At 62.3% G+C, this 57,063-nt stretch carries 50 protein-coding genes (2 of these 50 running past the window's edge); 23 read left to right on the plus strand and 27 right to left on the minus strand.

All coding sequences use genetic code 11. From position 1 onward, the window contains the following. The 3 genes in view from rnr to KUG85_RS03485 are tightly spaced (at most 17 nt apart) and all read left to right on the plus strand, a layout consistent with a single transcriptional unit that may run on beyond the window. Positions 1-2,220: the 3' portion of a ribonuclease R gene (gene rnr / locus KUG85_RS03475; RefSeq protein ID WP_223004131.1), read on the plus strand. It extends 120 nt beyond the left edge of the window; the window shows 2,220 of its 2,340 coding nt (coding positions 121-2,340); its start codon lies off the left edge, out of view; the stop codon is at positions 2,218-2,220. Next, a complete protein-coding gene (locus tag KUG85_RS03480) occupies positions 2,220-2,678 on the plus strand; it encodes a DUF983 domain-containing protein (RefSeq protein WP_223004132.1) in 459 nt (152 codons plus the stop codon). Before rnr ends, KUG85_RS03480 begins: the two co-directional genes overlap by 1 nt. A 17-nt stretch (positions 2,679-2,695) precedes the next feature. Then, entirely contained in the window at positions 2,696-3,436 is a 741-nt protein-coding gene (locus KUG85_RS03485; protein ID WP_223004492.1) for an NUDIX hydrolase, read from the plus strand. Between the two features lie 293 nt (positions 3,437-3,729). On the opposite strand, the gene KUG85_RS03490 is transcribed toward KUG85_RS03485, so the two are convergent. The 7 genes from KUG85_RS03490 to KUG85_RS03520 form a co-directional block, all read right to left on the minus strand. Beyond that, positions 3,730-4,551: a sulfite exporter TauE/SafE family protein gene (locus KUG85_RS03490; protein ID WP_223004133.1), complete on the minus strand. Its 822-nt coding sequence runs from the start codon at positions 4,549-4,551 to the stop codon at positions 3,730-3,732. 184 nt (positions 4,552-4,735) lie between these two features. Further along, positions 4,736-5,728, minus strand: a complete 993-nt coding sequence (dusA, locus tag KUG85_RS03495; RefSeq protein ID WP_223004134.1) for a tRNA dihydrouridine(20/20a) synthase DusA — start codon at positions 5,726-5,728, stop codon at positions 4,736-4,738. A gap of 247 nt (positions 5,729-5,975) precedes the next feature. Then, positions 5,976-6,749, minus strand: coding sequence for a FadR/GntR family transcriptional regulator (locus KUG85_RS03500; RefSeq protein ID WP_223004135.1), 774 nt, complete (start codon positions 6,747-6,749; stop codon positions 5,976-5,978). Further along, on the minus strand, positions 6,742-7,734 hold the full coding sequence (locus tag KUG85_RS03505) for an ABC transporter ATP-binding protein (protein WP_223004136.1): 993 nt from the start codon (positions 7,732-7,734) through the stop codon (positions 6,742-6,744). The genes KUG85_RS03500 and KUG85_RS03505 overlap by 8 nt, the downstream gene beginning before the upstream one ends. Next, positions 7,727-9,664: a dipeptide/oligopeptide/nickel ABC transporter permease/ATP-binding protein gene (locus KUG85_RS03510; RefSeq protein WP_223004137.1), complete on the minus strand. Its 1,938-nt coding sequence runs from the start codon at positions 9,662-9,664 to the stop codon at positions 7,727-7,729. The genes KUG85_RS03505 and KUG85_RS03510 overlap by 8 nt, the downstream gene beginning before the upstream one ends. After that, on the minus strand, positions 9,664-10,608 hold the full coding sequence (locus KUG85_RS03515; protein WP_007006773.1) for an ABC transporter permease: 945 nt from the start codon (positions 10,606-10,608) through the stop codon (positions 9,664-9,666). Before KUG85_RS03515 ends, KUG85_RS03510 begins: the two co-directional genes overlap by 1 nt. Positions 10,609-10,827: 219 nt before the next feature. Further along, positions 10,828-12,384 (minus strand): ABC transporter substrate-binding protein, encoded by a 1,557-nt coding sequence (locus tag KUG85_RS03520; protein WP_223004138.1) that lies wholly within the window; start codon positions 12,382-12,384, stop codon positions 10,828-10,830. 113 nt (positions 12,385-12,497) lie between these two features. On the opposite strand from KUG85_RS03520, the gene KUG85_RS03525 reads away from it, so the two are divergent. Continuing rightward, on the plus strand, positions 12,498-13,772 hold the full coding sequence (locus KUG85_RS03525; RefSeq protein ID WP_223004139.1) for a Zn-dependent hydrolase: 1,275 nt from the start codon (positions 12,498-12,500) through the stop codon (positions 13,770-13,772). A gap of 27 nt (positions 13,773-13,799) precedes the next feature. Here the strand turns inward: KUG85_RS03525 and KUG85_RS03530 are convergent, their stop codons facing one another. Continuing rightward, positions 13,800-15,005, minus strand: coding sequence for an epoxide hydrolase family protein (locus KUG85_RS03530; RefSeq protein ID WP_223004140.1), 1,206 nt, complete (start codon positions 15,003-15,005; stop codon positions 13,800-13,802). Between the two features lie 100 nt (positions 15,006-15,105). On the opposite strand from KUG85_RS03530, the gene KUG85_RS03535 reads away from it, so the two are divergent. Further along, the gene (locus tag KUG85_RS03535; protein WP_223004141.1) at positions 15,106-15,999 is read left to right on the plus strand and encodes a LysR substrate-binding domain-containing protein; all 894 of its coding nucleotides are present in this window, start codon (positions 15,106-15,108) and stop codon (positions 15,997-15,999) included. A gap of 43 nt (positions 16,000-16,042) precedes the next feature. Here KUG85_RS03535 and KUG85_RS03540 read toward each other — a convergent pair whose 3' ends face one another. The 7 genes from KUG85_RS03540 to KUG85_RS03570 form a co-directional block, all read right to left on the minus strand. Continuing rightward, entirely contained in the window at positions 16,043-17,272 is a 1,230-nt protein-coding gene (locus KUG85_RS03540; protein ID WP_223004493.1) for an NAD(P)/FAD-dependent oxidoreductase, read from the minus strand. 247 nt (positions 17,273-17,519) lie between these two features. Beyond that, complete coding sequence (locus KUG85_RS03545) at positions 17,520-19,172, minus strand: OFA family MFS transporter (RefSeq protein ID WP_065817540.1); 1,653 nt, start codon at positions 19,170-19,172, stop codon at positions 17,520-17,522. 370 nt (positions 19,173-19,542) lie between these two features. Continuing rightward, positions 19,543-21,561 (minus strand): sensor histidine kinase, encoded by a 2,019-nt coding sequence (locus KUG85_RS03550; protein WP_223004142.1) that lies wholly within the window; start codon positions 21,559-21,561, stop codon positions 19,543-19,545. Then, the gene (locus KUG85_RS03555) at positions 21,554-22,954 is read right to left on the minus strand and encodes a sigma-54-dependent transcriptional regulator (protein ID WP_065817542.1); all 1,401 of its coding nucleotides are present in this window, start codon (positions 22,952-22,954) and stop codon (positions 21,554-21,556) included. Before KUG85_RS03555 ends, KUG85_RS03550 begins: the two co-directional genes overlap by 8 nt. Positions 22,955-23,027: 73 nt before the next feature. Then, the gene (locus KUG85_RS03560; RefSeq protein ID WP_223004143.1) at positions 23,028-24,110 is read right to left on the minus strand and encodes an ABC transporter substrate-binding protein; all 1,083 of its coding nucleotides are present in this window, start codon (positions 24,108-24,110) and stop codon (positions 23,028-23,030) included. Continuing rightward, positions 24,107-25,516: a sensor histidine kinase gene (locus KUG85_RS03565; protein WP_223004144.1), complete on the minus strand. Its 1,410-nt coding sequence runs from the start codon at positions 25,514-25,516 to the stop codon at positions 24,107-24,109. Before KUG85_RS03565 ends, KUG85_RS03560 begins: the two co-directional genes overlap by 4 nt. Further along, positions 25,516-26,193: a response regulator transcription factor gene (locus KUG85_RS03570; RefSeq protein WP_223004145.1), complete on the minus strand. Its 678-nt coding sequence runs from the start codon at positions 26,191-26,193 to the stop codon at positions 25,516-25,518. Before KUG85_RS03570 ends, KUG85_RS03565 begins: the two co-directional genes overlap by 1 nt. 168 nt (positions 26,194-26,361) lie before the next feature. On the opposite strand from KUG85_RS03570, the gene KUG85_RS03575 reads away from it, so the two are divergent. The 3 genes from KUG85_RS03575 (at position 26,362) to KUG85_RS03585 (ending at position 29,402) form a co-directional block, all read left to right on the plus strand. Beyond that, positions 26,362-27,336: a Bug family tripartite tricarboxylate transporter substrate binding protein gene (locus KUG85_RS03575; protein ID WP_065817546.1), complete on the plus strand. Its 975-nt coding sequence runs from the start codon at positions 26,362-26,364 to the stop codon at positions 27,334-27,336. An 83-nt stretch (positions 27,337-27,419) separates the two neighbouring features. Next, positions 27,420-27,851 carry a tripartite tricarboxylate transporter TctB family protein gene (locus KUG85_RS03580; protein WP_223004146.1) on the plus strand — a complete coding sequence of 144 codons (432 nt, stop codon included), beginning with the start codon at positions 27,420-27,422 and terminating at the stop codon, positions 27,849-27,851. Between the two features lie 15 nt (positions 27,852-27,866). Further along, positions 27,867-29,402 carry a tripartite tricarboxylate transporter permease gene (locus tag KUG85_RS03585; RefSeq protein ID WP_025029766.1) on the plus strand — a complete coding sequence of 512 codons (1,536 nt, stop codon included), beginning with the start codon at positions 27,867-27,869 and terminating at the stop codon, positions 29,400-29,402. Between the two features lie 14 nt (positions 29,403-29,416). Here the strand turns inward: KUG85_RS03585 and KUG85_RS03590 are convergent, their stop codons facing one another. Genes KUG85_RS03590 through KUG85_RS03600 form a run of 3 tightly spaced genes read right to left on the minus strand, consistent with a single transcriptional unit; the run spans position 29,417 to position 33,874 of the window. Further along, positions 29,417-30,304: a DMT family transporter gene (locus tag KUG85_RS03590; RefSeq protein ID WP_223004147.1), complete on the minus strand. Its 888-nt coding sequence runs from the start codon at positions 30,302-30,304 to the stop codon at positions 29,417-29,419. Next, positions 30,301-32,655: a PIG-L family deacetylase gene (locus KUG85_RS03595; protein WP_223004148.1), complete on the minus strand. Its 2,355-nt coding sequence runs from the start codon at positions 32,653-32,655 to the stop codon at positions 30,301-30,303. Before KUG85_RS03595 ends, KUG85_RS03590 begins: the two co-directional genes overlap by 4 nt. A 19-nt stretch (positions 32,656-32,674) precedes the next feature. After that, positions 32,675-33,874 carry an ROK family transcriptional regulator gene (locus KUG85_RS03600; protein WP_223004149.1) on the minus strand — a complete coding sequence of 400 codons (1,200 nt, stop codon included), beginning with the start codon at positions 33,872-33,874 and terminating at the stop codon, positions 32,675-32,677. A 148-nt stretch (positions 33,875-34,022) separates the two neighbouring features. Here KUG85_RS03600 and KUG85_RS03605 point away from each other — a divergent pair, with 148 nt between their 5' ends. The 6 genes from KUG85_RS03605 to KUG85_RS03630 are packed head-to-tail and all read left to right on the plus strand — an operon-like array spanning position 34,023 to position 40,572. Continuing rightward, a complete protein-coding gene (locus KUG85_RS03605; RefSeq protein ID WP_223004150.1) occupies positions 34,023-35,288 on the plus strand; it encodes an extracellular solute-binding protein in 1,266 nt (421 codons plus the stop codon). Positions 35,289-35,341: 53 nt separating this feature from the next. Further along, positions 35,342-36,235 carry a carbohydrate ABC transporter permease gene (locus tag KUG85_RS03610; RefSeq protein ID WP_223004151.1) on the plus strand — a complete coding sequence of 298 codons (894 nt, stop codon included), beginning with the start codon at positions 35,342-35,344 and terminating at the stop codon, positions 36,233-36,235. A gap of 1 nt (position 36,236) precedes the next feature. After that, positions 36,237-37,118, plus strand: a complete 882-nt coding sequence (locus KUG85_RS03615) for a carbohydrate ABC transporter permease (protein WP_223004152.1) — start codon at positions 36,237-36,239, stop codon at positions 37,116-37,118. Between the two features lie 7 nt (positions 37,119-37,125). After that, on the plus strand, positions 37,126-38,613 hold the full coding sequence (gene argH / locus KUG85_RS03620) for an argininosuccinate lyase (RefSeq protein ID WP_223004153.1): 1,488 nt from the start codon (positions 37,126-37,128) through the stop codon (positions 38,611-38,613). Positions 38,614-38,617: 4 nt separating this feature from the next. Then, positions 38,618-39,676 (plus strand): ABC transporter ATP-binding protein, encoded by a 1,059-nt coding sequence (locus KUG85_RS03625; protein ID WP_223004154.1) that lies wholly within the window; start codon positions 38,618-38,620, stop codon positions 39,674-39,676. Continuing rightward, positions 39,673-40,572 carry a carbohydrate kinase family protein gene (locus tag KUG85_RS03630; protein ID WP_223004155.1) on the plus strand — a complete coding sequence of 300 codons (900 nt, stop codon included), beginning with the start codon at positions 39,673-39,675 and terminating at the stop codon, positions 40,570-40,572. The genes KUG85_RS03625 and KUG85_RS03630 overlap by 4 nt, the downstream gene beginning before the upstream one ends. Here the strand turns inward: KUG85_RS03630 and KUG85_RS03635 are convergent. Genes KUG85_RS03635 through doeA form a run of 3 tightly spaced genes read right to left on the minus strand, consistent with a single transcriptional unit; the run spans position 40,569 to position 43,632 of the window. Further along, positions 40,569-41,261, minus strand: a complete 693-nt coding sequence (locus KUG85_RS03635; protein ID WP_223004156.1) for a GntR family transcriptional regulator — start codon at positions 41,259-41,261, stop codon at positions 40,569-40,571. The two genes, KUG85_RS03630 and KUG85_RS03635, sit on opposite strands and share 4 nt — an antisense overlap. Positions 41,262-41,280: 19 nt before the next feature. Continuing rightward, positions 41,281-42,444, minus strand: a complete 1,164-nt coding sequence (gene argE, locus KUG85_RS03640) for an acetylornithine deacetylase (RefSeq protein ID WP_223004157.1) — start codon at positions 42,442-42,444, stop codon at positions 41,281-41,283. Between the two features lie 3 nt (positions 42,445-42,447). Further along, on the minus strand, positions 42,448-43,632 hold the full coding sequence (doeA, locus tag KUG85_RS03645; protein WP_223004158.1) for an ectoine hydrolase DoeA: 1,185 nt from the start codon (positions 43,630-43,632) through the stop codon (positions 42,448-42,450). Positions 43,633-43,855: 223 nt separating this feature from the next. On the opposite strand from doeA, the gene eutB reads away from it, so the two are divergent. The 7 genes from eutB (at position 43,856) to maiA (ending at position 50,823) form a co-directional block, all read left to right on the plus strand. Then, complete coding sequence (eutB, locus tag KUG85_RS03650; RefSeq protein ID WP_223004159.1) at positions 43,856-44,878, plus strand: hydroxyectoine utilization dehydratase EutB; 1,023 nt, start codon at positions 43,856-43,858, stop codon at positions 44,876-44,878. After that, entirely contained in the window at positions 44,868-45,860 is a 993-nt protein-coding gene (locus tag KUG85_RS03655; RefSeq protein ID WP_223004160.1) for a cyclodeaminase, read from the plus strand. Before eutB ends, KUG85_RS03655 begins: the two co-directional genes overlap by 11 nt. Before the next feature lie 2 nt (positions 45,861-45,862). Further along, positions 45,863-46,363 carry an Lrp/AsnC family transcriptional regulator gene (locus KUG85_RS03660; protein ID WP_223004161.1) on the plus strand — a complete coding sequence of 167 codons (501 nt, stop codon included), beginning with the start codon at positions 45,863-45,865 and terminating at the stop codon, positions 46,361-46,363. A 127-nt stretch (positions 46,364-46,490) separates the two neighbouring features. Beyond that, positions 46,491-47,975 (plus strand): NAD-dependent succinate-semialdehyde dehydrogenase, encoded by a 1,485-nt coding sequence (locus KUG85_RS03665; protein WP_223004162.1) that lies wholly within the window; start codon positions 46,491-46,493, stop codon positions 47,973-47,975. 44 nt (positions 47,976-48,019) lie between these two features. Continuing rightward, a complete protein-coding gene (locus tag KUG85_RS03670; RefSeq protein ID WP_223004494.1) occupies positions 48,020-49,393 on the plus strand; it encodes an aspartate aminotransferase family protein in 1,374 nt (457 codons plus the stop codon). An 82-nt stretch (positions 49,394-49,475) separates the two neighbouring features. Continuing rightward, entirely contained in the window at positions 49,476-50,171 is a 696-nt protein-coding gene (locus tag KUG85_RS03675; RefSeq protein WP_223004163.1) for a fumarylacetoacetate hydrolase family protein, read from the plus strand. 1 nt (position 50,172) lies between these two features. Further along, a complete protein-coding gene (gene maiA, locus KUG85_RS03680) occupies positions 50,173-50,823 on the plus strand; it encodes a maleylacetoacetate isomerase (RefSeq protein WP_223004164.1) in 651 nt (216 codons plus the stop codon). Positions 50,824-50,840: 17 nt separating this feature from the next. Here maiA and KUG85_RS03685 read toward each other — a convergent pair whose 3' ends face one another. Then, positions 50,841-51,305, minus strand: a complete 465-nt coding sequence (locus tag KUG85_RS03685; protein ID WP_065817565.1) for a MaoC family dehydratase — start codon at positions 51,303-51,305, stop codon at positions 50,841-50,843. Positions 51,306-51,583: 278 nt separating this feature from the next. Here KUG85_RS03685 and rirA point away from each other — a divergent pair, with 278 nt between their 5' ends. Next, positions 51,584-52,045 (plus strand): iron-responsive transcriptional regulator RirA, encoded by a 462-nt coding sequence (rirA, locus tag KUG85_RS03690; RefSeq protein ID WP_007006804.1) that lies wholly within the window; start codon positions 51,584-51,586, stop codon positions 52,043-52,045. A gap of 318 nt (positions 52,046-52,363) precedes the next feature. Here the strand turns inward: rirA and KUG85_RS03695 are convergent, their stop codons facing one another. The 5 genes from KUG85_RS03695 to hemP all read right to left on the minus strand — a co-directional run bounded on the left by KUG85_RS03695 (position 52,364) and on the right by hemP (position 56,552). Further along, a complete protein-coding gene (locus KUG85_RS03695) occupies positions 52,364-53,158 on the minus strand; it encodes a heme ABC transporter ATP-binding protein (RefSeq protein ID WP_223004165.1) in 795 nt (264 codons plus the stop codon). Continuing rightward, positions 53,158-54,258, minus strand: coding sequence for a FecCD family ABC transporter permease (locus KUG85_RS03700; protein WP_223004166.1), 1,101 nt, complete (start codon positions 54,256-54,258; stop codon positions 53,158-53,160). Before KUG85_RS03700 ends, KUG85_RS03695 begins: the two co-directional genes overlap by 1 nt. A 1-nt stretch (position 54,259) precedes the next feature. Then, positions 54,260-55,168, minus strand: coding sequence for a heme/hemin ABC transporter substrate-binding protein (locus KUG85_RS03705; RefSeq protein WP_255606239.1), 909 nt, complete (start codon positions 55,166-55,168; stop codon positions 54,260-54,262). Positions 55,169-55,282: 114 nt separating this feature from the next. Further along, complete coding sequence (locus KUG85_RS03710; RefSeq protein ID WP_223004167.1) at positions 55,283-56,341, minus strand: hemin-degrading factor; 1,059 nt, start codon at positions 56,339-56,341, stop codon at positions 55,283-55,285. A 10-nt stretch (positions 56,342-56,351) separates the two neighbouring features. Next, the gene (gene hemP, locus KUG85_RS03715; RefSeq protein WP_007006809.1) at positions 56,352-56,552 is read right to left on the minus strand and encodes a hemin uptake protein HemP; all 201 of its coding nucleotides are present in this window, start codon (positions 56,550-56,552) and stop codon (positions 56,352-56,354) included. 210 nt (positions 56,553-56,762) lie between these two features. On the opposite strand from hemP, the gene KUG85_RS03720 reads away from it, so the two are divergent. Continuing rightward, positions 56,763-57,063, plus strand: partial view of a TonB-dependent receptor domain-containing protein gene (locus tag KUG85_RS03720; protein ID WP_255606240.1) — the start only. Its footprint extends 1,766 nt past the window's final position; 301 of the gene's 2,067 nt are visible here — the first part of the coding sequence; it begins with the start codon at positions 56,763-56,765; its stop codon lies beyond the right edge, outside the window.

Below are 57,063 nucleotides of genomic sequence, written 5' to 3' on the forward strand. Positions count from 1 at the left end.
CTGCGCTTCATCAAAGACAATCCCGACCGCACATCGAAGCGCGACATTGCCAAGGCTTTCGGCCTCAAGGGCGGCGACCGCATCTGGCTCAAGGACATTTTGCGCGATCTTCAGGACGAGGGGCTTCTGAAGAAGACGCGCAAGCGCCTTCTGCGCCCCGGCGCACTGCCGCATGTGGTCGTGCTCGACGTTTTCTCACGCGATGCCTCCGGCGCCCTGCTGGCCCGGCCTGCAGAGCGGGAGGATCAGGACGAGGGTGCAGGTCCCCTGCCCCTCGTGGAACTCCGCACCCAGAAAGGCGGCAAGGCTGCCGGCATCGGCGACCGCGTCCTGGCCCGTGTCTTCCCGACCGAAAGCAGCGAAGGCCCCGCCTATACGGGCCGCGTGATGAAGGTGTTCGAAAAACGCCGGCAGAGCCTTCTCGGTGTCATCCGCAAATCGAAGGATGGCGCCTTTCGCATCGAGCCCGTGGAGCGCACGCAGCGCGAACTCGTGGTTGACGGGAACGATCTGAACGACGCGCAGGATGGCGATCTGGTCGAGATCGAGCCCATGTCCGGCGGGCGCTATGGCCCGGCGCGCGGCAGGGTGACTTCGGTCATCGGTTCACTTTCCAGCGAAAAGGCGGTCTCCATGATCGCCATTCACGCGCATGAGATTCCGCATATCTTCCCCGACGGGGTGATCGCCGAGGCGGAAGCCGCGAAACCCGTCACGCTTTCAGGCCGCGAAGACTGGCGTGACATGCCGCTCATCACCATCGACCCGGCAGACGCCAAGGACCATGACGATGCCGTCATGGCCGAGCCCGACCCGGACGAAAAGAACCCCGGCGGCTTCATCGCCACCGTCGCCATTGCCGATGTCGCGCATTATGTGCGGCAGGGTTCCGCACTCGACCGGGAGGCCCTGAAACGCGGCAATTCCGTCTATTTTCCGGACCGTGTCGTTCCGATGCTGCCCGAGCGCATTTCCAACGATCTGTGCTCGCTGCGCGAAGGCGAGCCGCGTCCGGCCCTTGCCGTGCGCATGCGTTTTTCGGCGTCCGGCCAGAAGGTCGGTCACAGCTTTCATCGCGTCATCATGCGCTCGGCGGCAAAACTCTCCTACCAGCAGGCACAAAAGGCCATTGACGGCGAGCCGGACGACAGGACGGGCCCGCTTCTCGAGCCCATCCTGAAGCCGCTCTGGGATGCCTACGCGGTTCTGAAACGCGGGCGCGACAACCGCCAACCGCTTGAGCTCGACCTTCCGGAGCGCAAAATTCTCCTGAAGGGGGACGGCACTGTCGATCGCGTCGTCGTGCCCCCGCGCCTCGATGCGCACAAACTGATCGAAGAGTTCATGGTGCAGGCCAATGTGGCTGCGGCCGAAACGCTTGAGGCCAAACGCCAGGCGCTCGTCTACCGCGTCCACGATGCCCCGTCGCTTGCCAAGCAGGAGGCGCTGCGGGAGTTTCTGCGCACTTTCGAGATCTCGCTGGCGCGTGGCGCGCAGCTCAAGCCCGCCCAGTTCAACGCCATCCTCGCCCGCGTGCGCGACACCGAGCACGAACAGCTCGTCAATGAGGTGGTCTTGCGCTCGCAGAGCCAGGCCGTCTACGCGCCTGAAAATCTCGGGCATTTCGGCCTCAACCTGCGGCGCTATGCCCATTTCACCTCGCCGATTCGCCGCTATGCCGATCTGATCGTCCATCGCGCGCTCATTGCGGCCCTCGGGCTCGGCAAGGATGGCCTGACCCAGGAAGAGGAATCCCGGCTTGAAGAAATCGCAGCGCTGATTTCGGCCACCGAGCGGCGCGCCATGGCGGCGGAGCGCGATACGGTGGACCGGCTTGTTGCCGAGCATCTGTCGGGCCGCGTCGGCGAAGAATTCGATGCCCGCATCTCCGGCGTGGCCAAGGCGGGACTTTTTGTCCAGTTGCCGGATTATGGCGCAGATGGCTTCGTGCCTGTCTCTACGCTTGGAGACGAATACTATATCTATGACGAAGCCCGGCATGCCATGGTGGGCGAGCGCAGCGGGCGCGGCTTTCAGCTCGGTGACAGCGTGTCCGTCCGGCTGGTCGAGATCGCGCCGCTGGCCGGCGCCATGCGCTTTGAAATGCTGAGCAAGCCCGAGAAGCTGCCGGGATCGATGAAATCGCTCCACAAGGCAAAGGGTCGCTCCGGGCGCGCTTCGGGCAAAAGCCGCCGCGCCTCGCAGGGCAGGAGACGATGATGGAAGAGAGAATCTACGGCGGCGCAGCAGCGCCAAAGAAGCCCGAACGTCCCCTAATGGAAGCCATGAAACGCGGCTTTATGGGGCGTTGCCCCAGTTGCGGCGAGGGAAAACTCTTTCGCGCCTATCTGAAAACCGCCGATCAATGTCCTGAATGCGGAGAAGAACTTCACCATCACCGCGCCGACGATCTTCCGGCCTATCTGGTGATTTTCATCGTCGGTCACATCGTCGTCGGTGCCTTCATGGGAATGGAGGCGTTCACCGACTGGCCCGGCTGGGTGCATCTTTCGATCTGGGTGCCGGTCACGCTGATCATGTCGCTCATTCTGATCGGACCGGTCAAGGGGGCGATCGTCGGCCTGCAATGGGCCTATTACATGCACGGCTTCGGCGATGAGGAAGACCTGCCGGAAACCCACCCGGAGCTTCCCGAACACTCCGGGAGGCGCTCATGAGCGGGCGGCCCAACCGCATGGATGGCCTCGACAAGGCTGCCGTCGACCGCGCGGAAGCAAAGGATTTTTCGCTCGGCGGCAAGCCCATGCGGCCGCGCGACGCGGCAACCCTCATCCTGCTCGATCGCAGCGGTGACGAGGTCCGGGTGCTGATGGGGCGTCGCCATCGCAAACACGCGTTCATGCCCGGCCGTTTCGTGTTTCCCGGCGGACGCACCGATCCCGCCGATGGCCGCATTCCCGTTGCCGCAGGTCTGCACCCTGACGAAGAGCGCCGGCTGATCGGCACCGGTTCGCGCGCTACGGCAGCGCGTGCGCGCGCCGTCGCCATGTCGGCAATCCGCGAGACTTATGAGGAAGCCGGTCTTCTGATCGGCGAAAAAGGCACATTCAGCACGACAGCGAAGGACTGGCAGGGCTTTGCCGAAAACGGCGTTTGCCCCTCGCTTTCCGGCCTGCGTTACATCGCCCGTGCGATCACGCCGCCCGGTCGTGTGCGCCGCTTCGACACCCGCTTTCTGGCCGCCTGGCGCGATGACGTGGCCGTGGAACTGCCCGATGGTGGCCCGACCCACGAGCTGGAAGAGCTGGTCTGGCTTCCCATTCCCGAAGCCAAGGAAACCGAGGTTCCGCTCATCACCTGCACGATCCTCGATGATCTGGAACAGCGTCTCAAGGTTGATCCGGAGCTCAAGCCGGGAGCGCCCGTGCCCTTCTATTCCATGCGCTACAACCGCTTTGAGCGGGCGCTGATCTAGGGTCAGGACTGGTGCGTGGTTCGACAAGCTCACCATGAGGGACGGTGGCGCTACAGCGCCGCGCGTCTTATAAGACGCGCAAAGGACGCTGTAACACTTTCAAATGATGCATGTTCGTTGTCTTTCAAATGAATTCATTTGAAAGCGACATGCATTAGCGAACAATGCCTCTCTGCCGCTGCTCCAGATGAAGCCCGGTGAAACCCTCCCTCATGGTGAGCTTGTCGAACCACGCACAGGCATTGCAGCCACCGATCAAGCGAAACATTGAGATAAAGGAGGGGCGGCCCAGCCTAGAGCAGGCTCCAGCCAAAGCGGGCGGCGACAATGATCATGAAGAGGCCGAACGCCGTTTCGAGCTTTCTCTTGTCGAGTGCATGGGCGATCCGCACGCCAAGCGGAGCGACGAGCAGCGTGATCGGGATGATGAGCAGGACGGCGATCCAGTTCACATAGCCGGTGGACGCAATCGGCAGAAGCGGTTCGCCCCATCCTGCCCACACATAGCCGAACAGGCCCGGGATCGAAATCAGAACGCCGACGCCTGACGAGGTCGCCACAGCCTGGTGCATGGGCCGGTTGAAGAGCGTCATGAAGGTGTTGTTCATGACACCGCCGCCAATGCCCATCAGGGTCGACAGAAATCCGATCAATGTGCCGACAAGCGAGCGCGCCGGATTTCCTGGAATGTCGGCTCCCAGCCGCCAGGTCTCACGGTTCAAGAGAAGCCGGACACCGACCAGAAGGGCAATCACCGCAAAAATCGCCCGCAGGCCGCCGCTGGACACATGGGCAGCCACAAGCGTTGCCAGCACCACACCGACCGGCACGGCGATAACGAAACTCCGCAACAGATCCATATCCACAGCGCCACGCAGATAATGCGACCGGAAGGAGCGCAGCGAGGTCGGAACGATGATGGCAAGCGACGTACCGACGGACAGGTGCATGCGCACCGCCTCGTCCACGCCGACGAGCCCGAACACCTGATAGAACACCGGGACAAGGATCGCGCCGCCACCGATGCCGAACAGGCCGGCAAGGATGCCGGCCACGACGCCCGCTGCCGCCAGCGCAGCAGCAAACATGGCGATTTCGCCCATCGGCAGATTCATGATGTCCCCCTCTCAAATCCGGCCCAGCGAGGCTGGATCACCGTGCGTCCAGCCGGACGCAAAGGGTGATCTAAGCTGTTGATAGAGCGTCGGAATAGCCCGACAACCGGATTCCACTTCTCGGTCCGATGACCTAGCTAGCGCCGATGCGGCACAAATGCAATTTCCTGTGGTGAGATCGAGATCAGGCCGCGTCGCGTCGGGTGCCAAGATCGACAGCCGAAAAAGCCTCGCGCAGGACTTCCGCGCCGGCACCCGGCTTCGTCGCCCTGCTTGAGAGGATCTGTCGATAGCGGCGTGCGCCGTCGAAACCATGAAAAAGACCAATCATGTGCCGTGTCACATGCGACAGCCGTCCGCCACTGGCGATGTGCCGTTCGGCATAGGCCGCCATTGCCTCGATCAGCAGGGCGTAATCGACCGGCGCCCGTTCGCCGCCCTCAAGAAGAGCATCAACGTCCGCCAAAATGGCCGGGTTCTGATAGGCCGCGCGCCCCAGCATCACGCCGTCCACATGCGCAAGATGCGCGGCCGCCTCGTCAAGGCTGACAATGCCGCCATTGATGCCGATGAACCAGTCGGGATTGGCCTGTTTCAGACGATAGACGCGGTCATAGTCGAGCGGCGGGATTTCCCGATTTTCCCTGGGGCTCAGCCCCTGCAGCCACGCCTTGCGCGCATGCACCCAAAGCGCATCCGCTCCAGCCGACCAGGCCGCATCGGCGAGCGCATCGAGCGCGATCTCGGTGTCCTGATCGTCCACCCCGATCCGGCATTTCACCGTTACGGGCAGAGATACACGCGCCTTCATGGCCGAAACACCGGCCGCCACGACGTCCGGCGTCTTCATGAGGCAGGCACCGAATGTTCCCGACTGGACCCGGTCTGACGGGCAACCAACATTGAGGTTGATCTCGTCGTAACCGAACCCGGCACCGATCTCCGCCGCTTCCGCGAGTTTTTCAGGATCCGAACCGCCAAGCTGAAGCGCGACGGGGTGTTCGCTCCGGTCAAAACCGAGCAGGCGTTCGCGATCGCCATGAATAACGGCATCGGCGACGATCATCTCGGTGTAGAGCAGCGCCCTGCCCGTCAATTGCCGGTGAAAGAACCGACAGTGCCGGTCCGTCCAGTCGATCATCGGGGCGACGGCGAATTTTGAATAATTTTCAGTCATTTACATGCGTTTTATAGATTGCAACGTGATTGGACGGACTGACGCTCCCCGCTCCTCCGATATGTGACTCATTTCGCGTGTTTTTTCAAAGTGTATGTACCAGGTGTCACTCAGCACGGCTTTTCTGCTCATGCCCGGCACAATGGGAGGCCATCATCCCACACGAAACCGTCTGCCGCGGTTTCTTCCCGTATCCTGTCGTGAACAGGATGCTTTGCGGGCCTGGCTCCGCCCATATCGCCTGCTCCTAACGGCGAATTTCGGCCCGTTCCAGCATGTAACGCTCCGCCGCTTCCATGTGGTCGCGCATGATCTGCGCTGCCCGCTCGCCGTCACCGGCCTTGATGGCCCGCATCAGGCTGATCTGGTAATGCAGGCCTGCCTCTCGCAGCGCCGGGTTCGGCTCCTTGTAGATCGCCCGACACACGGTCATGTCGCGCAGAAGGCTGACGAGGAAAATGCAGTTGAAGCCGAGCAGCGTGTTTTCTGCATGGCGCGCGAGCTCGACGTGAAAGTCGAGTTCGGCGAGACGCTGTCGGTATTCCTCTTCCGCCGTCTCCGGTTCTGCCTCGTAGAGCCGTATCTTGGCCTGCAGCTCTGTGAACGCCTCATGCGAAAGCCGGCCGGCAACACTTGCCGCAAGCTGCGGCTCGAGAACCTTGCGGATCGCATAGATCTCCGCGATGGACGGTGGCTGGAACAGGAAGAGATTGTCGAGCAGCCGAATGGCCTGGTCGGCTCCGACCGTGGAGACGAACACGCCGCCCCCCGGTCCCGTCTTGCTGACGATCAACCCCTGAAACTCGAGTATTTTCTGCGCCTCCCGCAGCGTTCCGCGCGATGCTTCCTGCGTTTCCGGCAACAGCCACTCATGCGGAATGCGGTCTCCTGGCCTGAGACCGTGCGTGACGATCATCTCGCGTATGCGGTCGGCAATGATATCCGGTCGTTTGCGGCGTTTGAGCACCGTGGAAAGCTGCGAAGGCCCGGGAGCCGGTGGCGGACTGCTGCGGTCAGGCATCCTCGTTCTCTTTGACGGGGTGATGGCACGCGGCCATGTGCCCCGGGTGGCCGGGTGCGGCCTCGAGCGGTGGCTGCACCGATTTGCATCGGTCGGTTCCGCGCGGGCAGCGTGCGAAGAAAGCGCAGCCCGGCGGTGGATCGTACGGATCCGGCAGTTCTGTATTCGCATCTTCCGGGATGAGCGACCGTTTTCCCGGAACCGGCGCCGATTTCAACAGGAGATGCGTGTAGGGATGGCGCGGCGCGGCGAAGATGCGCTCCGATGCGCCGAGTTCGGCGAGCCGGCCGAAATAAAGCACCGCCACCCGGTCGCTGACGCTTTCAATCACCGAAAGATCGTGGCTGATGAAGACATAGGTGAGGCCGAATGTCTTTTTGAGGTCGTCGAGAATGTTCAGAACCTGCGCCTGCACCGAAACGTCGAGCGCGGAAACCGGCTCATCGAGCACGATAAGCTCGGGGTCGGCGGCCAGCGCACGGGCGATGCCGATGCGCTGCGCCTGTCCGCCGGAGAACTCGTGCGGGTAGCGCTCCAGGAATTCCGGCGCGAGATTGACCGCCTCCATCAGCTCTCGCAGGCGCTTTTCGCGCGCCTCGCGGTCCAGTCCGAGCAGATGTTTGAGCGGTGCTTCGAGAATGGTGCGGATTATCTTGCGCGGATTGAGCGACGCGACGGGATCCTGAAAGACATACTGCACGCGCCGCGCAAGCTTCTGCGGGTCGCGTCTGGCTTCGGCAACCAGATCCACCCCGTCGAAGGTGATCGCGCCGCCGGTGGGCATATCGAGGCCGACGATCAGGCGTGCAAGCGTAGACTTGCCGCAGCCCGATTCCCCGACCACGCCAAGCGTTTCGCCCCGGCGCACATCAAACGATATGCCCTGCACCGCATGCACCGCCGGCAGGGTTTTTCCGAACAGTGTGCGTCCGCCACCGAAGACCCGCTCGGCATTGTCAATTTCCAGAAGGGCCGGGTCAGTCATCGGCGATTTCCCCCGTCATTGGATAGAGGCAGCGCACGGCCTGCGTGTCGCCAAGGCTGGTAAGTGCGATATGCCCCCTGCGGCAGTCGGGCTTCACTCGCGGGCAACGTGCCGCGAAGGCGCAGCCCGGCGGCAGATCGTTGACCACCGGCGGACGCCCTTCGATGGCATCGAGCCTCCGGCCGGGCTCGCCCAGAACCGGCACACAGTCGATCAGCTTGCGGGTATAGGGATGCGCCGGCGCATTGAGCACCTCCTCCGTCGTCCCCGTTTCGACGATGCGTCCCGCATACATGACGGCAACCCGGTCGCAGACGGCCGACACGACCCCGAAATCATGGGTGATGAACAGGATCGCCGCACTGCTTTCCCGCCTCAACGTGTCCATCAGCGACAGGATCTGCGCCTGCACGGTCACGTCCAGCGCCGTTGTCGGTTCGTCGGCGATGATGATCCTGGCGTCATTGGCAAGCGCCATGGCGATGCACACGCGCTGGCGCATGCCGCCGGAAAGCTCATGCGGATAGACCTTCAACCGCTCCGCCGGATTGGTGATGCGCACCAGACGCAGCAGCTCCTCGGCGCGCGCATCCGCCTCCGACCGCCGGACCGGCCGATGCGCCATGATCGCTTCCGTAAGCTGGTCGCCGATGGTGAACAGCGGATGCAGGGTGGATAGCGGGTCCTGAAACACATGGGAGACATCCGCGCCGCGCAATGCGCGGATGCGCTCATCGCTGACGGCGAAAAGGTCTTCGCCGTCGAGCCAGGCAGCCCCGCCCGTGATGCGGCCGGGCGGAGTCGGCACCAGCCCCATGAGCGACATGGCCGTCACGGATTTGCCGGAACCGGATTCGCCGACAATGCCAAGGCATTCGCCCTGCTTGAGGTACAGGTCGATGCCGCCCACCGCGCGATAGACGTCATCACCGATGTGAAACTCCGTGTTCAAGTCTGCCACTTCCAGAACGCTGTCATCATGGGTGCGGGTTTCCGGCACCGTGCGACGCTCAACGGCGGTGCGGGCCACGGGCCGCGTCAGCGCACCCGATTTCAGCCGCGGGTCGAGCACGTCACGCACGCCATCGCCCAGCAGATTGATGCTCATGACCAGCGCAAAGATCATCAGGCCGGGAATGATCGAAACATGCGGCGCGGTGAAGAGGATCTTGCGGCCCTCGCCCAGCATCGAGCCGAGATCGGCCTGCGGCGGCTGTGCACCGAGCCCGAGGAAGGACAGGCCGGCCGTTTCGAGGATCATCCAGCCGATGGTCGTCGACATGGTGATGATGATGACCGGCAGCACGTTGGGCAGGATCTCGCCAAACAGAATGCCCGCATTCGACTTGCCCGAAAGACGCGCAGCATCGACGAACTCGCGCCGCGACAAACCGATGGTGATGCCGCGAATGTTGCGCGCGAAGAAGGGGATGTTCACCACCGCGATGGCGTAGAGCGCATTGAGCAGGCCCGGCCCGAGCGCCGCCACGATGGCCAGTGCCAGCAGGATGTAGGGAAACGCCATCACCATGTCGATGCCGCGCATCAGGAAGGCGTCCACGCGCCCACCCGCATAGCCTGCCACCAGCCCGATGAGCGAGCCGAAAAAGGCGGCGATCAGCGTCGCCGAGATGCCCACGGCAAGGCTGACGCGCGTGCCCCAGACAAGCCGCGAGAGAATGTCGCGCCCGAGTGCATCCGTGCCAAGAAGGTGCCCTTCGGAGAGCGGGCGCAACAGCCTGTTGGCCGGTGCCGTCGCGTCCGGGTCGGGCAGCGGCAGGAGCGGCGCCAGAAGCGCGGCCGCGATGATCAGCACCAGCAGTGCCAGCCCGGAAGCCGCAAGCGTGTTGTTGAGAAGCAGGCGGACCGGACCGGGGCGGCCTGCCCCCCGCGCCCTGCCCTTCGCGGCGGTGGAAACGGCTTCACTCATCAGCGCAACCTCGGGTCAAGCAGCGTCTGCACCACATCGGCGGCCAGATTGAAAAGAACATAGGCGGCGGCCACCACCAGAACCCCACCCTGCACCAGAAGCAGATCGCGGGTGGAAATGGCGTTGACCAGCATCGAACCGATGCCCGGCCACTGGAACACGGTTTCGATATAGACCGCACCTCCGAGCACGAACCCGGCCTGAATGCCGATCACCGGAATGACGCTGACAAGTGCGGCCTTGAAAGCGTGACGGTAGATGACGCGCCTTTCGGTCAGCCCCTTGGCGCGCGCGGTGCGTATGTAGTCCTGCCGCAGCACTTCCAGCATGGCCGTGCGGGTGAGCCGCGCGATGACGCCGGTGGCGACCACCGCCAGCGTCAGCGCCGGCAGAAACAGGTGGTGAAGCAGGTCCGGCAGATCGCCGCCGCCATAAATGGCGTACATGCCACTGGCCGGGAACAGCCGGATCTTGACGGCGAAAGCCAGGATGAGAAGCAGGCCGAGCCAGAAGGACGGTATCGAAATGCCGATCAGCACCAGAACGGTGATCACCTTGTCGGCCAGACCATACTGGCGCACGGCCGAGACGACGCCCGCCAGAAGGCCGAGGATCGAGCACAGCACCAGCGCCGTGCCGGCCAGGATCAGCGTGGCCGAGAAACGCTCCAGCACCTCGTCCAGCACAGGCCGGTTGAGCGCATAGGAACGCCCGAGATCGCCCTGAAGAAGGTTCCCGAGCCAGATCAGATATTGCTGGGGCAGTGGCTTGTCGAGGCCGAGATCCGCGTTGATCCTGGCCACGTTCTCCGGTGTCGCATAGGAGCCGAGAATGGCTGTTGCCGGGTCGCCGGGGATCATCGCCATGATCAGGAAGACGATGATCGAGAGCCCGAACAGGACCGGGATGGCGGCAAGGAGGCGCTTGGCTATGTAAGCTGCCATGGCTGGGGCCTCGTTTCAGGTTCGGTTATGGGCGCGGTTCACTTTTGATGCGATGCCCTGCATGCCGCCCTCGCCCTTCGACAGGCTCAGGATGAGGGCTGTGCAGGCGCAGTGCGTCGGTTGAACATGCTGCATGTGCGCCGTCGCCCCACCCTCATCCCGAGCCTCTTGAGCTTGTCGAAAGGCGAAGGACGAGAGTGGGAATTCACGTTCACGCCCCTAGGGCTTGGCCACATCCTGCAACATCAGGAAGAAGGACGGCTGGAGCTTGAAGTTCTCGACATTCGCGCCGGTCACCGCATTCTGCTTCCAGTTGGCGACGAAGACCCACGGTGCATCGTCCTGAACGATCTGCTGCATCTCCTTGTAGAGTGCGGCGCGCTCGGACTGATCGGTCGAGGTGCGGGCCTTGTTCAGGAGTTCATCCACCCTCTCGTTGGCGTAGTAGCCGGAGTTGAAACCGCCCTTGTCGGGCCATGCTTCCGAGCGCAGCGCCAGGAAGGGCAGCGTGTCCGGCGAGTTGGTCATCCATGCCATTTCGGCCATGTCCGCCTTGCCTTCCAGCCCCGGATTCACCTTGCCGAGGAACGTGTTCCACTCATAGGTCTCGATGTTGACCTTCATGCCGACGGCCTGCAGATCGGCCTGGATGGCCGTACCCATGGCGATGGGGTCGAGCATGCCCGAGCCGCCCTCGGTGACGTAGAAGGTCAGTTCCTCGCCATCATACCCGGCTTCTTCGAGAAGCTGCCTGGCCTTGTCCGGATCATAGGGATAGGGCTGCAGTTCTTCATTGTAGGCCCATGCGAAGGCCGGCGGTGTCGGTCCCGCGGCCACGTCTGCCGTGCCCTGCAGAATGTTCTCGACCAGCGCCTTCTTGTTGATGGCGTAATTGGCAGCCTGGCGCACCGCCTTTTCGGTGAACGGCCCCTCCTTCATGTTGAGGATCAGGAACCAGACATGCGGGCCCGCCTGCTCGTAAACGCTGAAATTCGCGCCATCGCGGAACTGCTGCAGGCTGTCCGGCGGCACCTCCACCATCACGTCCAGACCACCGGAGAGCATTTCGGCGATGCGGGTGTTGGTGTCGGTGATCGGACGGTAGATCACGGCTTCGAGCGGCGGCGCACCATCCCAGTAATCCTCGTTGCGGGTGATGACGACGCGGGAATTGGCCTGCCATTCCTCGAACCTGAAGGCCCCCGTTCCGACCGGATTGCGGCCGTAATCCTTGCCGTGTTCCTTGACCGCCTCGGGCGAAACGATCAGGCCTGTCGGATAGGACAGATTCGACAGGAAGGGCGCAAAAGGCTCTTTCAGCGTGAACTCGACGGTCAGGTCGTCCACCGCCGTCACCTCGTCCACCGACGAGAAGTAGAAGGCGAGCGGGAACGGTCCCGTATCGTGATAGGGGTGATCTTCTTTCAGCATGCGGTCGAAGTTGAACTTCACGGCTTCCGCATTGAGCGGCGTGCCGTCATGAAACGTCACCCCCTCGCGCAGCTTGAAGGTGTAGGTGATCCCGTCATCGGAAATCTCCCAGCTCTCCGCCAGCGCCGGTTCCGGTTCCAGCGTGCCGTCTTTGTAACGGGTCAGGCCGTCATAGACGTTCATCAGGATGCGGAAGTCATTGACTGCCGTCACCGCATGGGGATCGAGCGATTTCGGCTCCGCGATCTGCCCGACGACCAGAACGTTGGGCGGTGTCTGCGCAAAGACCGGCGACGCAAAGAGCATCGAACCGGCGGTCATGGCGGCTGCAATCAGTTTCCTCATGGGGGCTCCTCCCTCTGTTGCGCATAATTAATCCTAACAATCTATCTATTGGCAAGCATTTATTATAATAAATCGAAAACACACCGCTTTTCCGCATTCCCGACGCGGAATAAATGTTTGAAAAACAGGCAGATCTCATGGTCCACACACCAGTCATCAACTCACAGCGCCTGCGCGCCCTGCTCGACGGGGTCAACGCTTTCGGTCGCAATTCGCAGACCGGCGGCTATAACCGCGTCGGTTACAGCGATGCGGACATGGCCGTGCGAAGCTGGTTTCTGGAGCAGATGCGTGCTGATGGCCTGACCGTGCACCGCGACCCCGTTGCCAACCTGTTCGGTCGATACGGCCCGACGGACGGCCCATCTATCATGGCCGGCTCACATCTCGACACCGTGCCCGAGGGCGGCGCCTTCGACGGCGCGCTCGGCGCATGTGTGGCGCTCGAATGCGTGCGCGCCATGAAGGACGCCGGTTTCACGCCGACGACCGCCATCGAAGTGGTTGCCACCGCTGAGGAGGAAGGACGGTTCGGCGGCATGCTGGGCTCGCAGACCATTGCCGGCCTCGTGACCGCCCAATGGCTGGATGAAGCCCGCGACGCCGACGGTATCCGGCTTGCCGACGCCATGCGCGATCAGGGTCTGAACGCCCGTGATGCGCTCGACGCCGCCCGCCCTCCCCGCAGCATCAAAGCCTTCCTCGAACTGCACATCGAACAGGGGCCGGTACTGGAACAGGCCAGCATTCCCGTCGGCATTGCCGACAGTGTCGCCGGCGTCATCAATCTCGCCGTGTCGCTGATCGGCCGCGCCAACCATTCCGGTACCACGCCGATGGCCCTGCGCGCCGACGCTTTCGCCGGCCTCTCGGCGGTCGGCCAGGCGGTGCGTGGCGTGATTGCCGAGCATGGCGGAGAGCGCAGCCGCATCACCATCGGCAAGGTCGGGCTTCAGCCCAATTTCATCCACACCGTGCCGGGCCGCGCCGATTTCATCATCAACATCCGCGACACCGATCCCGGCACGATGGCGGCTCTGGCTCTGGCCATGGAACAGGCCGTGCGCGATGCCGCGCAGGCAAACGGGCTGAGCTTTTCCATCGAGGAGCAGAGCCGAATGGAGCCGGTTCGTCTCGACGGCACGCTGGTCTCGCTTTTGAACGAGGAAGCGCATCGGCTCGGGCTTAAAACCCTCACCATGCCATCCGGCGCCGGCCACGACGCCCAGACGATGCAGACCCTGTGCCCCTCGGGCCTGATCTTCGTTCCAAGCCGCGACGGCATCAGCCATGCGCCCGAGGAATGGACCGACTGGGAAGCCATCGAAAAGGGCGCTCAACTGATGCTTTCAGCGCTGGTCCGGCTCAGCGCTATCGCCGCAGATTAGCGGCATGGCGGCGGCACGGCCATAGCCTCATGGAGAGCTGCCGCTGGCAGCCAGCACTGCAGCGAGGCCTTCCTGCAGGTCCGTGATGAAATAGCCGGGAACCTCCAGTGACGGGAAATGCCCCCCGGCTTCCGGCGTCTTCCATCGAACGATCTGCCGATACCGTTCCTGTGCCCAGGCGCGGGGACATTTTTCGATGTCGCACGGATAAATGCTGATTGCCGACGGAACGTCGACCCGCAGGCCGGGGTCGAGTGCGTTAACGCCGCCGTGGCTTTCGGCATAGATGCGGGCCGCCGACGCGCCTGTCCGCGTCAGCCAGTAGAGGGTGACATCGTCAAGGATGCGATCTCTGGAAATCGTTTCGAACGGGCTGTCTTCGGTGTCGGTCCACTCAAAGAACTTGTCGAGGATCCAGGCGAGAAGCCCTACCGGCGAATCGACAAGCGCGTAACCGATCGTCTGCGGCCGCGTTGCCTGCTGCTTCGCATACGCCGCGCGTTTGCGCCAGAACGCGCGCGTGTCCTCGGCCCATTTGCGCTCCGCCGCTGTCAGCCCGTCGGTTGCCAGCCCCGGCGGCGCCTGCGCGAGCACCGTATGGATGCCGACAACGGATGCCGGAAACCGGCCACCCAACACAGTGGTAATGACGCCGCCCCAATCGCCGCCATGGGCCATGAATCGGTCGTAGCCGAGCCGTCCCATCAGTTCCACCCATGCGGCGGCGATCTTTCCGACCCCCCACCCGGTGCCGGTCGGCTTGTCGCTGTAGCCAAAGCCCGGCAGCGACGGCGCGACAACGTGAAACGCCGGCGCATCCGGATTCTCGGGATCGGCCAACGCGTCGATCACGTGGGCGAACTCGGCAACGCTGCCCGGCCAGCCATGCGTCAGGATCAAAGGCGTGGCGTCGGCGCGGGCCGACCTGCGGTGCAGGAAGTGGATCGCCAGCCCGTCGATGGTCGTGCGGAACTGGCCGATCCGATTAAGGCGCGCTTCAAACGCGCGCCAGTCATACCCGGTGCGCCAATAGTCGACCAGTTCGGAAAGATCGGCGAGCGGAACACCCTGATCCCATCGGCGCGGGTCAGGCGCGGGCCGGTAGACCGTTTCGCGCTCCGGCAGTCGCGCGGCCGCTAGTCGCGCGCGAAGGTCGGCAAGGTCAGCATCGCTTGCGTGAGCTTCGAACCGGTGTACGTCGCTCTGAGCATTATTGTTAGAAAAACTGTACATTATCTACTGGCCTTTCCTCCTTATATAATTTTGTAAAATTTAGCACGAAATGGCTCTCGCTACTTGTCAGAAAAGATCAATATCAGTTAGATTTTCTATCATGAAAAAACGTAATGACTTCGCCTGGCTGCCGCTGAATTCGCTTCGAGCTTTTGCCGTATTCCATGGAACCGGCTCCGTCGGCGCAGCGGCTCATGCGCTCAGGGTGACACATGGCGCAGTAAGCCAGCATCTGCGCGGACTGGAAGACCGTTTGCAGCGAAGACTGTTTGTTCGTACAGGCAACCGTCTTGTCATGCTGCCGGAAGCCGAGGAGCTTGCCGACAGCCTGCTCGGTCATTTCAGGGCAATTGCCGCTGACCTCAATCAGTTTCGGCGCGGGGACAATATCCTCAACGTCACGGTAACGCCGCATGTCGCACAGCACTGGCTGCTGCCGCGTCTTGACGATCTGATAAGGCGCCATCCGGAGATCGACCTGCGCATAAACGCCGATGCGGCTGTGCATGATCTCGTCCAGGGCGATTTCGATGCGGCTATCCGGTATGGTGATGGCAACTGGCCGGAGTTGAATTGCGAACGGCTTTTTGAAGGTTGGGACGTCGTCGTCGCGGCGCCTTCCATCCTGGAGCAGGTTTCCATTCAAGCGCCCCGGGATCTAACCAGACTGCCTTGGATTTTGGATGAAGACCGGGACATCGAAATGTCCCGTTGGTTCGACGATCATGGCCTGGATCAGCAAGCACATTCGCGGATTACCCGGTTGCCGAGTGCGCTGACGCTCGCCGCTGCCCTTGACGGACACGGTGTCGCCTGGCTTCCTCACGTCTATGCCGCGCCATATTTGAGCAGTGGACGACTGGCGCGGTTGTTCAGCGACGACCGATGGGCCGCACAATGCAGGCACCACTATTATCTTTGCTGGGCAGACAGCAAGAACGGGCCATGTCTGAGGGCATTTCGGCAATGGATAATGCGGCAACTCGCCGGATAGTCGACGGTTTCGGCCCGGTTCTGGACGCTGCGCCGGTGAGCGCTCATCGTTCCGCTGCCATCATCGCTGCCTTCAGCGCGGCCGGACCTTCGAGCACCTCTTCGACAGACGGTGAAAAACCTGCCGCCAGCATGCGCCGCGCCATCATGTGTTCGCCGGGCCGATTGACGGTTTCCACGGCGACCAGACGGGCGCCCGAGAAGAGGTAGACGCCGAAGGCGCCGCTCTCGGGATCCCCCGTCACGATCTCCCGATCCACATCGAAAGGGAGGCCTGCCATCTGCAGCTTGCGCTCGCCCTGATCGGACCAGAACCACGGGACGGCGTCATAGGCTGCCTCTTTGCCGAGCATTGCCTTTGCCGCAATGCGCGCCTGATCGGTGGCGTTCTGGACCGATTCAAGACGCAGTGTGCGTCCTGACGCGGCGTGCGGGAAGGAAACACAATCCCCGATCGCGTAGACGTCGGCAGCGCTGGTGCGACAGCTGGCGTCCACGCGAACGCCGTTGTCGCAGGCAAGCCCGGTGGCTTCGGCCAGGGCGGTGTTCGGCAGCGCGCCAATGCCCACCAGCACGATATCGGCGGAAAGCTCCCGCCCATCCGATGTGATGACACTGCGAAGGTTTCCCTTCTCGCCGACAAGCCGCGCAACACCCGCGTTCGTCAATATCCTGACACCGAGGCTCTCATGATAGGCGTGCATGTGGTCTGCGACGCGCGCACTCACGGCCCGGCCGAGGATGCGTTCGGCCGCCTCCACCACCGTCACGCCCTTTCCGGCCATGGCAGCCGTCGCCGCCACCTCGAGCCCGATGAAGCCGCCTCCGATCACGACGATGTTCTGCGCCCTGACCAGGGCATCGCGCAGGACGCGGGCATCGGCGCAGTCGCGAAGATAAAGAACGCCGGCGCATTCAGAACCGGGCACCGTCAAGCGGCGGGGTTCAGCACCGGTGGCGAGCAGAAGTCTGCTCCAGTCAAGTTGCCTGCCATCATCCAGTGTCAGCGTGCGGGTTTCCGGCGCGATACCGGTAACGCAGACACCCGTCTCAAGCTCGATATTCTGTGTGTCGTAGAACAGCCGGGCGCGCAGAATCTGCGGTTCGGCATCCTGTGATTTCAGGAAAACCTTGGAAAGCGGCGGCTTGTGATAGGGAAGTTCGGGATCGCCCGAAACAAGCGTCAGCCGGCCTTCATACCCCTCCTCGCGCAAACTCGCGGCAGCCTGTACGCCGCCATGGCCTGCACCGATGATAATGATGTGCTCGTCCAGGGTCCCGCCTCCGGCTCTTTGAAATCCCGATGACAACGGGTCCGACATAGAGAGCGCGGGGCACATGGGCAAGCCCGCGATTGCGGCGCAGACGGGACTGCTCCTGCAGTTTCCCTGAGGTGGCACAAACGAAACTGCCCTCCGGCGGGGCTCATGCCGGAGGGCAGCGCTGCAACAACCCTGTCTGGATCATAGATCAAGCATCGGAATAGCCCGAAAACCGGATTCCACTTTTCGGTCCGATGCTCTAGAACAGGGCCGCGGTCTTCTGCAGCGTTATCCAGACACCCCACAGAATGGGGATGCCGACGATGGCCCAGGCGGCAAGCGCCTTGCCATCGAAACCACCCTTGCCGATACCGAACGAGCCGGTCGGGCCTGAATCGGCAGCCGCCGATTTCGCCTGAAGTTTCGCGACTTCCTCATCCGACATGTACCATTTGTCCGAAAGCGGCTTGACCAGCATGTTGCAGATCAGGCCAAGGAGAAGCATGCCGGCCAGGATATACATGGTGAAGTCGTAGACCTGCTCGCGCGGAATACCCGCATTGAGCTGCGCTTCACGAATGTAGTTCACCACGACGGGACCGATGATGCCGGCCGTCGCCCAGGCCGTCAGCAGACGACCGTGGATGGCGCCAACGAACTGGGTGCCGAAAATGTCGGCCAGATAGGCCGGCACCGTGGCGAAACCACCGCCATACATAGACAGGATAATGCCGAACATCAGAACGAAGAGCACCTGGCTGCCCATATGCGCGGCCGAGGGGGCGAGCGCATAGAGCACGATGCCGATCAGGAAGAATGCGTAATAAGTGTTCTTCCTGCCGATCCTGTCGGAGAGCGACGCCCAGAAGAAGCGGCCGCCGATGTTGAACAGCGAGAGCAGACCGGCAAAGCCCGCGGCAATCGCCGCAATGGCGCTCTTCTGGGATGCGTCGAGTTCGTTGAATGTCAGTTCCGGCATGCCGAGCAGGCGTCCGCCAAAAATTTCCTGAAGCATGGGTGAGGCCATGCCGATCACACCGATACCAGCCGACACGTTGAGGGTGAGAACCGCCCAGATCAGCCAGAACTGCTTCGTCTTGTGAGCGTCGCGCAAATGGACATGGCGCGACGTGATCATGGATTTCGCGCTCTTTGCCGGCGGTGTCCAGCCTTCCGGCCGCCAGCCGGATGGCGGAATGCGATAGCCGAAGGCGCCGCCCATCATGAAGACGAAATAGATGGCGGCCATGACCAGAAAGGTCTGCCAGACGCCAACGGAGCCCGCGGTCTTGAACGTGTTCATGAGCATGTCTGCCAGCGGGGCGCCGATCATCGCACCGCCGCCAAAGCCCATAATGGCCATGCCCGTTGCCATGCCCCGGCGATCCGGAAACCATTTGATCAGCGTCGAAACCGGCGAAATATAGCCGAGCCCCAGGCCAATGCCGCCGATCACGCCGGCGCCGAGCCACATAAGCCAGAGCTGGTGAAGCATCACGCCGATCGCTGCAACGGCGATGCCGCCGCACCAGCAGAAGGCCGCGACCACGCCCGCCTTGCGCGGGCCGGCGCGTTCGAGCCAGCCGCCCCAGATCGCCGCCGCCGAGCCGAGCAGCACGAAAAACAGCGTGTAGATCCAGCCCAGATCCGAAACGCGCCAGTCGCAGCTTGTGGTGAAAAGCGCGCTGATGAGCGTCATGTCCTCGCAGACCACACGCTCGGAAATGCCGATGGCCTGGGTCAGCGGCAGCCAGAACACGCTAAAACCATAAGCCATGCCGATGCATAGATGGATCGCCAGGGCCGCCGGCGGAACAAGCCAGCGGTTGAAGCCCGGCTGGGCAATGATCCTCTCCCTGTCCAAAATACCGCCGGCGGGGGCGCCGGATAATGTGTCACTTGCTGCGGACATAAGTCTCCTCCTCCTGCCGGGTTTTCCGGCAGCCGTCCTGCTGGTTACGCGTTTGAAAGTTCCCGATTGATGCCGACCCGCCGCCCTCCGCGACAGTGGCTTCCGGGTCGGGCCCCGGTCATCGATAGCGTCCTCCTCTTACCTCGTCTGGAGGTAAGCAATGGTCGTGCCAGATGATTGCTGTGAACGATTTCAGATGCTTATCGGCTGAAAGATCAGCTCAATGGACAGTATGTCCGAGGCGATCGGACATTTTGTCCGAGACGTTTCGAGCATCGGACCGAAAAGTGGAATCCGGTTTTCGGGTTATTCCGATGCTCCATCAATAATTTAGATCGTCCTTTGTGCGTCCATCCAGACACATGACGATCTAGCGCGCCTCCGGCAACCAGATCGTGAAACAGGTGCCCTCGCCTGGTCTGCTCTCGACCGAGATCTTGCCGCCCTGCCGGCTGATCAGGGTCTGGCTGATCGAAAGGCCGAGCCCGGTCCCCTCCTGCCGCTTTGTGGTGAAAAACGGATCGAACGCCCTGTCGAGCATTTCGGGCGTCATGCCGACGCCCGTATCCGAAACCGCGATAACGAGCCCCTTGTCTCCGTCCTGCTCTTCATCGCGGGTGACGAGTGAGAGAGAGCCACCGTCAGGCATCGCATGGACGGCATTGACGATCAGGTTGACGAGAACCTGCTGGAGTTCCGTGCGGTTCATCAACACAAGGCGGGTCGCGCGGTCTTCACGCATGACCACGATTTCTGCCTTGTTGAGAAGGTGCTGCACCAGTGGCAACGTGTCGGAAATCACATCCGTCGGGGCGTGACGCTCCAGAAAGCCCGCATATTCCTCCGGCTTGGCAAACTGAAGCAGCTTGGTGACAATCTGGCTGATCCGGTGGATCTGTTCATCGAGCAGGCGAAATTCCGTCCGCGCCTCATCCGCGCGATCCCCCATCACCTGACGCACCACTTCAAGATTGCCCTGCATCACGGCGATTGGATTGTTGATTTCATGGGCAACGCCGGCCGTAATCTCGCCAATCGCAGCGAGTTTTTCGGACATGATGAGCTGACGGGTCGTGGCCTCAAGCTGCCGGTTTGCAAGCCGCAGCTCGCGCGTGCGCTCTTCCACCCGGGCGTTCAACTCCTCGTTCCAGGCGCGCAATTGCCTGTCGCGTTCCTGCAGCTGCTCAAGAAGCAGGTCGAGATGCTGCGCCACCCGGCCGATTTCGTCGTCGACGCCACGAATGCCCGTGCGTGCGCCGAGGTCCCCGCCCTCAACCTCTGAAATCGTGCCGGCCATGCGCTCAAGCGGCTTGAAGATCGAGCGGGCCCAGCGCAGGAACAGCGGAACACTCAATGCGGTGATCGCCAGAAAGGCGATGGCGATCGTCAGCAGGGTCGTATACTTCGCTTCCGTGAAGGGCGCTTCCAGAAAGCCGACATAGAGCATGCCGACGCGCCTGCCGTAGCTGTCGGTGATCGGCTCATAGGCGGAGATGTACCAGTCATTGACGACAAAAGCGCTGTCGAGCCAGACGCGTCCCTGACCGAGCACTGCCGAGCGGACGATGCTCGAAACGCGCGTGCCAAGGGCCCTGCGCCCCTCAAAGAGCCGTACATTGGTGCTGATGCGCACGTCGTCTAGGAACAGTGTTGCCGTTCCCTGGCTTCCCTCCGGCAGGCTCGCTTCGCGGTAGACGAGATCATTGATCGTGTCGATGAAAACGAGATTGCGGTTCAGGAGATTGCCGCCGACAAGGGCGGCCGGGCTGCCATCGGCAAGTCGCACCGGCGTTGCCGAATGAACGACCATGCCGCGCGTTTCGGCCGCCCGGTCGGTCGGCACGGCATTGGGCGTTGGCACCAGTTCCAGCCGGGCACGCGCGGCGAGTGCGGGCGCGATTACGGTCAATTCCTCGCCCGAAAAGATATCGATCCCCGTAGACGCCTCTCCTGAAAGCGCCCTTTCGATGATCGGCCAGTCAGACCGTGGAGCGCCGGCAAGCTTCGGAGCGGATGTTACGACCCTGCCATTCCTCGGGATCAGATACAGAAAATCGAGATCGAGCGCGCGGCGATGTTCTTCCAGGAGCGCTTCCAGACCGCCGCCTCCGGCCTCCACGATATCGCGGAACCTTGCCGAGCCGCCAAGGGCCGTGATGCGTTCACCGGTGTTTTCCAGAAGCCGCGCGAAATACTGGTGCGCGATGGTCAGATCGCCATTGACCTTGGAGATCAAGGCTGCGTCGAACTTTGCGTTCCACCTGTAGACCGCCATGCCAAGAAGCAGAGGCAGGATCACGAGCGTGGGCAAAAGCGCGATCACAAGCAGGCGAAAACGGACCGAACGCCCCTGCCCCCTGCGCCGGTCCGGCTCTAATCGGTCAGACATTCCAGGCCGCGCATTTGCGGTCGATTGTCTTGCGGGAAACACCAAGCTGGCGCGCGGCAGCCTCACGGTCGCCGCCCAGCCGGTCGAGAACGGCCAGTATGTGCCGGCGTTCGATATCGGCAAGGCTCTCGCCACCGGTTCCGCTTTGCTGCATTGTACGAACCCCGCCGCCGAAGTCGTCTGGGAACCGGCCCAGGATCAGCGTGCGTTCGACAAGATTGCGTAGTTCGCGCACATTTCCGGGCCAGGAATAGGCCGCAAGGGCCGATCGTGCATCTGCCCCAATGGAGACTTTCGGCGTTCCCAGTTGCTGCGAGAGCTTGGTCATGAACAGATCGGCGAGTTCCTGCACGTCCTGGCCACGATCCTTGAGTGGCGGCAGGTGGATCTGCATAACGTTGATGCGGAAGAACAGATCGGCGCGAAACTGGCCGGCTTCGACCAGTCTTTCGAGTTCGGCATTGGTGGCAAAGACGAAGCGCAGGTCGACAGGGATTTCGCGTTCCGAGCCCACCGGCCTGATCCGGCGATCCTCGAGCACGCGCAAAAGCTTGCTCTGCGTGGCAGGCGGCAACTCGCCGATTTCGTCAAGAAACAGCGTGCCGCCCTGGGCGTGCATGAAAAGACCTTCGCGGGCCGTGTCCGCGCCGGTGAACGCACCCTTGAGATGACCGAAAAGCTCGGTTTCGATCATGTCCGGCGGAATGGCGGCGCAGTTGACGGGGACGAAGGGTTTGTCCGCCCGGTCCGAGAGCGAATGAAGCGAACGCGCGGCGACTTCCTTGCCCGTGCCCGACTGGCCAGTCAGAAGCACCGACGTCGGCAGCGGTGCAACGCGTGCAATCGTCTCCCGCACATCGCTGATCGCTTTGGAGCCGCCGATCAGCTTGTCGCGCAGCAGAACGTGATCGGAGGTGGATTTCAGTTCGTAGCGCAGGACATAGTTTTCGCGCTGGAGGCGCATCTGATCGAGACAGCGCGCCACGGCGTTCAAAAGCTGGTTGGAGCGGAATGGCTTCAGAATGAAATCCACGGCGCCGGCACGCAATGCCTGGATGGCGGTCTCCAGATCCGCATAGGCCGTCATGAGAATGGCATTGGAGAAAAACCCGATGGCGCGCTGCTCGGCAAGCCAGTCGACACCATTCTTGCCCGGCATGATGTTGTCGAGAATCACCACGTCATAATGGTTGGTGTCGAGCTTGCGCGATGCCTCTTCGGTGTCGGCGGCCTCGTCGAGACGCTTGCAGCGGGGGCCGAGCGTACGCATGAGAAAATTCCTCATGCCCGGCTCGTCATCGATCACGAGGATGGAGGCCTGTGCCAGCCATGGGCCGAATTCCGGGTCCGCCGCCATGTTGCGTGGCGCTCTTGCAGCCTGTCCGCTCGCCATATCCTCCCGATCCCCCTCCGGTGTTGAGCTGCATGATTAGCCAAGCTCCTTCGGAAAGCAAATAGGGTCCCGTCTACTCTCCACCGCCGGCCTGAAAGGATTTGCGCCACTGGTCCAGAAACGCCCGGCGCTTGGCCTGATCGAGACCAACCAGAAGTGCTGGAGAAAGCGCTATGGGCCGGAATGCGGCCTCTCCCGCTGTCGGTCCTGTCCCGGTGTCGATGAGATTGAGCATTTCGGGACCGTTGAGCGATGAAAACAGGCGTGACGGTCCGGAGAGAAGCCGTTGCCCGGTATCGGTCAGTGCAAGTGCGATCAGCGCGTTGGCAGCACGCTTGTTGCGCGCGTGACGCGAGACGAACGCAGCGCGCGACAGGGCAAGCGTATAGTCGGAGGGAAAGATGATGCCGATCCGCGGGTCCTCTTCCTGGCGGGCAAGGGCATAGGAGCCCAGGACGTTGTAGCCGAGCACCAGACGCCCGGTCCGCACACCGTCGATCACCTCGGAACTGCAGCAGAAAAGTTTTGCCTGGTTCTGCCCAAGGCTTTCCAGCAACCGCCCCCATGTGGAAGCCTGTGCGGCATCCTCGAATGCGAAGATGTATCCGACGCCCGAGCTCTCGATATCGTAGGTGCCGATGCGGCCGCGAAAGCGCTCCGTCTGGCGCAGAAGGTCGACCAGTTCAAAACGATTGCGGGGCACTTCCCCGGGTCTCAGTCCCTGCCTGTCATAGACGATGACGGCGGGCTCGAAGGTCAAGCCGACAAGCTCGTTGCGCCAGGAAGCCCAGTCCGGCAAGTCCGGGGGCAGACTGAAACGGAACGGCTCCGAGCAGCCATCGTTGACGAGGCGCACCTGTTCGGGAATGGCGGACGAAATCACCGTATCGGCGAAGAATGTCCCTGCTTCGCAGGCCTCCGCGACAGCCGCATAGAGATCGAGACTGGTCATCTGACGATAGACAACCGCCGTCGAGGGATTGGCGCGCTGAAATTCGCGGATCAGCGGCTCGATGAAGACCAGGTCCGTCACGCTGCCGATAACCAGGGTCTCGCTCCCCTCGCCGGTCGCTTCAAACAGCGTGTCTTCAGCCATGCCCGCCACCGGCGCGAACGATATGAGAAGCAGGAAAAGACCGGTAATCAGGCGTCTCATGGCGCTTCCGCTCCTTCCCGTGCGAGCGGCAGATCGAGGCTGATGGTAAAGCCTCCGGCACCGCGATCCAGCATAATGCGCCCATGGTGGAACTCTGCCACCTCCCGCACGATTGCGAGCCCCAGCCCGGCGCTTTCCGGCTTGTTGGGATTGATTGCGAAACGGTGGCCGATATCCGCAGGATCGCTGGCGGGCAGCCCCTCACCCTGATCGGTAACCGCGATGCGTGCACGGTCGTCGCTCAACGCGACCACCAGATCGATGGGCGGTTTTCCATGCGCATGAGCGTTGTTCAACAGGTTTTTGACAGCCTCGCGCAGGCTGAACGCATCTCCATGCACCATGACGGGCTCTTCCGGCAGATCGAGCCGTATGCGCGGCTTTCGACCACCCACGATCTGAACGAAATCGCGTTCCGCGCCGACAGCGATGCGCCGGAGGTCGAGGGGTTCGAGGCGGGCGGTGTCGGCGCGATGCGTCACGAGCGCATGGCTCAGGAGCTGGTCCGTCAGACGGTTCAGACCGATGGCGCGGCTGCGAATGCGGCGGTGCAGCGCTTTCAGCCGCTGCGGGTCGTCTTCATCCAGCGCAAGTTCGCTATGCGCCCTGAGGGCGGTGATGGAGGTGCGTATCTGATGGGCGGAGTCGGCAACATAATCCTGCATGGCACGCACACGCCGGTCGAGACGCCCCATGAACCGGTTGATGGAGGCCACCAGCGCCGACACCTCGTCGGGCGCATGCATGGAAAAGGGCGAAAGATCGAGCGGATCCCGCTCGAGAATCGCCGTCTGAATGCGTTCCAGCGGCCGCATGGCATAGCGCATGGCAAGCAACGCCAGGACAAGGATGGCAAAACCGGCGCCGGCGATGACCGCAACCGCCTGTGTGGCCATGCTGCGGGCCAGTTGCTCGCGGCTTCCGGTCGTGTGCGCGACAACGATGTATATGTCGCCGCTCACCGCGCGTTCGGCAAGCCTGCGCAACATGGCAAGCGCGCGCACCCGCTCGCCGCCGAAGTCCACCTCATAGGCAAAACCGCCTTCGGGGATCGTATCCGCCTCGGGCATCGGAAAGTCCTCGTAACCCGTAAGGGTCGTCCCGTCGGGTTGCGCGACGCGATAGAACACACGCTCATCCTTGGCGAGCGACAGAAGTTCAAACGCCGAAACAGGTATGTCGACGCGCACCTCGCCCTCGATGACGAAGATGCGCTCCGCAATCTGCAGCGCGGCCCCCTGAAGCAGCCGGTCGAACGCCTCGTTGGCCGCCTGCCGTCCATAGCCATAGGCCGCATAGATGGTGGCGCCGACAGCCAGCGTGAGCACCAGGGTGAGCGAGATCGTCAGGCGATAGGCGATCGACAGGCTGCGACCGGGTACGGCCTGACGCACGGGATGCGCCATCAGGTCCCCGGCTCCATCGTAACTGCCTGATAGCCAAGGCCGCGCAATGTCCGGATTTCAAGGCCCGATCCCTCGATCTTGCGCCGCAGGCGCCCGACATAGAGCTCGACCGCGTTTGGATTGCGTTCTTCGTCATGGCCGAAAAGCCGTGTCAGCAGGTCTTCCTTCTCAAGCACCCGATCGCGGTTGGTGAGAAAGATCTCCAGAAGTGTCTGCTCTCTTCGCGTCAGTTCGCAGGGTTCTCCATCGATCAGGACCCGGCGGGCGGCCATGTCGAAGGTCAGCTTTCCCACGACCAGCGTGCGGTCGGCATCGCCGCTGCGCCGGCGGATGATTGCGCGAATGCGCGCTTCAAGCTCGCCCAGATCGAACGGTTTGATCATGTAGTCGTCGGCGCCCAGATCGAGCGCATCGATCTTGTCGTTCACGGCGAGCCTGGCCGTCAGCACAAGCACCGGCACGCGGTTTCCCGCGGCCCGTAGCTTTTTGAGGAACGCAATCCCCGACCCGTCCGGAAGGTTGATGTCGAGCACGATCAGATCGTGGTGCGCCATTGCAACGAAATGCTCCGCGTCCTCCAGCGTTTCGGCGCGATCGCTCACATGGCCGGCTTTTTCAAGCCGCCGTTCTATGGCCTCAGCGACATCGCGCGTGTCTTCGACAATCAAGAAATGCATTTTTTCAGACAATGACAGCTTGTTGACAGGCTTACCCTATAGGCTCTCATTCGTCATGAGAACAATCTCGTGTCATACCGTTCCGGCCAATGGGAGGGCGGCGGTATTGAAAAGTTTGAGGACGATTTCGCCATGTCTCGGTGAAATCACTCAAGGAGGAGAAAATCGATGAAAAAGCTGCTCGGCCTCGCGGCCGTCTTCACGCTCGCATCCAGCCTGTCGGCGTTCGCGTTCGAACCGAACAACACCGAGTGCATCGCCCCCGCCAACCCCGGCGGCGGCTGGGATTTCACCTGCCGCCAGGTCGGCAAGACACTTCAGGATCTGAAGCTTGTGCCCGGCACGATGCAGGTTTCCAATGTTGCCGGCGGTGGCGGCGGCGTTGCCTTTGCTGAAGTGGTCGGCAAGCGCAACTCCGAGAACAACCTGATCGTCGCCGCCTCTTCGGCCACGGCCACACGCCTCGCGCAGGGTGCCTTCCCCGGCAACACCATGGACCAGGTGCGCTGGGTGGGTTCGGTCGGTGCGGATTACGGCGTGATCGCGGTTGCCAAGGATTCGCCGATCAACACGCTTCCTGAACTGATGGACAAGATCAAGGCTGATCCCTCTGCGGTATCGGTCGCGGGCGGTTCCGCCGTTGGTGGCTGGGATCACCTCAAGGTGCTGATCGCTGCGTCCAAGGCCGGTATCGAGGATGTTCGTCAGGTGAAATATGTTGCCTTCGACGGCGGCGGCGAGGCAGTCACCCAGCTTCTGGCCGGTTCCGTCCAGGCCTTCACGGGTGATGCTTCGGAGGCCAAGGGCTTCGTCGATTCCGGCGATATCAAGGTGATTGCCGTTCTCGCGCCAGAACGCCTCGAAGGCGATTTCTCGTCCTTCCCGACGGCAAAGGAGCAGGGCATCGACGTGATCGGCGCCAACTGGCGCGGCTTCTACGCGCCCGGCGACATGTCGGATGACGCCTACGCCTACTGGGTCGATGCCGTCAGCAAGGTCTATGCATCCGACGAGTGGAAGGAAGTCATGGCGCAGAACGGCCTCGCCCCGCTCAACCTGCAGGGTGAGGAGTTTCAGGCCTTCGTGAAGGAATCCATCGCTTCCATCACCGATCTGTCGAAGCAGATCGGCATCGTGAAGTAACACGCGACGGAACTCACTCGGGCCTGCCGGGACATCCCGCAGGCCCGAATTGTATCAAGAACAATCAGGGGAGCGCGTCCGTCATGAGCGACCGTATCTTCGGGGTCTTCGGCTTCCTTCTCGCCGCCTTTTATATGTGGCAGGCAACGCAGATCGAGCTGAGCTTCATTTCCGATCCGTTCGGACCAAAGGCCTTTCCATTCATGATCGGCACCGTGCTGGCGATTTCCAGCGCGATCATCGTCCTAAAACCGGACACCGAGCCCGAATGGCCCACTTTCTCACGCCTTTTCGAGATCGGCATGGCCACCGCCGTGATGATCGCTTACGCGCTGTTTCTCAAGGAATACGGCTTCGTCGCCTGCACCGCTGTTGCGGCGAGCTATCTCTCCTGGCGCCTGGGCTCCCATCCGGTAGCTGCCTTCACCGCCGGCGTGATGATTGCCGTCGGCATCTATGTCATTTTCCATCTCGTCCTGGGGCTGTCGCTGGCACGCGGCCCCTGGGGCTTCTGAGACGGGAGGCCCTTCATGGACACACTCGCTTCACTCGCAGACGGATTTGCCGTCGCGCTCACCTGGCAGAACCTGTTTCTGGCTCTGATCGGGTGCTTTCTCGGCACCATCATCGGTGCTCTGCCGGGGCTCGGCCCTTCAAACGGCGTTGCGATCCTCATACCGCTCGCCTTCACACTTGGCCTGCCGGCCACGCCAGCGCTCATCCTTCTGACCAGCGTCTATTATGGCGCCATGTATGGTGGCCGTATCTCGTCAATCCTGCTCAACATACCAGGCGACGAACCGGCCCTCATGACAACGCTCGACGGGCACCCGATGGCGAAGGCGGGCAAGGCCGGCGAAGCGCTTGCCATTTCCGGTCTCGCCTCCTTTGTCGGCGCCTTCTTCGCCACATGGGGGCTGGTCTTCCTGGCACCGCAGCTCGTCAAGGTCGCGCTGCTGTTTGGACCGGCCGAGTATTTCGCGCTGTTCGTGCTGGCCTTTGCCACACTTGGCGGCATTGCAAGCCGAAACCAGGCAAAAGCGGCACTCGCCGCCGTTCTCGGACTGGGCATCGCCACCATCGGCGTCGATGGCCAGACGGGCGTTCCGCGCTTCTCGTTTGGTGAAGTGCATCTTTATGACGGCATCGATTTTCTGGTCGCAATCGTTGGCCTCTTCGCACTCTCGGAGGTTTTCATCTTCCTGGAACACCGGGCGGGAAGCGGTGCCGGCGACAAGGCCGTGAAGGTGGGCCGCATCGTGCCGCCATGGAAGATGGTGCGCGAGACGATCCCCGCCATGGGCCGCTCCACCATCTTCGGCTTCATTGCAGGCGTGCTGCCGGGAGCCGGTGCCTCGCTCGGCTCCTTCATCTCCTACACGTTCGAAAAGCGTATCTCCGACCGCAACGGCACGTTCGGAAAGGGCGACCCGCGCGGCGTGGCAGCACCGGAAGCCGGCAACAATTCGGCGGCTGGCGGCGCACTTGTGCCTATGCTGGCGCTTGGCGTTCCCGGCTCCGGCACGACGGCCGTCCTGCTCGCCATGCTGCTCGCGCTCAACATCACGCCCGGCCCCCTGCTCTTCCAGCAGAACCCGGATGTGGTCTGGGGCCTGATCGCCGCGCTCTTCATCGGCAACATCATGCTTCTGGCCATGAACCTGCCGCTTGTATCGCTTTTCGTGCGGGTTCTCCTGATCCCGACACGCTATCTGATGCCTGCCGTGGCGATGATTTCTTTCGTCGGCATCTATGGCATTTCAGGATCCACCTTCGATCTGGTGGTAATGGTCATCTTCGGTGTGATGGGCTGGGTCCTGCGAAAGCTCGACGTGCCGCTGGTGCCGATAATTCTCGGCGTGTTGCTGGGCGACCAGATGGAGAAGAATCTGCGCCGCGCCATGACCATTCATGATGGCGACTGGACGATGCTGTTCAACTCGTGGCTGGCCATCGGCCTCTGGACCTTTGCCATTGTCGGCTTTGTCCTGCCGCTCATCGTCGGCCGTTACTTCAGGCCGAAAATCGCCGATGAGCCCATCGCGGAAGGCGCCGATCCTGACTGACCGGCGCTTTCAGATCAACTGCCTGAGGCGGCGTGGCTCCTGAGCCGCGCCGTTCTCAATGTCAGGAACCCCGTTGCAAGAACGATGATCAACGCGCCGATCACCGTGTTGAGGCTGGGTATTTCGCCAAAGAAGACGTAGCCGACTAGCCCGGAGAGAACGAGGCTCGAATAGCCGAGCGGCCCGAGAAAACCGGCATCGCCCAGCCAGTGCGCGCGCAGGAAACAGAACTGCGCGGCCTGCGAAAAAACGCCCACCGCCAGAAGAAACGGCCAGTGCCCCGCGGCGACCGGCTGCCAGCCCGAGAGCGCCGGCCACGCGGTGATCAGCGCAAGCCCGCCCGTATAGAACAGCATCATGACAACCGGTGGCGTTCCCTTGAGCTGTCGTGTGACGATAATGGCGCCGGTTCCGGCCAGTACGGCGGCGAGTGCTGCCAGAAGCGCGGGCGTCCACGGAACATTGCCCGGGCTTGCGGCGATGAACGCGCCCACGAGGCCCAGCCCTGCCGCCAGCCAGCGCGAGCCGGAAACCGCTTCGCGCAGGATCAAAGCCGAAAGCGCCACCAGAACCACCGGCCGCGTGAAATTCATCGTCATGTAGAGTGCGAGCGGCAGATGCGCGACCGCGTAAAACCCGCCCGTCAGCGCCACCGCTGAAAGAATGACACGGAACACATGCAGTGGCACCCGGTCGATCCGTGTCAGCACCGCGGGCTGGCGCGCAAGCCATGGCAGGATCAGGCCAAACCCGACCAGGGCGCGCAGGAAGACGAGTTGCCACGGCGGATAGCCGGCGCCCATCGCCTTGACGATCGATATGGCCCAGATGTTCAGGCCCATATCCGCCAGAAGCCATGCGCCGGCGCGCAGATTGTCCTTTGCCGTAGCGCCTGCGCTCACGGCCTTGCCACAAGGTTCGCCATCAGGCGGAATGCGCCCGGTACCAGCTTCTCCATCTGATGGTGCAGGATGAGCGCAACATGCGTGTGCCGCCCCTTGCCGATGCGGGCCGAGAGAAGCGCGCCCTCATGTGCCGCCTCGTCGGGATCGGCCATCGAGAGAAGCGGCTCATAGGCTTCATCCCAGCTCTTGGCAAAATAAAGCCCGCGCTCCTTATGCCAGTCCTTCCAGTCCTCATCCGTGATGCGGTTTGGCGTGTTGAGCAGCGGATGCTCGGGCGCGAGATGCGTTACCTGCGCATGCTCGTCCGTCACCCGCCAGCGCAGCGATGGCTTGCCGATCTCCAGCCGGCGCGGCGGCACCGTCTCCGGATCCCAGTCATCCCATGGGCGGTGATAGAGCGTGACGAGATTGCCGCCCTCCTCCACCCAGCGATGCACCAGCGGCATGGCATTTTTGAGCGCCGGTCGCGCACGCATCGCAAAGATGCCCACCGCGATCGTGTCGATGTCTTTCAGCCCTTCTTCCGTAAGGTCACTGTCCGCCAACTCGGTCACCTCGAGGCCGAGAGCCCTGAGCCAGTGACCCACGCGGTCGTTACCGCCACCGACATAGCCCACCCGCACATCCGGGAGTTCCACGTCCAGAACCCGCACCGACAACTGGGCCGGAAACGCGCGTGCGCGTTCGCCTATATGTGGATAGGCAATTCGTTTGACGGTTTCGGCGGGCGCCCCGTCAATCTTTAGGGAAAGATCGTAAAGGCCTGCCGCTACGTCCCGTGGTGCCTCCACCAGAAAACCCTCGGTGGCGGGTATTGCGCTCCAGCCGGACGGCAAGTCCAGCCCCACTTTTCCCGACCGAGGAAAAAGCTCGGAAACACGCAGATCGATCTGGCGCAACTCCGAGGCGGCATTGATCAATGCACGGTCGGGAGAAAGTGTTGCCGACCGTGCAGGAAGCACGACCGGTGCCCGCTCCAGCGGCAAAAGTGTTTCAGAAGAAACGCCATCGACGGTCACACCGACACGAATGGCCGGCAGGCGTGCCACACCGGGTCGATATGTGGCCGGATAGCAATCCGTGCTTTCGGCATCCACCGGCACCTGCACAACGCCATCTGCAAAGCGCCAGCCCTTCGGAAGAACCGGCGATACATCTGAATCCGGCCCGGAGCTTTCAATCGTCAGCGCCACACTGTCACCGGGCCGCAGGACATCGCGTTCAAGCCGGGCGCGCACCTCCACACCAGTGGCAATCCGCAAAACGTGAGACAGCTGCACTTCCTTTGCCGCGAGGCGGTGCTGCACCTCTTCACGTGCCTTGTCGGGGCAGGCATCGCGGGCAGCACGCACCGCCTTGAGGGCCAAGGCCGCCTGACGCGCCACCTCTTCCATATCCGGAAATGCCTCGAATGCTGCATCACAGGCCGAGTGCGCCGCTTGAAGATCATCGGCAATTTCAGGCGCACCGGCAAAGGAAGCCAGATCGGCCAGCGTCGCAGGCAGCCCGTCCGTGATCTGCTTGTCCGGCCCGTCCACCTCGGAACGCACCAGATGCAGCGGCCAATCGCGCTCTTCACCATTCGGCACCCAGCGACCCATCCCCTGCGTCAGATGGAAAGCGCGCGACTGTTCACCGATCTGCGCCCAGCTCCAGCCCGTTACCGGGTCTTGTCCGGTGCCCTTAACTGTCAGCGTGGCGCTGGGCGGCGGCAGGTCGTCATCGTAATTGTCTCCCGCTCCTGACCATGCGGGAAGGTAGAGCTTCTTCACCTGCCACACCGGCAGATCCACGCCCGGAAATGCCGGATCGGCGGCCGCGCTCATCACGTCATGGGCAAGCTCGGTCATCGCCCGGTGATGCCCGTGCTGCCCAGGAACATCCAGGAATGTGGGGCAGATGATATCCGGTCGCTCCGTGCGGATGATCTCGACAAAGCGTTTGAGCGTGCGCTCACGACCCCATTTTTCAAGTGTCTCGGTGCCGCGTTTTGAAAAGCCGAAATCAAAGATCGTGTCGTCGGGCGTTTCCGATAGCCAATAGAGATTGAGGTTCATCACTTCGGCGGCGCGCTCCATTTCCGCCGTGCGCACCACGCCCAGATCATGTGTCACCTCGGAGCCGATGGCGTTCTGTCCGCCCTCGCCGCGATTGGCGCAGGCAAAGGAGATCGCAATGCCGTCGCGCAGGGCCAGAGCCGCCAGCATTTCCGACGTCTCGTCATCGGGATGTGCGCCCGTGTTCATGAAGGAGACGCAGGATTTCAGCGGCGCGAGCGCCTGCCAGAGCCTGACGATGCGCGGATTGCGCACCTGCGCGGCGATGCGCTCCTGATCGGAAACGGGCATTTGTGAACCTCCCAGAGAATCAAGTTTTTGCGGCAATGCGCGGTGTGATGGTGTCGTGAATGACGAGTGCTGCCCCGCCGAGAGCGGCGGTGAGGCGCCCGCAGGCACCGCGCTGAACGCGCGGCGTGCTCCGTCCGGCCCGCGCAGCAACGGAGCCGCCGGGAAGATCGAGCGTGGCAATGAGGTGATCGAGAACGGCATCCGGCATGGCACCGCCAAGAATGACGGTTTCGGGATCGAAGAGGTTTTCGATCAGGCCAACGGCCTGCGAGAGCGGACCTGAAGCCTCTTCGATCCACTCCATCAAATGCGCGTTGCCCGCTTTGTAGAGGTTTTCGATGTCGGAAGCGCTGCCGATCTCGATGCCCGCACCCGCAAGCTTGCTGCGCGCAGCAATGCGGCTTGCATAGGTTTCGAGGCAGCCATGGTTCCCGCAGGCACAAAGCCGCCCGCCGGGCCGGACAATGACATGGCCGATTTCACCCGCATTGCCGAAAGCACCACGCTGGACCTCGCCCTCGGCGACCACGCCCAGACCCAGTCCGGCTCCGAAATAGAGAAAGCAGAAGGTGCGAAGCCCCGTTGCGACGCCGCGCACGCGCTCGGCCACGGCAGCAGCCGTCGCGTCATTTTCAACGACCACGGGCATATCGAGCGCTTCCTCGAACACGGCAACGGGATCGCTTTCCTCCCAGCCATGAAGCGCCGATTGACCCGCGCCTGAAATCCCAACCTTGCCGAAGGGACCAGGCATCACAACGCCGGCCCCAAGAATCCTCTGGGCCTTGCCACAACGCCCCTCAAGCGCGCTGGCACGAATGCGCCGGGCCACCGAAACGACTGTGGAAGGTGCATTGTCCGACAATGCCTCGCGCGTGGTGAACAGCGTCTCGCCTTCGAGGTTCACCAGTGCGCCAAACATCGCGTCCGGCCTGACCTCGATGCCGAGCGCCACCGCGCCGTCCGCATTGAGCCGGTATTTCAGAACCGGAAGGCCCCGCCCCTCCGACTGCCGCCCGGCTTCGATCAGAAGCCTGTCTTCCTCCAGTTCGGCAATGATGTTGCTGACCGCCTGAATGGACAGACCCGAGATGCGTGCAATCTCCGCACGCCCTATGGGCTGCCGTTCACGCACGTGGCCGAGCACGACCTGGCGGTTGTGCAGGCGCGTGCGTTCAGCGTTCGATCCTACGATGCGACGGGGGCTACTGATCTTCATATGCGCTTATTAATTCAACTTACTTGAATATTCAACTTGATTGAGTTAATCGTCAGCGAATGGACATGCCGCCTCATCGAGACGGATGAACAGAGGGTGACTGCTTTGCCAGACAGGATTTGGCTGGCGATCAAAGGGAGCAAACAGAATGAAACGCAACAGACTACGGACCTTCATGCTGGGTGCCGCTACGGCAGCCATGACCATGGCTGCTGGCGCGGGTGGCGCATCAGCGGTCGAGATCGAGTACTGGCAGTATTTCTTCGAAGCGCGCGTCGATGCGATGGACAAGCTGATCGAGAATTTCGAGGCAGCCAATCCCGACATCACCGTCAAGATGACGCATTTCCCCTATGACAGCTATCGCACCAAGGTAGCCGCTGCCATTCCGGCCGGTCAGGGCCCCGACGTCGTCCAGCTCTTCTATGGCTGGCTGAACGATTATGTAGAAGCCGAGCTGATCCAGCCGCTGCCCGCCGACACCTTCCCGCCGGAAAAGATCGAGGAAGAGTTCTTCCCCATGGTCAAGGCGATGCGGATGGGCGACAGCTACTGGGCGCTGCCGACTGCCGTGCGCTCGCTGGCGCTGTTCTACAATGAGCGCATGTTCGAGGAAGCCGGCATCGAGAACCCACCGGCCAATCTCGACGAATTCGTTGAAGCCGCGAAAAAACTGACCAAGAAGGACGGTGCCGGGAACCTTACCGCCGTCGGCATCACCACCGGCATGACCGCGCAGGACCATCACTGGATCCGCGAAGTGTTGATCCGCCAGTTCGGCGGCGAGCCCTATCTGGATGACTACAAGAAGGTCAACTACAACAACGAGGCCGGGCTGAAAGCCTTTGGTTTCTATAATGATTTGCAGGCCAAGCATGGCGTGACCAAGGCCGCCTTCATGGATGAGCCGCAGGCCGCCTTCAAGGCCGGTCGCGCCGGCATGCACATTGACGGCTCATTCCGCATCGGCGCGCTCGAAAGCGTGCGCGGCCTCAAATGGGGCGTGGCCGAGCTTCCCGCCGGTCCTGACGGCACCAAATCGAACTATTCCTCCTACTGGGTGAACGCCATCACCTCCAAAGCGGAAGGCGAGAAGTTCGACGCTGCCGTCAAGTTCATGGAGTATCTCACCTCCGACGAGGCCATGCAGATCTGGCTTGAGACCGTCGGCGAGCTGCCCGCAAAGCCGTCTGCCGCCATGACTGATGAAAACGTCAATCATCCGGTCTACGGCCCCTTCATCAAGGGCCTGGAATACGCAAAGACCACCGTTTTTGCCAATGAGAGCGCCCAGCGTCAGGCCATGGTGGACATGATGCAGCGCATCGAGCTGCAGGGCCAGGCGCTTGAAGAGAGCGTCGCACAGGCCGCCGAGGAAGAGCAGAAAATCCTCGACGAATACTACAAGAAATAAGGCCTTTGGGGCGTCCGGTCCGCCGGGCGCCCAACGAAATTCGGGACGGGGCCATGCGCTTTTACAACAATCTCACCATCTCGCAGAAGCAGATCGTCTGGGCCTGGATATTCCTTGCGCTGCCGGTTCTCTTCTACGTCGTCATCCGCTTTTATCCGACAGCCAACGCGTTCGTCCTTTCCTTTCAGGAATGGAACCTGCTCGGCGACCGGAAATATGTGGGCCTTGAAAACTACGCCAAGCTGTTCAGCGATCCGGTCTTCTGGAAAGTGTTCAAGAACACTTTCATGTATCTGATCCTGGGTACGCCGGTCAGCCTCGTCCTGTCCTTCATCATCGCCTATCACCTCGACAAGGTGCGCTTCATGCACGGCACCATCCGTGCGCTCTATTTCCTGCCCTTCATGACAAGTGCGGTGGCCATGGCCTGGGTTTGGCGCTGGTTCTACCAGCCGGTCCCCATCGGCGTGTTCAACAATTTTCTGGCAAGCTTCGGCATCAGTCAGATCGAATTTTTGAGCTCGACGACCAACGCCCTGCCCTCTGTTCTGGCCTGCGCGGTCTGGGCCGGTCTCGGCTTTCAGGTCATCATCTTCATGGCCGGCCTGCGCGCCATTCCACAGAGTTACTACGAGGCTGCGCGCATCGATGGCGTGTCCACCTGGACGGTTCTCACCGAGATCACCATCCCGCTTCTGAAGCCCACCATCGTGTTCCTGGTCGTCTTCTCCTCGATCGGTTTCCTGCGGATCTTCGATCAGGTCTTCAACATGACCACCAACAATCCGGGCGGCCCGCTCAACGCCACCAAGCCGCTGGTGCTCCTGATCTACGACACCGCCTTCAACGGTTTCAACATGGGCTATGCGGCGGCGCAGACCGTCGTGCTCTTCACCATTCTGCTGGTCGTCAGCCTGATCCAGCTTCGACTTTTGAAGGATAGCTGACATGGCCAGTCAGGACATTGCAGTCAAAGCGTCCACGGACGCGCTTTTCTCCGGTTCCTCGCGCAGTTCGCGGCGCAATATGGGCCAGTTCATCCGCTGGGCGCTTCTGTTCGGCGGCGGCATTCTCATGATCATGCCCATCGTGTTCATGATCTCGACCTCGCTGAAATTCCCCTTCGAGGTCTACAATCTGAACCTGATCCCCGAAGAGCCGACGATCGAGAACTACACCTATGTGCTCGAAGACGGACGCTTCTACCGCTGGTTCGTCAACTCGCTGGTGATCTCCATTATCACCACCGCATCCGCCGTCTTCTTCGACGCGCTGGTGGGCTATGCGCTGTGTAAGTTCAAGTTTCCCGGCCGCTATCTGGTCTTCATCGCCATTCTCTCAACGCTGATGATCCCGACCGAGATGCTGGTCATCCCGTGGTATCTCATGAGCAAGAGCTTTGGCTGGCTCGACACCTATTGGGGCATCATGTTCCCGGGGGTCATGACCGCCTTCGGCACCTTCCTCATGAAGCAGTTCTTCGAGACCGTTCCCGACGATTTCCTGGAAGCTGCGCGCATCGACGGGCTGAACGAATTCCAGATCTGGTGGCAGGTGGCCATGCCGCTCGTGCGCCCGGCGCTTGCAGCCCTCGCGATCTTCGTCTTCCTCGGCAACTGGACCGCTTTCATCTGGCCGTTGATCGTCACCAATTCGGTGGAGATGTACACGCTGCCGGTCGGGCTTTCGAGCTTCGGCGACGAGGTGGACGTGGCCTGGGAACTGATCATGACGGGTGCGGCCATCTCCACGCTGCCGACGCTGGTCGTCTTCCTCATCTTCCAGCGCTTCATCATTCGCGGCGTTGTCATGGCCGGCCTCAAGGGATAAGCGCACGATGAGCCTCAACGAAAAATTCCCTCACCCCGTCTACAAGGACACGGTGCTGGCACCGCTCTTTGAAGACGTGAAGGCCAACTATGTCGGCGCGTTCCGCGCCATCAACCGGGCGCATCTGGTGATGCTGACGGAGACCGGCATCCTTTCCCGTGATGACGCCGCCCGCATCGCTGCGGCCCTTGTCGACATTGACGAGACGGTCGATGTCGACGCCCTCACCTATACCGGCGAGGTGGAAGACTATTTCTTCCTCGTCGAGGCGGAGCTCAAAAAGCGGCTTGGCCCGGATCTCGCCGGCATGCTGCACACGGCCCGCTCGCGCAATGACATGGACCACACGGTCTTCAAACTGACCTTGAAGCACCATGCCGACACGCTGATCGGCAAGGCGCACGCGTTGGCCTCCGCTCTGATCGCCAAGGCCGAGGCCGAGCGCGACACGCTGGTCGTTGCCTACACGCACGGCCAGCCGGCCCAGCCCTCGACCTTCGGCCACTACCTGTCGGCCGCCGTCGAGGTGCTTCTGCGCGACATCGAGCGCCTTCAGGCGGCCCGCGCCAATATCGACCATTGCCCGATGGGCGCTGCCGCGATCACCACCAGCGGCTTCCCCATCGACCGCGCCCGCATGGCCGATCTGCTGGGCTTCTCCGAGCCGTTGCGCAATTCCTATGGCTGTATTGCATCCGTTGACTATGTCACCGGCCTCTACAGCGCGATGAAGCTCACCTTCCTTCACCTTGGCCGCCTCATCCAGGACATGCAGTTCTGGTCGGCCTTCGAGGTGGGACAGCTTCATGTGCCCGGCAGCCTTGTGCAGATTTCGTCCATCATGCCGCAAAAGCGCAATCCGGTGCCCATCGAGCACCTGCGCCATCTCGCTTCCATGACCTGCGGTCGGGCCGATGCGGTCGTGAACACGATGCACAACACGCCCTTCACCGACATGAATGACAGTGAGGGAGAGGTTCAGGTGGCCGGCTATGCGGCTTTCCACAGCGGCGCACGTGTGCTCGACCTTCTGGCAGCCCTGATCAGCGCCGTTTCCATCGACGGCGAGCGCGTGGCCAGAAACATCGACGCCGCCTGCATCACCGTGACGGAACTCGCCGATACGCTGGTGCGCCGCGAGGGGCTCTCTTTCCGGCAGGCGCATGAGATCGCCGCCGCCACGGCCCGCGCCGTCATCGCCGCTGGCAAACCGCTCGGCGAAGGGTTCGAAGCCTTCTCCAAGGCTTTCAGGGAACTGACCAGGCGCGACAGCACGCTCGACCCCGCAGCCTACGGCGAGGCCGTCAGCGCGCGCCATTTCGTGGCGGTGCGCGAGCGTTTCGGTGGCCCTGCGCCCGAAGCCATGAACGAGGCGCTTCAAACCTATCGCGCCACCCTCACCCGCCTTTCAGAACAACAGGCAGCGGACCTTGTCCGCGCCGAAAAAGCCGGAGCCGCGCTCGATGCCGCCTTCGGCGCTCTCTTGCAGGAGTAGACCCTTGGCCACCTTGTCCCTTCGCAATCTCGTCAAATCCTACGGCAAGGTCGAGGTGCTGCACGGCATCAATCTCGACGTGGCCGATGGCGAATTCGTCGTCTTCGTCGGCCCGTCGGGCTGCGGCAAATCCACGACCCTGCGCATGATCGCCGGCCTTGAGGAGATCAGCGGCGGCGAAATCCACATCGGGGAGCGCCTCGTCAACAATCTGGAGCCCAAGGAGCGCGACATCGCCATGGTGTTCCAGAACTACGCCATCTATCCGCACATGTCGGTGCGCAAGAATATCGGCTTCGGCCTGCGCACGTCCAAGCTCTCGAAAGAGGCGAAGGACAAGCGCATCGACGAGGTCGCCGCCATTCTCGGCATGACCGACCTTCTGGAGCGCCGCCCCAACCAGTTGTCCGGCGGTCAGCGCCAGCGCGTCGCCATCGGCCGTGCCATGGTGCGCGACCCCGCCGTTTTCCTCTTCGACGAACCGCTCTCCAACCTTGATGCGCAACTGCGCACCCAGATGCGGCTTGAAATCAAGAAGCTGCACCAACGTGTTGGAAACACGATCATTTTCGTGACACATGACCAGGTCGAAGCCATGACCATGGCCGACCGCATCGTGATCATGAAGGATGGCTATATCCAGCAGGTCGGCACGCCGCTTGAGGTCTATCACAAGCCGGCCAACACCTTCGTTGCCCAGTTCATCGGCGCACCATCCATGAACATGCTGCCGGGCAACTGGACCGGTAAGGGCGTAAAACTCGGCGATGGGCTTGGCATCGATCTGCCCGAACGCAGCGCTGGCGAAGGCGCGGACGTTATCCTCGGTGTCCGGCCTGACGACCTGGTCGTGACCGGCGGCAAGGGGCTTTTCTCCGGCACGGTCAACATCGTGGAACCGCTCGGCGCCGATACGCTGGTCTATGTCGGCGTCAATGGCCATGAAGTGATCGCAAAGGCTTCCGGCCGCGAGCCGCCGAAAGCCGGCGATACGGTCAAGCTGACGGCAAAGGCCGGCGAAATGCACCTGTTTGACGCCAAATCCGGGGAGGCGCTGCCGTGACGCACGCCAACCGGTCAGGCCGCGTCCTGAGCGCGGGGCGGCTTTACTGCGACCTTATCTTTACCGAACTACCGAAAATGCCGACGCTGGGCGAAGAGGTCTTTGCCGGCGGTCTGTCGATCAAGCCGGGCGGTGGCGCGTTTATCACTGCGGCCTATGTCGCAGCCCTCGGGCGTCCGGTCTCATTGGCTTCCGCGCTCCCTTCGGGGCCGTTCGCCGCAGCACTGATGAAAGAGCTTGAAGCCAGCGGCGTCGATCTTTCGGCCTCGCAGCCCATGCCCGACACGCTCGATCCGCAGATTACCGTGGCCATGACATCGGGCACGGAGCGCGCCTTTCTGACACGCCGCGCCGGTCCCGCCGTGCCGGAAACATTTGCGCGAGCCATCGCCAGCGGCGGTTTTGCCCATCTCCATATCGGCGAGCTCGCCACGCTGGTGGAAGCTCCTTTCCTCATCGAGCAGGCGCGTGCCGCCGGGCTTTCCATCTCGCTCGACTGTTCCTGGGACGATGCGGTTCTTGCACGCGACGATCTCGCCGCATTGATCGGCGCCGTGGACATATTCCTGCCCAACGAGACAGAGGCGCAGCGGCTTGCCATTGCCCCCGGCAGGAAACCGCCTGCACCGCTTACAATCGTCAAGCGCGGGCCGGAAGGGTCCGTCGCGATCAGCGCCGAAACCACCGTCTCGATGCCGACGCAGCCCGTCAATGTAATCGATTCCACGGGCGCCGGAGACGCGTTCAATGCCGGTTTCATCGATGCGTGGCTTTCCGGAAAACCGGTTGAACAATGCCTTGCAGCCGGCAATCGCTGCGGGGCCGAAGCCGTCATGCGGGTTGGCGGCGCAACCGACCTGCCCGATCTGAGCGCACTGGTAAAGGCGGCCTCCTAGAAAGAGGCTGCCTCCACCTCTTCGCCTGCCCTTTCCTTCAACCGAGCAAAACTCATGGCCACATGGGCACGGCGGATCTGCCCGACGCTTTCCAGCGCCCCGCAGGCCACCGCAGCGGCAATGTCGGACACCTCGCGCAGGAAAAAGCCGATCTCGCTTGCAAGCGTTTCTTCCGTGCCGTCCTCGCCGGCCGCACGTTTCAGCCAGATCCTCGTCGTCTGATAATAGAGCCGTTCGGAAAATTCCTGCAGAGGCTCGTTTTCTGTCAGCGTCATCAGGAGATGGAAAAAATCCATGTTGAGCTGCGCGAAGGCGCGCTGTCTGGGCGTTCCGACCAGTTCCTCGCAGCGCGTCTTCATGGCAGCAAAGGCGCGTTTGGCGTCTTCATCGGGCTCTATCGGTGAAAGCTTGCCGATCAGCTCCGAAAGCTCCACACGCAGGCGATAGACCTGTTCGAGCGAGGCAATGTCGATGTCGGTGACGATGGTGCCCACGCCATGGACAGAGCGCAGATAGCCCTCGTCTTCGAGCCGCGCCAGAACCCGGCGGATCGGCGTTCGGCTGGTGTCGAATTCCTCGGCGAGGTCTTCCTCGCGCAACCGCATGCCCGGCGGATAATCGAGCAGACAGACGCGCTCACGCAAAAGCGTGTAGATCCGCTCGAACCGCGCGCGGGCCTCGCCTGTCATCGCTCTCGCTCCATCGCGGTCAGCTCACCTTCCTGCCCAGCCGTTCAAGCATGCCAAGGCATTGGTCGAGCTGTTCCAGCGAAACGAATTCATCCGCCTTGTGGGCCTGCTCGATGGAACCCGGCCCGCAGATGACGGAGGATATCCCCGCCTTCTGGAACAGCCCCGCCTCCGTGCCGAACGCCACCACTTCCGCCTCGGTGAGGCCGGTAAGCTCCGAAACGATCTGGCGCGCCTCCGATTCGGTTACCGGCTCCAGCCCGTCCACCTCGCCGATCACATGGGTCACGATATCCGCGCCCGCAAACACCGCCTGCATGGCCGGTTTCAGCTCGGCTTCGACAAAAGTGCGGATGCGGTCTTTCACAAAATCCGCATCCTCGTTGCGCACGGGGCGCATCTCCCATTCCACGGCGCAGTGGTCGGCGATCACATTGCGCGCCGCACCGCCCGAGATCGTGCCCACCTGAAGCGTTGTCCAGGGCGGATCGAAACGGTTGCCCTTGGGCGCGCGCGTCTTCAGCTCCTCGGCCAGCGCCATGAGCCGCGAAATATAGCGCACCGCATATTCAACGGCATTGACGCCGCGTTCGGGCGAAGACGCATGGCCGGCAAGCCCGCGAAACTCGGTCGTGTATTCGAAACAGCCCTTGTGGCCTTCGATGATGCGCATCATGGTCGGCTCGCCGATGATGGCGACGGAGGGCCGGAGTTCGGTCCGCTCCAGTTCCTCCACCAGCGCGCGCGCGCCAAAACACCCCACCTCCTCGTCATAGGTGAAGGCGAAATGCAGTGGCCGTTTCAGGTCCAGCTCGGCAAAGTGCGGCGCCATGGCGAGCGTGCAGGCGATGAACCCCTTCATGTCGCAGGTGCCACGCCCATAAAGCCTTCCATCCGCCTCGCGAATGGCAAAGGGATCGCTCGCCCAGTCCTGCCCCTCCACCGGCACCACGTCGGAATGGCCCGAAAGCACGATGCCGCCATCCCCCTCGGGCCCCAGCGTGGCGAACAGGTTCGCCTTGTGGCCGCTCTCGTCCAGCGTCATCGAAAGCCTTGCGCCAAGCGCGCTCAAAAGCTCGCTGGCATAGGCGATCATTTCCAGATTGCTGTCCGCCGAAATGGTGGGAAACCCCACCAGATCGGACAGGATGCGCGTCGTGCTTTCCAGCGTTTCGGATCGCATGGATCAGTTCTTCACGATCAGTTCGCGCGGGCGGCGACAGAGCGCCTCGGCCGGCCCGTCTTCCGTGATCAGGATGCTTTCGGTGATTTCCAGCCCCCAGTCGGCCATCCACAGGCCCGGCATGAAATGGAAGGTCATGCCCGCTTCAAGGACCGTCTCGTCCTCACGGCGCAGCGAGATTGTGCGCTCGCCCCAGTCCGGCGGATAGGAAATGCCGATCGGATAACCGCAGCGCCCGTCCCGCGTGATGCCGGCCCGCTCCAGCGCGCCATAGAGCGCATCGGCGATCTGGCCTGCGCGGTTGCCCGGCCGCGCGATCTCAAGCCCCGCCTCGATGCCTTCCACCAGCGCCTTTTCCGCATCCAGCATGTGCTGCGGCGGCGTGCCGAGAAACACGGTGCGGCAGAGCGGCGCGTGATAGCGGCGATAGCAGCCGGCGATCTCGAAGAAGGTCGCATGCCCCTGCTCGAAGCGCCGCCCGTCCCAGGTCAGATGCGGTGCGGCGGCATCGGAGCCCGTCGGCAGAAGCGGCACGATGGCCGGATATTCGCCCCAGTCGTCATCCACGCCGCGGATCGCGTCCGCATAGATTTCGGCCACCAGATCGTTTTTCTTCAGACCCGGCTCGATGCGCTCGACAATACCGTCGATCATCTTTTCGGAGATTCGCGCCGCCCGGCGCATGAAGACGATCTCCTCTTCGGATTTCACGGCCCGCTGCCAGTTCACCAGCGCCGTCGCATCCACAAAGGTGGCGTTCGGCAGTTCTTCCTTCAGGACCAGATAGGCCTTGGCGGAGAAATAGTAGTTTTCCAGCTCCACGCCGATCCGCTGGTTGCCAAAACCATGAGCGCGCAGGATTTCGGCCAGATGCTGCATCGGGTGCAGCGTGTTGGCCTGCACATAGTGGTCGGGATAGCGCAGCACCCTGTCGTCATCCATATAGACCGTGCGCACGGCGCCGTTCCCGTCCATCGACCGCCCCCACCAGAGCGGGTCGGCATCCTTGAAGACGATCACGCCCTGATGGACATAGAACGACCATCCGTCATAACCCGTCAGCCAGGCCATGTTGGAGGGATCCTCCACGAACAGAACATCGATACCCTTCGCCTCCATGGCGTTGCGGGTCTTTTCCAGGCGAGCGGCATATTCCTGCGCGCTGAAGGGCATTTCGGCTGCTGGCATGGTTCCTCCAAAAAGCGTAAGACCGGACGCTTCCGCACCCGGCGAAACCGTACACCGGAAAGGCATTCGCAACCTTGTGTACAACTAATCCATCATCACATTTTCGATCCGGTGAATCGCAGGAAAACGACATCGAATGTCGCTGTTTCTAATCCCGCTCGGATGATGTTGTGTACAAATCGATACAGGACAGGTTGCCTGGAAGAAATATCGGGAGATTTTCATGACCCACAGGGCCGCGCTCGCGCTGGCAGACATTCTGGCTGCGCGTCGCCGCATTGCTGGTATTGCGACACGCGACACGCCTCTCCCGCCGTCGCCCTTTCTCAGCCGTCTCGCGGGTGATGACGTTCTCCTCAAGCTCGAGATTGGGCAGGCAAGTGGCGCCTTTAAGCTGCGCGGTGCCGCCAATGCGGTGCTCACCCTGCCCGACGACGCCACCGGCGTCACCTGCTGCTCGACCGGCAATCATGGCCGCGCGGTAGCCTATGCGGCACGCGCGCGTGGCCTGCGCGCCGTCATCTGCATGTCGAAGCTCGTACCGGAGGCGAAAATCACCGGCATCAGGGCACTTGGTGCCGAAGCCCGCATCATCGGTGCAAGCCAGGATGAAGCCCAGGTCGAAAGCCGCCGCCTCGCCGATGAAGAGGGTTTTTGCGAAATCTCGCCCTTCGACGATCTGGCCGTGATCGCCGGTCAGGGCACGATCGGGCTTGAGCTTCTGGAGCAGCGCCCGGATCTTCAAACCGTGCTCATACCGCTGTCGGGCGGCGGGCTCGCCGGCGGCATCGCGTTCGCGCTGAAAACGATCAAACCTTCCATCCGTGTCATAGGCATCACCATGGAGCGGGGTGCGGCCATGCACGCCTCGCTTGCCGCCGGCGAACCGGTCGCCGTCACTGAAGTGGCCAGCCTCGCCGATTCGCTCGGCGGTGGGATCGGGCTTGAAAACCGCCATTCCTTCGAACTGTGCCGCAATCATCTGGATGATGTCGTGCTCGTCACCGAGGAAGAAATCTATCGCGCCATGCAGGCGCATTATTTCGAAGACCGGCTTGTGTGCGAAGGGGCGAGTGCCGTCGGTGCCGCCGCCCTGATGGCCGGCAAGGTCTCCGGAAGAATCGGCCCGACCGCCACGCTCATCACCGGCCGCAATGTCGATATGCAGATCTTCACCGACATCGTCTGTGGCCGCGATGTCGCGCTCGGCGACACGATCATCAAGGGAGCGCCCCATGCCGCATGATATTCTTGTCCTGACCGAAGCCGATCTGCGCAAGGCCGTTCGGCTCGACCTCGAAGCCATCGACGTGGTGGAAGAAGCCTTCCGCGCGCTCGCCTCGGGCGACGTCATCATGCCACCCATCCTCTCCATGGACATTCCGCAGGTTCATGGCGAAGTGGATGTGAAGACGGCCTATATTCCCGGCTTTGAAGGCTTCGCCATCAAGGTCAGCCCCGGTTTCTTCGACAATCCAAAAATCGGCCTGCCGAGCCTCAACGGACTGATGATCCTGTTTTCGGCAAAAACCGGGCTTGTGGAAGCGCTTTTGCTCGACAACGGATTTCTCACCGATGTGCGCACGGCTGCCGCCGGCGCGGTCGCAGCCCGCCATCTGGCTCCCTCCGAAATCGAGACCGCCGGCGTCATGGGAACCGGCGTGCAGGCGCGCCTGCAGATGATCGCCGCGCATCAGGTGCGCCCCTTCTCCCGCCTTCTCGTATGGGGGCGCGATGCGGCAAAGGCAAAAGCCTGCGCCACCGATCTGGCCGAAACCCTCGGCATCGACGCAAAGGCCGAGACGGACCCGGCCCGCCTCGTCGCCCAAAGCCAGCTTGTCGTCACCACCACGCCGGCCCGAGAACCTGTTCTCAAAGCCGATTGGCTGCATCCTGGCCTCCACATCACCGCGATGGGCTCCGATCAGGAAGGCAAGAACGAGATTGAGCCGGAAGCCCTTGCCCGCGCCGATCTCTACGTCGCCGACCGGGTGAGCCAGTGCGAAAAACTCGGTGAACTGGCAGCCGCCATCCGCGCCGGCGTGTGGAATGGCAACACGCCACCCGAACTCGGAGACATCGTTTCCGGCGCCAGAACCGGCCGTACCGGCGATGACCAGATCACCATCTGCGATCTCACCGGAACGGGCGCGCAGGACACGGCCATCGCCACTTTTGCGCGCGCACGGGCCTTGACAGCGGGGGCCGGGACGACGATCCAGAGCTGACCATGCTCAAGCTCGACGATCGCGATCTCAAGATTCTCGGTATCCTTCAAAGGGAAGGCCGCATCTCCAAGGCGGCGCTGGCCGAACGCGTGAACCTCACGCCTGCCCCCTGCTGGGAGCGGCTGAAACGTCTTGAAAAGGCGGGCATCATCACCGGTTACCATGCCGAAGTGGCGCTTGCGAAGCTCGCCCCGCACATCGCCGTTTTCATGGCCGCCGAACTTGCCGGCCACCGCGCGGAAGACTTCCAGCGATTCGAACGAAGCGTGCAGAACATCGATGAAATCACCGGCTGCTGGGCTGTTGGCGGCGGTTTCGACTATATCCTGCAGATCATTGCCCGCGACATCGACACCTATCAGCGGCTGGTCGACCGGCTTCTTGAGATGAATGTGGGTCTGGCGCGCTATTTCACCTATATCGTCACCAAGCCGGTGAAGCAGCCGGGCGCGTTTCCGCTCGGAGTTCTGGTGAACGTCGACGAGACGACGCAGAAGGAATAGTGGGCGCGGGCCACGAAGTTCAGAAGAAACCTTGGCGCGCCCTGCCAGGATCGTCAGAAAATTTGGCGCTTCAGGCGGCATGATTCCAGTCGAACCGAACACTGGAAATCCGCTTGGGAGAAAGCCGATGTCCGCATTTGCCGCCCTTCAGAAAACCGCCCTTTCCGACCTCGCCGATCCGCGTCTTTTCCGCGAATACGCCTATGCGAACGGCCACTGGATCGCCGCCCCCGGCGACCCGGTCGTGGATGTCTACAACCCGGCCGATGGCGCGCGGCTCGGCTGCGTTCCGGCACTCACCGCAGAGCAGGTCGATGAGACCATCGAAGCGGCGCATGCCGCATTCCCCGCCTGGGCGGCCCTTCTGCCGCAGGAGCGCGCGCAGATCCTGATGCGCTGGTACGACCTGATTGTCGCGGCCAAGGAAGACCTCGCCCATCTCATGGTTCTCGAACAGGGCAAGCCGCTGTCCGAAGCGCGTGGCGAGATCGACTACGCCGCTTCTTTCGTTTCCTTCTACGCCGAGGAAGCCAAGCGCGTTTCGGTCGAGAGCGTCGCTTCGCACCTGCCGGATGCCGACATGCAGGTTTCGCGGGAGCCGGTGGGCGTCGCAGCGCTCATCACGCCGTGGAACTTCCCCTCCGCCATGCTCACCCGCAAGGCGGCAGCCGCCCTTGCCGCCGGTTGCACCGTGGTGTCTCACCCCTCATCCGAGACGCCTTTCTCCGCGCTCGCCCTTGCAGAACTCGCCGAGCGCGCCGGCGTGCCGGCAGGCGTCTTCAACGTGCTCACCGGCAAGGCCGCCGAAGTGGTTGGCGCGATGACGGCTTCCAGACATGTGCGCGCCCTTTCCTTCACCGGCTCCACCGAGATCGGCCGCTTGCTCTACGCACAGTCGGCACCGACGGTGAAGCGTCTCATCATGGAGCTTGGCGGTCATGCGCCCTTCATCGCCTTTGCCGATTGCGACCTCGATCACGCGGTGGAGAGCGCCATTTCGGCAAAGTTCGCCACTTCCGGGCAGGACTGCCTTGCCGCCAACCGCTTCTATATCGAGCGCCCCATCTATGACGCTTTCATCGCCGCATTCGCCCGCAAGGTCGAGCAACTGACGGTCGGCAACGGCCTCACCGATCCCGATATCGGCCCGCTCATCCATGAGCGCGCGGTCGCCAAGCAGACCGAGCAGGTTGAAGATGCGCTCGCAAAAGGCGCGCGTCTGGTAACGGGCGGAAACGTGTCGCGGCACGGCTCCACCTTCTTCGAGCCCACGGTTCTGGCCGATGTGCCCGAGACCGCACTCATCTTCCGCGAGGAAACGTTTGGGCCGATTGCCGCCTTCACCCCCTTCGATGACGAAGCGGACATGCTCGAAAAGGCGAACGACACCGAAACCGGCCTCGCCGCCTATCTGCACACGCAGGACCCGAGCCGCATCGCCCGCCTCTCGCGCGGTCTGGAATTCGGCATGGTCGCGGTCAACCGCACCAAGATCACCGGCGCGCCCATCCCCTTCGGCGGGGTCAAGCAGGCCGGTCTCGAGCGCGAGGGCTCCCGCCATGGGCTGGAAGCCTTCACCAACATCAAATATGTCTGCCGCAACATCGGTTGAGCGGCGCTGAATGACACAGTTGAGAATAACAGGAGAGCGACATGCTGTTGAAGAACGACCAACTCGACCAGTGGGACCGCGAGGCCTTCTTCCATCCCTCGACCCATCTGGCCCAGCATGCGCGCGGCGAAAGCCCAAACCGCATCGTGACCGGTGGCAACGGCGTCTATATCGAGGACCGTGACGGCAACAAGCTGCTTGACGCCTTTGCCGGCCTCTATTGCGTCAATGTCGGCTATGGCCGCACCGAGATCGCCGATGCCATTGCCGAACAGGCAAAGGAGCTTGCCTATTACCACGCCTATGTGGGCCACGGCACCGAAGCCTCGATCCGGCTGGCCAAGATGATTGTCGACCGCGCGCCGGAAAACATGTCCAAGGTCTATTTCGGCCTCGGCGGCTCCGACGCCAACGAAACCAACGTCAAGCTGATCTGGTACTACAACAACATTCTCGGCCGCCCCGAGAAGAAGAAGATCATTTCGCGCTGGCGCGGCTATCACGGGTCCGGCCTGATGACCGGCTCGCTGACAGGGCTTGAGCTGTTCCACAAAAAATTCGACCTGCCGCTTGCCCAGGTGGTCCACACCGAAGCGCCCTATTACTACCGCCGCCCGGACCTCGCCATGAGCGAGGAGCAGTTCACCGCCCATTGCGTGGCCGAGCTCGAAGCGCTGATCGAGCGCGAGGGCGCGGACACCATCGCAGCCTTCATCGGCGAGCCTGTGCTCGGCACGGGCGGCATCGTGCCGCCACCGGCCGGATACTGGGCCGCGATCCAGAAAGTGCTGCGCAAGCACGACATCCTTCTCGTCGCCGACGAGGTGGTAACCGGCTTTGGACGCCTCGGCTCCATGTTCGGCTCCATCCATTACGACATGGAACCCGACCTCATCACCATCGCCAAGGGCCTCACCTCGGCCTATGCGCCGCTTTCCGGCTCCATCGTCGGCAAGAAGATGTGGGAAGTGCTCGAGCGCGGCACGGATGAATATGGCCCGATCGGCCATGGCTGGACCTATTCGGCCCACCCAATCGGCGCGGCTGCCGGCATCGCCAATCTCGAACTGGTCGACAAGCTCGGCCTCGTCAAGAATGCCGGCGAGACGGGCGCTTACTTCGTCAACGCGATGCGTGACGCCATCGGCGCACATGCCCAAGTCGGCGAAGTGCGCGGCGAAGGCATGCTGTGTGCAGTCGAGTTCGTGAAGGAACGTGAGAACCGCCAGTTCTTCGACGCTTCCGAGAAGATCGGCCCGCAGATGGCCGCAGCCCTTCTCGAACAGGGCGTCATCGGCCGCGCCATGCCGCAGGGCGACATTCTGGGCTTTGCGCCCCCGCTCTGCCTGACACGCGAAGAAGCCGACCGCATCGTCGATGCGACAGCCAAGGCCGTAAACACCGTCTTCAAAAGCTGATCTCCAGACTCCGGCGCTTCGGGGCCTTGCCCCGGAGCGTCAATTCGGCCATCTCTTCTCCCCAGTGTTTTGGGAGAATTTCATGGCCGATTTCGTTTTTCCGCCCGCCCCGCAACCGTCCGTCGCCGTAGCCGGCGAAGAAGCGCGCTTTCCCGTGCGGCGCATCTTCTGCGTCGGGCGCAACTATGCCGCCCACGCCCGCGAAATGGGCCATGAGCCGGAGCGCGAGCCGCCATTCTTCTTCACCAAACCGGCTGACGCCGTGGTCGATACCGACACGGTGATCCCCTATCCCAGCTTGACCAAAGACCTGCACCACGAGATCGAAATGGTCGTCGCCATCGGCAAGGGCGGAAGCGACATCGATCCGGCCGATGCGCTCGACCATGTCTACGGCTATGCGGTCGGGCTCGACCTCACGCGGCGCGATCTTCAGGGAGAAGCGAAGAAGAAGGGCCGCCCTTGGGACTGGGGCAAGGCGTTCGACCGTTCGTCGCCCTGCGGCCCTATCGTGCCTGTTGCCGAGACCGGTCACCCGTCGCAGGGCCGCGTCTGGCTCGCCGTCAATGGCGAAATCCGCCAGGAAGGCGATCTGGACGAGCTGATCTGGCCGGTGGCCGATGTGATCGCCCTGTGCAGCCAGGCCATGGAGCTGAAGGCCGGCGATCTGATCTACACCGGAACGCCTGCCGGCGTCGGCGCGCTCCAGCCGGGCGATCAGGTGGAAGGCGGCGTCGACGGCATCGGCGAGATCGCCATCACCATTGGCGAGGCGTGAGATGGGCGACATCGTCCTGCACAATTACTTCCGCTCCTCCACCTCCTACCGGGTGCGAATAGCCCTCGCCATGAAGGGCATCGACTATCGCTATGCCGCCCACCATCTGCGCCACGGTGAGCATCGCGGCGAAGCCTATCTCTCGGTCAACCCGCAGGGCCTCGTGCCGGCGCTGGTGTGGAGCGACGGCACGATGATCGCGCAGTCCATGGCGATCATGGAATTTCTCGACGAGATGGTGCCGGCGCCCCCACTCCTGCCCGCGGATGCGCATGGCCGGGCGCGGGTTCGCATGCTCTCCCAGATGATCGCCTGTGAAATCCATCCGGTGAACAATCTGCGCATTCTGAACGCGCTCAAAGAGCGTTACGGCGCAGACGACGCCGAAGTCGGCGCATGGTTCCGCCACTGGGTGAACGCCACGTTCGAGCCGCTCGAAAAGATGTTGGCCGAGAGCCCGCAGACCGGCGTCTTCTGCCACGGCGATACGCCCGGCATGGCCGATATCTGCCTTGTGGGTCAGGTTACCAACAACAAGCGCTTCGACGTCGACATGACGCCTTATCCCGTCATCCAGCGCATCAACGACGCCTGCATGGAGCAGGAAGCGTTCCAGAAGGCCGCGCCTATGAACCAGCCCGACGCGGAATAGTTCAACCGGAAGGCCGCTCAGGCGGCCTTTTCCTCCAGAATCAGCATGATGATGGTTTCGGCTGCGAGCGCGGGCGTGTCCTCGCCCTCGATCTCCACCTCGCCGTGATGACGCACGAGAAGCCGGCCCGGAGCCTTTTCCTCGACACCTTTCAGCGTGCTGCGCAGACGCACGCGGCTGCCAGCCTTCACCGGCGCCAGAAAACGCAGCTTGTCGAGGCCGTAATTGATGATCGTGCCCAGATGCACCGGCCACGCGCCACAGTCATAAGACAGGCTCGATAAGAGCGACAGCGTGAGGAAACCGTGCGCCACCGGCTTGCCAAACGGGCTTTCGCGCTCCGTGCGCTCGCGGTCCACATGGATCCACTGGTGGTCATTGGTGCAATCGGCGAAACGGTCGATCATCGACTGGTCGACAACCACCCAGTCGGAAACGGTCGTGCCGCCGCCGATCTCATTTTCCAGAACATGCGCGTTCATCGTCTATGCCTTTCTGAAATAAATTCGTCTGCAAAACCCGGTCTGAGCCGTCAGAGCGAGCATGGCTGCGCTTTCCCCGCTGGCCGGTTCCCACATTTGTCGCGCGAATATTGTGCATTGCAGCACGAATAACAAGGCAAAGCGCGCATGCGTGAAATTGCGCAACTCAGCGATTGCCTGCATAAAGTTGATTAGATTTATCAGATTTAAGCCGACTCACTCTGGAATTATTCTAAACAATAAGCCATATTGCGGGAACGATATGTGAAAGGACTGTTATGCGCCTAACGCGACAAACCAATTATGCAATCCGGATTCTGATGTATTGCGCCGCCAATGAGGGCCGGCTCAGCCGCATCTCGGACATCGCTGAGGCATACTCCCTGTCCGACCTGTTCCTGTTCAAGATTCTGCAGCCGCTTGTCGAGCACGGCTTTGTCGAGACCGTGCGTGGACGTCATGGCGGTGTTCGTCTGGCGAAACCGGCCGGCGACATCACCCTGTTCGATGTCGTGCGCGTCACCGAGGACAATTTCGCCATGGCGGAGTGCTTTGAAAATGACGACGCCGAGTGCCCGCTGGTCGAAAGCTGCGGCCTCAATGAAGCGCTGCGCAAGGCGTTGAACGCCTTCTTCGAAGTGCTGGCCGGCTATACGATCAGCGATCTCGCCGTCGGCAAGCCGGACATGCGATTACGGCTCGGTCTTGACGAGTTACCCGAGCGTGTAGCGGCACGCTAGGCTCAGGAAGGGCCGTACGCAGACGGTCCCCTCCTGGGGACATGCCCGTTGGCTAGGGTCAGGACCCATTAATATGGCCGCAATGGTCGGTCTGATTTGTGCGGATACGCGAAGCAAGACCGCAGGAAGACTTCATGTCTTTCAAGGTCTTGCGACAAAGTAGGCCGTGCAAATCAGGCCGATCCGAAGGACGATCGATAGACCGGCGACCTGCCGCGTCAAACCCCTTGACCGGGGGAAGGACCCCGGTCTGCGGGCTTTTCCTTGCATCTCTTGGTCTATCGAACGCCATTGTGGTCATATTAATGGGTCCTGACCCTAAAGCTGCGCTGACTGTGGCAGCACATAGGGAATATCCCCACATGGCGGAACACCCACCTGAATTCGGCACTCGAACACGTCGGACACAAGCCGGTCGTTGAACACATCGGCAGGCGTTCCCGCCGCGACCAGCGTCCCGCGATGCATCATGGCCACCTGATCGGCAAAGCGCGCGGTGAGGTTGAGATCGTGCAGAACCGCCAGCACACCACCGCCGGCAGAAGCAAACCCGGCGGCAATGTCCATGATGATGAGCTGATGCTTGATGTCGAGGCTTGAAACCGGCTCGTCGAGCAGAAGGTAGCGCGGCCTGCCGTCAAGCACCGGTTTCCAGACCTGGCAGAGCACACGGGCGAGCTGGACACGCTGCTGTTCGCCGCCCGAAAGTTCCTGGTAAAAACGCCCGGCAAATCCTGCAAGATCAACGCGCTCAAGAGCCTTTTCGGGGAGCTTCGCCTGCTCGACCTGGCCCGCGCCCGACCGCCCGCCCAGTAGCCCCAGCTTGACCACCTCGCGCACCGTATAGGGGAAGGAGAGCGAACTTGCCTGCGGCAGAACGGCCCGATGCGCGGCAGCCTGCCATGGCTGCATGTGCCGGAGCGCTTCGCCATTGATCCGCACATCGCCATCATATGGCAGGTCGCCGGATACCGCCTTCAGAAAGGTGGTCTTGCCCGATCCGTTAGGCCCGACAATGGCCGTCACGGTGCCCGGCTTCACCGACAGCGTCACATTGCGGAGAATGAGCCTGCGCCCGACCCGCACCGAAAGATCTTCGACATCGATCGCCATCACAGATCCAGAATCCCCCTCTGGCGCAGCAATATCCACAGGAAGAACGGCGCACCGAGCGTCGCCGTGACGATGCCGATCGGCAGTTCCGCTGGTGCCACGACAACACGGCTGATCGCATCGGCCACCAGAAGCAGGCTCGCCCCCAGAAGCGCCGAAGCCGGCAGCAGGTAGCGATGTTCGGGGCCAATGGTCAGACGCAGAAGATGCGGCACAACGATGCCGACAAAGCCGATGCCGCCGGCCACGGCAACCGAAGCGCCCGTCGCCGCCGCGACGGCCAGAATGGCGGAGTTTTTTACCCGCTGAACCCGCACGCCAAGATGGTTGGCGGTCGCCTCGCCCAAAACCATCGCGTCGAGCCCGCGCGCCAGAAAGGGTGCTGCAGCAAGGGCTGCAAGGATGATCGGTCCGGCAGCCCAGATTTTTGCCCAGGTGGCCCCAGCCAGAGAACCAAGCCCCCAGAAGGTCAGGTCCCGCAGTTCCTGATCGTCCGCGACGTAGACGAGCATGCCCGACAACGCGCCTGCGAGCGCGCCAAGCGCTATGCCGGCAAGAAGCATGGTGGCGATCGATGTCTGCCCGCGCCGTGTCGCCACCCGGTAGAGGAGCAGGGTCGACACGAGCCCGCCGCAGAAAGCGGCCAGCGGCAGGGCATAAATGCCGAACATGCCGATCACCGGAGCAAGCATCGTGTTGCCGAGCACAATCACCGTGATGGCGCCGAACCCCGCGCCGGAGCCCACACCGACAATGCCCGGATCGGCCAGTGGATTGCGAAACAGCCCCTGCATGACAGCGCCGGAAACCGCCAGCGATGCGCCGATCAGGCTTCCAAGCACGACGCGCGGCAGGCGGATGTCGCCAATGACCACACGGTCGCGCAGTGAGAGGGCATCCGCCCCGCCGCCGAGCCACCCCGAAAGCACCGCCCAGAATGACGTATCGGATGCACCCGATCCAAGACTGAAGGCAAAAAGAAACGCATAGAGCAGGATCAGGGCGAGAATGACCAGCCGTGCCCGCGCCGAACGGTCACCACCCGTATCAACATGCCAGCGCCATCGTGGCGCCGGTGCGGCATTGTCACGTAACGCCATGCTATTCGGTCACCGTTTCCGAACCGTTCAGAGCGCTGGCCAGATCGCGCACCGCGCCTGCGGTCCGTGGGCCGAAGCCCAGAAGATAGGAGCCGTCCATTCGTATCAGGGATCCGTTCTTTCCGGCCGGAGTGCTGGCGAAAGCGGGGTGTTTCAGAACATCACGCGATCCCCTGTGTCCCTCACGCTCCATCATGAGAACGACCTCCGGAGCCGCCGAAATCACGGCCTCGTCGGTCACCTGTTTGAAGCCGGACATCGTGTCCATGGCGTTGACCCCGCCGGCCATGCGGATGATGCCGTCAGCGGCGGTGTCCTTGCCTGCGGCCATGACCCGCCCGCCCTGCATGCTGAGCACGAAAAGCACGCGCTTCCCGTCAGCCTGCTTCTGCGCTTCCGCTTCGGCGGCATCGAGATCGGCCTTGACACGGCGTGCGAGCATCTCGGCCTTTTCTTCAACGCCCAGCGCAGCGCCAACCACGCGAATCTTGCGCAGGATTGCCTCGCGGTCATAGCCTTCCGGAACTCTTACAAGGGGCACGCCTGACGTCTCAAGCACGTCCATCGTTTCGACCGGCCCGCTTCCTTCCATGACCAATATGGCGCTCGGCCCGACGGAGAGCACGCCTTCGGGCGAAAGCGCGCGCATATAGCCGATATCGGGCAGTTTTTCCGCCTCCGGCGGATAGGTGCTCGTCGTGTCGCGCGCGACAAGCCGCTCCTCCTCGCCAAGGCTGTAGACGATCTCGGTAACGGCACCGCCGATCGTCACCAGTTTCGAGGCGTCGGAGAACGGCTGAACGGCTTCGTCCGCATGGGCGGGAGTGAATGCTGCACCGAGAGCAATGAGCGCACTCACGACAAGCCGCCCCAACCCCCTTCGCGTCACTGAAGAAAACGCTTCACGCATGGTCCGCCAGTCTCCCTGGATCCCGGCCCGATTTCCGTAGTGCACGGGACAGTCCAATCAATTGATTTCACCAGACGAGGACAGGGAGCGAGGCTCCCCGTCCCGGACGGTCGGTCAGGCCACCTGCCGGCATTCGCGCCGCGGCAAGCCTTCGACCATGGAACGCCAGTCGCTTCGCTCGGCATGTCCTTCGAGGCGTTCCCCGAAGAACTGGGCGATCAGTTGTCCGTCGGCGCCATAAGCCTCCATGGAGGTGACATGACCGTCTCTGGTCGGTTTGCGAACGGCCCAGAGTTCCTTCACGTGGTCTGTTCGCAGATGAAGATTGAAACCGGGGTCAAGAATGTTAATCCATGGTCCCATCGGCTTCACCGTTTCGATCACGCCCGTATGGATCTGGATACATCCGCTGCTGCCGACGAAACACATGATCGGCACCGTCTCGTGGACCGCCTGATGCAGCATCTGTGTCAGGGCGTCGTCCTCCAGCCTCCAGGCATAGTCCTCACCGATCAGGTGGACGGCCTGATGGCGCGTCAGTTTCAGCTTGCGTAGGATGTTGAAGAGCTGATGCACATCCGTCATCGCGCTCCAGCGCTCGCGCAGCACGTCGGCAGCCGGAAGGTCGTCGGTGACGATCTCCTCGATGATTTTCTCTGCCTGAACCTCAAGCGGAGCCTCCTGGTCCGGATGAAGCAGATCTTCGACCAGCTTCTGATAAGCGTAGAGGTTCGACTTCGGCCTCAGATGCACCTTGTGCACGGCATCACCCGCCTGGTCGAAGAACTGCAGGCTGCGCCGCACATCGTCACCATCGCGCTTTTCCACCGCAAAGCCGAAGGCCCAGCGGGAGGGAAATATGCGCAGGTCGATGTCGCGGCCCAGAACCAGCGCATGCTGCGCGCCGACGGTGATCTTCTCGTAAACGCCGACCTTTTCGTGGACGGCGCTTTCGTTACGCGTCAGGGCCATCACCTCCCCGACGGCTTCGAGAGCCGGTAGAAGGTCGGAGACGCGCGGCTCGATACGGGTCACGCCATGGCCCACATGCGCGGCCACCAGTTCGGCCTCCGAAATGCCCAGCGTCATCGCCAGGTCCCGTTCGCGCATGTTGGGATTTTCGTCACGGGCGCGCCTGATCGCCTCGGGCGCGCATACTGTCTGAACATTCATTCCACGAAACCTACTTGTTGAGAATCAGCTTCCCCTGGCGGGTAATCTTCAACCGGTAATAAGCACCGTGATGCTCAATTCCGATTTCGCGGCGCCCGCCGAAAAGGTCTGTGCTGGAAATCGTCCGGTCTGGCGTAACGCCGCCTTGCCTGACAGCCAGATGCTGTATGTCTGCCTGTCCGCGCGGGTCGATCGACAAATAGGTCTTCATTGGAAAGAACCTCCATTTTCAGGTCACTGGCTTGGGCTCACATCGACAGCATGATTTCTGCCATTCGCTTTCTTGACTTTTCTTATCATATTTTATAGCCACCGCAATACCGGAGTGGAATAATCAAGATAAATTTCCTAGCCGGATAATCGTCGGCAAGCCAGCGCCAGCCGGCCAATTGGTGTGTTTGATTGCTGGAGAATCTGGAATATGCCGAGTTACACGCGACACACGAACCTTGGTTTGCTGTGCGGAACGTCGATCGCGACGCTGGTCCTGTCGATGAACGTCATGGCGCAGGAAGCGCCCGTACTTTTGTCGGAAGCGTCAGGCAGGGTCACCCTTCTCGACCGCATAACGGTGGTGAGCAGGACAGACGAAAGCGCACTCGAATCACTGGCGTCCGTGAGCCAGATCAGCGGCGAGGAACTTGAACGCCGTATGGCGACCAATGCCAACGACATCTTTTTCGGCGTTCCCGGAATCAAGGTTTATTCCGACGGACGCCCGG

Origin of the sequence: Nitratireductor rhodophyticola (genome assembly GCF_019891355.1) — a bacterium.
Taxonomy (GTDB): Bacteria; Pseudomonadota; Alphaproteobacteria; order Rhizobiales; family Rhizobiaceae; genus Nitratireductor; species Nitratireductor rhodophyticola.

What these genes read in the sequence shown, in the direction of transcription:
- KUG85_RS03510 (WP_223004137.1), bottom strand. Translation starts at nt 9,664, where the DNA reads ATGAGTGAAGCCGTTTCCACCGCCGCGAAGGGCAGGGCGCGGGGGGCA.
- dusA (WP_223004134.1), bottom strand. Translation starts at nt 5,728, where the DNA reads ATGACTGAAAATTATTCAAAATTCGCCGTCGCCCCGATGATCGACTGG.
- KUG85_RS03685 (WP_065817565.1), bottom strand. Translation starts at nt 51,305, where the DNA reads ATGAACGCGCATGTTCTGGAAAATGAGATCGGCGGCGGCACGACCGTT.
- KUG85_RS03660 (WP_223004161.1), top strand. Translation starts at nt 45,863, where the DNA reads ATGCTCAAGCTCGACGATCGCGATCTCAAGATTCTCGGTATCCTTCAA.
- KUG85_RS03570 (WP_223004145.1), bottom strand. Translation starts at nt 26,193, where the DNA reads ATGCATTTCTTGATTGTCGAAGACACGCGCGATGTCGCTGAGGCCATA.
- eutB (WP_223004159.1), top strand. Translation starts at nt 43,856, where the DNA reads ATGACCCACAGGGCCGCGCTCGCGCTGGCAGACATTCTGGCTGCGCGT.
- rirA (WP_007006804.1), top strand. Translation starts at nt 51,584, where the DNA reads ATGCGCCTAACGCGACAAACCAATTATGCAATCCGGATTCTGATGTAT.
- KUG85_RS03580 (WP_223004146.1), top strand. Translation starts at nt 27,420, where the DNA reads ATGAGCGACCGTATCTTCGGGGTCTTCGGCTTCCTTCTCGCCGCCTTT.
- KUG85_RS03705 (WP_255606239.1), bottom strand. Translation starts at nt 55,168, where the DNA reads ATGCGTGAAGCGTTTTCTTCAGTGACGCGAAGGGGGTTGGGGCGGCTT.
- KUG85_RS03560 (WP_223004143.1), bottom strand. Translation starts at nt 24,110, where the DNA reads ATGAGACGCCTGATTACCGGTCTTTTCCTGCTTCTCATATCGTTCGCG.
- KUG85_RS03665 (WP_223004162.1), top strand. Translation starts at nt 46,491, where the DNA reads ATGTCCGCATTTGCCGCCCTTCAGAAAACCGCCCTTTCCGACCTCGCC.
- KUG85_RS03535 (WP_223004141.1), top strand. Translation starts at nt 15,106, where the DNA reads ATGAAAAAACGTAATGACTTCGCCTGGCTGCCGCTGAATTCGCTTCGA.
- argH (WP_223004153.1), top strand. Translation starts at nt 37,126, where the DNA reads ATGAGCCTCAACGAAAAATTCCCTCACCCCGTCTACAAGGACACGGTG.
- KUG85_RS03485 (WP_223004492.1), top strand. Translation starts at nt 2,696, where the DNA reads ATGGATGGCCTCGACAAGGCTGCCGTCGACCGCGCGGAAGCAAAGGAT.
- KUG85_RS03550 (WP_223004142.1), bottom strand. Translation starts at nt 21,561, where the DNA reads ATGTCTGACCGATTAGAGCCGGACCGGCGCAGGGGGCAGGGGCGTTCG.
- KUG85_RS03700 (WP_223004166.1), bottom strand. Translation starts at nt 54,258, where the DNA reads ATGGCGTTACGTGACAATGCCGCACCGGCGCCACGATGGCGCTGGCAT.
- maiA (WP_223004164.1), top strand. Translation starts at nt 50,173, where the DNA reads ATGGGCGACATCGTCCTGCACAATTACTTCCGCTCCTCCACCTCCTAC.
- KUG85_RS03610 (WP_223004151.1), top strand. Translation starts at nt 35,342, where the DNA reads ATGCGCTTTTACAACAATCTCACCATCTCGCAGAAGCAGATCGTCTGG.
- KUG85_RS03600 (WP_223004149.1), bottom strand. Translation starts at nt 33,874, where the DNA reads ATGAAGATCAGTAGCCCCCGTCGCATCGTAGGATCGAACGCTGAACGC.
- argE (WP_223004157.1), bottom strand. Translation starts at nt 42,444, where the DNA reads ATGCGATCCGAAACGCTGGAAAGCACGACGCGCATCCTGTCCGATCTG.
- KUG85_RS03595 (WP_223004148.1), bottom strand. Translation starts at nt 32,655, where the DNA reads ATGCCCGTTTCCGATCAGGAGCGCATCGCCGCGCAGGTGCGCAATCCG.
- KUG85_RS03515 (WP_007006773.1), bottom strand. Translation starts at nt 10,608, where the DNA reads ATGGCAGCTTACATAGCCAAGCGCCTCCTTGCCGCCATCCCGGTCCTG.
- KUG85_RS03615 (WP_223004152.1), top strand. Translation starts at nt 36,237, where the DNA reads ATGGCCAGTCAGGACATTGCAGTCAAAGCGTCCACGGACGCGCTTTTC.
- KUG85_RS03565 (WP_223004144.1), bottom strand. Translation starts at nt 25,516, where the DNA reads ATGGCGCATCCCGTGCGTCAGGCCGTACCCGGTCGCAGCCTGTCGATC.
- KUG85_RS03575 (WP_065817546.1), top strand. Translation starts at nt 26,362, where the DNA reads ATGAAAAAGCTGCTCGGCCTCGCGGCCGTCTTCACGCTCGCATCCAGC.
- KUG85_RS03555 (WP_065817542.1), bottom strand. Translation starts at nt 22,954, where the DNA reads ATGGCGAGCGGACAGGCTGCAAGAGCGCCACGCAACATGGCGGCGGAC.
- KUG85_RS03490 (WP_223004133.1), bottom strand. Translation starts at nt 4,551, where the DNA reads ATGAATCTGCCGATGGGCGAAATCGCCATGTTTGCTGCTGCGCTGGCG.
- KUG85_RS03530 (WP_223004140.1), bottom strand. Translation starts at nt 15,005, where the DNA reads ATGTACAGTTTTTCTAACAATAATGCTCAGAGCGACGTACACCGGTTC.
- KUG85_RS03585 (WP_025029766.1), top strand. Translation starts at nt 27,867, where the DNA reads ATGGACACACTCGCTTCACTCGCAGACGGATTTGCCGTCGCGCTCACC.
- KUG85_RS03505 (WP_223004136.1), bottom strand. Translation starts at nt 7,734, where the DNA reads ATGACTGACCCGGCCCTTCTGGAAATTGACAATGCCGAGCGGGTCTTC.
- KUG85_RS03710 (WP_223004167.1), bottom strand. Translation starts at nt 56,341, where the DNA reads ATGAATGTTCAGACAGTATGCGCGCCCGAGGCGATCAGGCGCGCCCGT.
- KUG85_RS03635 (WP_223004156.1), bottom strand. Translation starts at nt 41,261, where the DNA reads ATGACAGGCGAGGCCCGCGCGCGGTTCGAGCGGATCTACACGCTTTTG.
- hemP (WP_007006809.1), bottom strand. Translation starts at nt 56,552, where the DNA reads ATGAAGACCTATTTGTCGATCGACCCGCGCGGACAGGCAGACATACAG.
- KUG85_RS03520 (WP_223004138.1), bottom strand. Translation starts at nt 12,384, where the DNA reads ATGAGGAAACTGATTGCAGCCGCCATGACCGCCGGTTCGATGCTCTTT.
- KUG85_RS03695 (WP_223004165.1), bottom strand. Translation starts at nt 53,158, where the DNA reads ATGGCGATCGATGTCGAAGATCTTTCGGTGCGGGTCGGGCGCAGGCTC.
- KUG85_RS03500 (WP_223004135.1), bottom strand. Translation starts at nt 6,749, where the DNA reads ATGCCTGACCGCAGCAGTCCGCCACCGGCTCCCGGGCCTTCGCAGCTT.
- KUG85_RS03545 (WP_065817540.1), bottom strand. Translation starts at nt 19,172, where the DNA reads ATGTCCGCAGCAAGTGACACATTATCCGGCGCCCCCGCCGGCGGTATT.
- KUG85_RS03525 (WP_223004139.1), top strand. Translation starts at nt 12,498, where the DNA reads ATGTTTGAAAAACAGGCAGATCTCATGGTCCACACACCAGTCATCAAC.
- KUG85_RS03480 (WP_223004132.1), top strand. Translation starts at nt 2,220, where the DNA reads ATGGAAGAGAGAATCTACGGCGGCGCAGCAGCGCCAAAGAAGCCCGAA.
- KUG85_RS03675 (WP_223004163.1), top strand. Translation starts at nt 49,476, where the DNA reads ATGGCCGATTTCGTTTTTCCGCCCGCCCCGCAACCGTCCGTCGCCGTA.
- KUG85_RS03655 (WP_223004160.1), top strand. Translation starts at nt 44,868, where the DNA reads ATGCCGCATGATATTCTTGTCCTGACCGAAGCCGATCTGCGCAAGGCC.
- KUG85_RS03605 (WP_223004150.1), top strand. Translation starts at nt 34,023, where the DNA reads ATGAAACGCAACAGACTACGGACCTTCATGCTGGGTGCCGCTACGGCA.
- doeA (WP_223004158.1), bottom strand. Translation starts at nt 43,632, where the DNA reads ATGCCAGCAGCCGAAATGCCCTTCAGCGCGCAGGAATATGCCGCTCGC.